This window comes from Nocardioides insulae DSM 17944 (assembly GCF_000422825.1).
GTDB lineage: Bacteria > Actinomycetota > Actinomycetes > Propionibacteriales > Nocardioidaceae > Nocardioides > Nocardioides insulae.
Genome location: NZ_KE383928.1, coordinates 846671 through 903932, shown reverse-complemented (window position 1 = coordinate 903932; position 57262 = coordinate 846671). Strand labels below are relative to the sequence as shown.

General features: G+C 71.8%; 53 protein-coding genes (2 of these 53 cut by a window edge). 14 read left to right on the top strand and 39 right to left on the bottom strand.

Annotated features, from left to right (window positions below; all coding sequences use genetic code 11):
* Positions 1-546, bottom strand: partial view of an acetyl-CoA carboxylase family protein gene (locus G515_RS0114405; protein WP_028660699.1) — the start only. Its footprint begins 2646 nt before the window's first position; 546 of the gene's 3192 nt are visible here — the first part of the coding sequence; its start codon is at positions 544-546; its stop codon lies off the left edge, out of view.
* 97 nt (positions 547-643) lie between these two features.
* Here G515_RS0114405 and G515_RS0114400 point away from each other — a divergent pair, with 97 nt between their 5' ends.
* Positions 644-1267, top strand: a complete 624-nt coding sequence (locus G515_RS0114400) for a TetR/AcrR family transcriptional regulator (protein WP_028660698.1) — start codon at positions 644-646, stop codon at positions 1265-1267.
* A gap of 66 nt (positions 1268-1333) precedes the next feature.
* On the opposite strand, the gene G515_RS0114395 is transcribed toward G515_RS0114400, so the two are convergent.
* From G515_RS0114395 to G515_RS0114385, 3 genes are all read right to left on the bottom strand, one after another.
* Positions 1334-1960: a serine hydrolase gene (locus G515_RS0114395; protein WP_169570618.1), complete on the bottom strand. Its 627-nt coding sequence runs from the start codon at positions 1958-1960 to the stop codon at positions 1334-1336.
* An 8-nt stretch (positions 1961-1968) separates the two neighbouring features.
* Complete coding sequence (locus tag G515_RS0114390; RefSeq protein WP_028660696.1) at positions 1969-3075, bottom strand: GuaB3 family IMP dehydrogenase-related protein; 1107 nt, start codon at positions 3073-3075, stop codon at positions 1969-1971.
* 86 nt (positions 3076-3161) lie between these two features.
* A complete protein-coding gene (locus G515_RS0114385; RefSeq protein ID WP_028660695.1) occupies positions 3162-3992 on the bottom strand; it encodes a class I SAM-dependent methyltransferase in 831 nt (276 codons plus the stop codon).
* A 184-nt stretch (positions 3993-4176) separates the two neighbouring features.
* On the opposite strand from G515_RS0114385, the gene G515_RS0114380 reads away from it, so the two are divergent.
* Positions 4177-4872: a winged helix-turn-helix transcriptional regulator gene (locus G515_RS0114380; protein ID WP_028660694.1), complete on the top strand. Its 696-nt coding sequence runs from the start codon at positions 4177-4179 to the stop codon at positions 4870-4872.
* Here the strand turns inward: G515_RS0114380 and guaB are convergent.
* The 3 genes from guaB to G515_RS0114365 all read right to left on the bottom strand — a co-directional run bounded on the left by guaB (position 4857) and on the right by G515_RS0114365 (position 8000).
* Positions 4857-6359, bottom strand: a complete 1503-nt coding sequence (guaB, locus tag G515_RS0114375; RefSeq protein WP_028660693.1) for an IMP dehydrogenase — start codon at positions 6357-6359, stop codon at positions 4857-4859. The two genes, G515_RS0114380 and guaB, sit on opposite strands and share 16 nt — an antisense overlap.
* 125 nt (positions 6360-6484) lie before the next feature.
* Positions 6485-7390 (bottom strand): GNAT family N-acetyltransferase, encoded by a 906-nt coding sequence (locus tag G515_RS0114370; protein WP_036555559.1) that lies wholly within the window; start codon positions 7388-7390, stop codon positions 6485-6487.
* A 229-nt stretch (positions 7391-7619) separates the two neighbouring features.
* A complete protein-coding gene (locus G515_RS0114365) occupies positions 7620-8000 on the bottom strand; it encodes an SHOCT domain-containing protein (protein ID WP_028660691.1) in 381 nt (126 codons plus the stop codon).
* 269 nt (positions 8001-8269) lie between these two features.
* Between G515_RS0114365 and G515_RS0114360 the strand changes: the two genes are divergently transcribed.
* A complete protein-coding gene (locus tag G515_RS0114360) occupies positions 8270-9460 on the top strand; it encodes a cation:proton antiporter (RefSeq protein ID WP_028660690.1) in 1191 nt (396 codons plus the stop codon).
* Here G515_RS0114360 and G515_RS0114355 read toward each other — a convergent pair.
* Both G515_RS0114355 and cls read right to left on the bottom strand, forming a co-directional pair.
* Positions 9359-10366: a YhjD/YihY/BrkB family envelope integrity protein gene (locus G515_RS0114355; RefSeq protein ID WP_028660689.1), complete on the bottom strand. Its 1008-nt coding sequence runs from the start codon at positions 10364-10366 to the stop codon at positions 9359-9361. The genes G515_RS0114360 and G515_RS0114355 overlap by 102 nt on opposite strands.
* 28 nt (positions 10367-10394) lie before the next feature.
* Positions 10395-11858: a cardiolipin synthase gene (cls, locus tag G515_RS0114350; protein WP_028660688.1), complete on the bottom strand. Its 1464-nt coding sequence runs from the start codon at positions 11856-11858 to the stop codon at positions 10395-10397.
* 147 nt (positions 11859-12005) lie between these two features.
* Between cls and G515_RS21605 the strand changes: the two genes are divergently transcribed.
* Positions 12006-13361, top strand: coding sequence for a hypothetical protein (locus G515_RS21605; RefSeq protein WP_036555558.1), 1356 nt, complete (start codon positions 12006-12008; stop codon positions 13359-13361).
* A gap of 82 nt (positions 13362-13443) precedes the next feature.
* On the opposite strand, the gene G515_RS21600 is transcribed toward G515_RS21605, so the two are convergent.
* Positions 13444-15531, bottom strand: coding sequence for an alkaline phosphatase family protein (locus G515_RS21600; RefSeq protein ID WP_169570616.1), 2088 nt, complete (start codon positions 15529-15531; stop codon positions 13444-13446).
* Between the two features lie 257 nt (positions 15532-15788).
* On the opposite strand from G515_RS21600, the gene G515_RS0114335 reads away from it, so the two are divergent.
* The gene (locus G515_RS0114335) at positions 15789-16172 is read left to right on the top strand and encodes a DUF7144 family membrane protein (protein WP_028660687.1); all 384 of its coding nucleotides are present in this window, start codon (positions 15789-15791) and stop codon (positions 16170-16172) included.
* A 100-nt stretch (positions 16173-16272) separates the two neighbouring features.
* On the opposite strand, the gene G515_RS0114330 is transcribed toward G515_RS0114335, so the two are convergent.
* A complete protein-coding gene (locus G515_RS0114330) occupies positions 16273-16899 on the bottom strand; it encodes an HdeD family acid-resistance protein (protein WP_028660686.1) in 627 nt (208 codons plus the stop codon).
* A 145-nt stretch (positions 16900-17044) separates the two neighbouring features.
* Between G515_RS0114330 and G515_RS21595 the strand changes: the two genes are divergently transcribed.
* Positions 17045-18133: an AI-2E family transporter gene (locus G515_RS21595; RefSeq protein ID WP_036555557.1), complete on the top strand. Its 1089-nt coding sequence runs from the start codon at positions 17045-17047 to the stop codon at positions 18131-18133.
* Between the two features lie 117 nt (positions 18134-18250).
* Here the strand turns inward: G515_RS21595 and groL are convergent, their stop codons facing one another.
* Together groL and groES are read right to left on the bottom strand one after the other, a co-directional pair.
* Entirely contained in the window at positions 18251-19882 is a 1632-nt protein-coding gene (gene groL, locus G515_RS0114320) for a chaperonin GroEL (protein ID WP_028660685.1), read from the bottom strand.
* Between the two features lie 82 nt (positions 19883-19964).
* Positions 19965-20261: a co-chaperone GroES gene (groES, locus tag G515_RS0114315; protein WP_028660684.1), complete on the bottom strand. Its 297-nt coding sequence runs from the start codon at positions 20259-20261 to the stop codon at positions 19965-19967.
* A gap of 264 nt (positions 20262-20525) precedes the next feature.
* On the opposite strand from groES, the gene G515_RS0114310 reads away from it, so the two are divergent.
* Positions 20526-21695: a class I SAM-dependent methyltransferase gene (locus G515_RS0114310; protein WP_028660683.1), complete on the top strand. Its 1170-nt coding sequence runs from the start codon at positions 20526-20528 to the stop codon at positions 21693-21695.
* Between the two features lie 12 nt (positions 21696-21707).
* On the opposite strand, the gene G515_RS0114305 is transcribed toward G515_RS0114310, so the two are convergent.
* The 5 genes from G515_RS0114305 to G515_RS0114285 are packed head-to-tail and all read right to left on the bottom strand — an operon-like array spanning position 21708 to position 26049.
* The gene (locus tag G515_RS0114305) at positions 21708-22505 is read right to left on the bottom strand and encodes a putative hydro-lyase (protein ID WP_211221039.1); all 798 of its coding nucleotides are present in this window, start codon (positions 22503-22505) and stop codon (positions 21708-21710) included.
* Positions 22502-23398, bottom strand: coding sequence for a 5-oxoprolinase subunit C family protein (locus G515_RS0114300; protein WP_028660681.1), 897 nt, complete (start codon positions 23396-23398; stop codon positions 22502-22504). Before G515_RS0114300 ends, G515_RS0114305 begins: the two co-directional genes overlap by 4 nt.
* A complete protein-coding gene (locus G515_RS0114295; RefSeq protein WP_028660680.1) occupies positions 23398-24003 on the bottom strand; it encodes a 5-oxoprolinase subunit B family protein in 606 nt (201 codons plus the stop codon). The genes G515_RS0114300 and G515_RS0114295 overlap by 1 nt, the downstream gene beginning before the upstream one ends.
* The gene (locus tag G515_RS0114290; RefSeq protein WP_028660679.1) at positions 24000-24776 is read right to left on the bottom strand and encodes a LamB/YcsF family protein; all 777 of its coding nucleotides are present in this window, start codon (positions 24774-24776) and stop codon (positions 24000-24002) included. The genes G515_RS0114295 and G515_RS0114290 overlap by 4 nt, the downstream gene beginning before the upstream one ends.
* 40 nt (positions 24777-24816) lie before the next feature.
* A complete protein-coding gene (locus G515_RS0114285; protein ID WP_028660678.1) occupies positions 24817-26049 on the bottom strand; it encodes an NRAMP family divalent metal transporter in 1233 nt (410 codons plus the stop codon).
* 189 nt (positions 26050-26238) lie between these two features.
* Between G515_RS0114285 and G515_RS0114280 the strand changes: the two genes are divergently transcribed.
* The 3 genes from G515_RS0114280 to G515_RS0114270 all read left to right on the top strand — a co-directional run bounded on the left by G515_RS0114280 (position 26239) and on the right by G515_RS0114270 (position 28907).
* Positions 26239-26940, top strand: coding sequence for a GntR family transcriptional regulator (locus G515_RS0114280; protein ID WP_028660677.1), 702 nt, complete (start codon positions 26239-26241; stop codon positions 26938-26940).
* Between the two features lie 156 nt (positions 26941-27096).
* A complete protein-coding gene (locus G515_RS0114275) occupies positions 27097-27648 on the top strand; it encodes a SigE family RNA polymerase sigma factor (protein ID WP_051218395.1) in 552 nt (183 codons plus the stop codon).
* Positions 27645-28907 (top strand): hypothetical protein, encoded by a 1263-nt coding sequence (locus tag G515_RS0114270; RefSeq protein ID WP_028660675.1) that lies wholly within the window; start codon positions 27645-27647, stop codon positions 28905-28907. Before G515_RS0114275 ends, G515_RS0114270 begins: the two co-directional genes overlap by 4 nt.
* 63 nt (positions 28908-28970) lie before the next feature.
* On the opposite strand, the gene tsaD is transcribed toward G515_RS0114270, so the two are convergent.
* The 12 genes from tsaD to G515_RS21565 form a co-directional block, all read right to left on the bottom strand.
* On the bottom strand, positions 28971-30044 hold the full coding sequence (tsaD, locus tag G515_RS0114265) for a tRNA (adenosine(37)-N6)-threonylcarbamoyltransferase complex transferase subunit TsaD (RefSeq protein WP_051218444.1): 1074 nt from the start codon (positions 30042-30044) through the stop codon (positions 28971-28973).
* Between the two features lie 168 nt (positions 30045-30212).
* Complete coding sequence (gene rimI / locus G515_RS21590; RefSeq protein WP_245565410.1) at positions 30213-30734, bottom strand: ribosomal protein S18-alanine N-acetyltransferase; 522 nt, start codon at positions 30732-30734, stop codon at positions 30213-30215.
* The gene (gene tsaB / locus G515_RS0114255; protein WP_342662879.1) at positions 30731-31390 is read right to left on the bottom strand and encodes a tRNA (adenosine(37)-N6)-threonylcarbamoyltransferase complex dimerization subunit type 1 TsaB; all 660 of its coding nucleotides are present in this window, start codon (positions 31388-31390) and stop codon (positions 30731-30733) included. Before tsaB ends, rimI begins: the two co-directional genes overlap by 4 nt.
* Positions 31387-32364 (bottom strand): tRNA (adenosine(37)-N6)-threonylcarbamoyltransferase complex ATPase subunit type 1 TsaE, encoded by a 978-nt coding sequence (gene tsaE / locus G515_RS23110; protein ID WP_084653584.1) that lies wholly within the window; start codon positions 32362-32364, stop codon positions 31387-31389. The genes tsaB and tsaE overlap by 4 nt, the downstream gene beginning before the upstream one ends.
* A gap of 25 nt (positions 32365-32389) precedes the next feature.
* Positions 32390-33466 (bottom strand): alpha/beta fold hydrolase, encoded by a 1077-nt coding sequence (locus G515_RS21585; RefSeq protein WP_036555551.1) that lies wholly within the window; start codon positions 33464-33466, stop codon positions 32390-32392.
* Positions 33463-34680 (bottom strand): alanine racemase, encoded by a 1218-nt coding sequence (gene alr / locus G515_RS21580; protein WP_084653582.1) that lies wholly within the window; start codon positions 34678-34680, stop codon positions 33463-33465. Before alr ends, G515_RS21585 begins: the two co-directional genes overlap by 4 nt.
* A 97-nt stretch (positions 34681-34777) precedes the next feature.
* Positions 34778-36256, bottom strand: a complete 1479-nt coding sequence (locus G515_RS0114235; RefSeq protein ID WP_028660671.1) for a bifunctional ADP-dependent NAD(P)H-hydrate dehydratase/NAD(P)H-hydrate epimerase — start codon at positions 36254-36256, stop codon at positions 34778-34780.
* A gap of 64 nt (positions 36257-36320) precedes the next feature.
* Positions 36321-38126 carry a dipeptide ABC transporter ATP-binding protein gene (locus G515_RS21575; protein ID WP_245565409.1) on the bottom strand — a complete coding sequence of 602 codons (1806 nt, stop codon included), beginning with the start codon at positions 38124-38126 and terminating at the stop codon, positions 36321-36323.
* Entirely contained in the window at positions 38119-39021 is a 903-nt protein-coding gene (locus G515_RS21570; protein WP_084653580.1) for an ABC transporter permease, read from the bottom strand. The genes G515_RS21575 and G515_RS21570 overlap by 8 nt, the downstream gene beginning before the upstream one ends.
* Positions 39021-39980: an ABC transporter permease gene (locus tag G515_RS0114220; protein WP_028660670.1), complete on the bottom strand. Its 960-nt coding sequence runs from the start codon at positions 39978-39980 to the stop codon at positions 39021-39023. The genes G515_RS21570 and G515_RS0114220 overlap by 1 nt, the downstream gene beginning before the upstream one ends.
* Before the next feature lie 2 nt (positions 39981-39982).
* A complete protein-coding gene (locus G515_RS0114215) occupies positions 39983-41575 on the bottom strand; it encodes an ABC transporter substrate-binding protein (RefSeq protein ID WP_028660669.1) in 1593 nt (530 codons plus the stop codon).
* Positions 41575-42756: an ROK family protein gene (locus G515_RS21565; protein ID WP_169570612.1), complete on the bottom strand. Its 1182-nt coding sequence runs from the start codon at positions 42754-42756 to the stop codon at positions 41575-41577. The genes G515_RS0114215 and G515_RS21565 overlap by 1 nt, the downstream gene beginning before the upstream one ends.
* Before the next feature lie 201 nt (positions 42757-42957).
* On the opposite strand from G515_RS21565, the gene G515_RS0114205 reads away from it, so the two are divergent.
* Positions 42958-43911: a TauD/TfdA dioxygenase family protein gene (locus G515_RS0114205; protein ID WP_028660668.1), complete on the top strand. Its 954-nt coding sequence runs from the start codon at positions 42958-42960 to the stop codon at positions 43909-43911.
* A gap of 233 nt (positions 43912-44144) precedes the next feature.
* Here the strand turns inward: G515_RS0114205 and G515_RS0114200 are convergent, their stop codons facing one another.
* Positions 44145-44498, bottom strand: a complete 354-nt coding sequence (locus G515_RS0114200; protein WP_028660667.1) for a holo-ACP synthase — start codon at positions 44496-44498, stop codon at positions 44145-44147.
* A gap of 112 nt (positions 44499-44610) precedes the next feature.
* The gene (glmS, locus tag G515_RS0114190; RefSeq protein ID WP_028660666.1) at positions 44611-46470 is read right to left on the bottom strand and encodes a glutamine--fructose-6-phosphate transaminase (isomerizing); all 1860 of its coding nucleotides are present in this window, start codon (positions 46468-46470) and stop codon (positions 44611-44613) included.
* A gap of 101 nt (positions 46471-46571) precedes the next feature.
* On the opposite strand from glmS, the gene coaA reads away from it, so the two are divergent.
* The gene (gene coaA, locus G515_RS0114185; protein WP_028660665.1) at positions 46572-47555 is read left to right on the top strand and encodes a type I pantothenate kinase; all 984 of its coding nucleotides are present in this window, start codon (positions 46572-46574) and stop codon (positions 47553-47555) included.
* Positions 47556-47629: 74 nt separating this feature from the next.
* Here coaA and G515_RS0114180 read toward each other — a convergent pair whose 3' ends face one another.
* From G515_RS0114180 to rplM, 4 genes are all read right to left on the bottom strand, one after another.
* Positions 47630-48385, bottom strand: a complete 756-nt coding sequence (locus G515_RS0114180) for a DUF8017 domain-containing protein (RefSeq protein WP_028660664.1) — start codon at positions 48383-48385, stop codon at positions 47630-47632.
* Positions 48386-48614: 229 nt separating this feature from the next.
* A complete protein-coding gene (glmM, locus tag G515_RS0114175) occupies positions 48615-49958 on the bottom strand; it encodes a phosphoglucosamine mutase (RefSeq protein ID WP_028660663.1) in 1344 nt (447 codons plus the stop codon).
* Positions 49959-49970: 12 nt separating this feature from the next.
* Positions 49971-50471, bottom strand: coding sequence for a 30S ribosomal protein S9 (gene rpsI, locus G515_RS0114170; RefSeq protein WP_028660662.1), 501 nt, complete (start codon positions 50469-50471; stop codon positions 49971-49973).
* A gap of 21 nt (positions 50472-50492) precedes the next feature.
* Positions 50493-50936: a 50S ribosomal protein L13 gene (rplM, locus tag G515_RS0114165; protein WP_028660661.1), complete on the bottom strand. Its 444-nt coding sequence runs from the start codon at positions 50934-50936 to the stop codon at positions 50493-50495.
* Between the two features lie 322 nt (positions 50937-51258).
* Here rplM and G515_RS0114160 point away from each other — a divergent pair, with 322 nt between their 5' ends.
* Both G515_RS0114160 and G515_RS0114155 read left to right on the top strand, forming a co-directional pair.
* The gene (locus G515_RS0114160) at positions 51259-52548 is read left to right on the top strand and encodes a citrate synthase (RefSeq protein WP_084653578.1); all 1290 of its coding nucleotides are present in this window, start codon (positions 51259-51261) and stop codon (positions 52546-52548) included.
* A gap of 104 nt (positions 52549-52652) precedes the next feature.
* Entirely contained in the window at positions 52653-53243 is a 591-nt protein-coding gene (locus G515_RS0114155) for an HAD-IA family hydrolase (RefSeq protein WP_028660659.1), read from the top strand.
* 137 nt (positions 53244-53380) lie between these two features.
* On the opposite strand, the gene G515_RS0114150 is transcribed toward G515_RS0114155, so the two are convergent.
* From G515_RS0114150 to mdlC, 3 genes are all read right to left on the bottom strand, one after another.
* Entirely contained in the window at positions 53381-54829 is a 1449-nt protein-coding gene (locus tag G515_RS0114150) for an aldehyde dehydrogenase family protein (protein WP_028660658.1), read from the bottom strand.
* Positions 54826-56064, bottom strand: a complete 1239-nt coding sequence (locus tag G515_RS21560) for an MFS transporter (RefSeq protein ID WP_036555550.1) — start codon at positions 56062-56064, stop codon at positions 54826-54828. Before G515_RS21560 ends, G515_RS0114150 begins: the two co-directional genes overlap by 4 nt.
* Before the next feature lie 109 nt (positions 56065-56173).
* A protein-coding gene (gene mdlC / locus G515_RS0114140) for a benzoylformate decarboxylase (protein ID WP_051218392.1) crosses the window boundary here: on the bottom strand, positions 56174-57262 show its 3' portion. It continues 543 nt past the right edge of the window; 1089 of the gene's 1632 nt are visible here — the last part of the coding sequence; its start codon lies beyond the right edge, outside the window; it ends in the stop codon at positions 56174-56176.

The window sequence follows — 57262 nt, the reverse complement described above, 5'->3', positions numbered from 1 at the left end:
CGCGCACCGCTCCCACGCGGCCGGCAGGTCGGCGACCGCGTCGACGACCCGCATGCCGCGTCCGCCACCGCCGCCGACCGCCTTGACCATCACCGCAGCACCGTCCCCCAGGCCGGCGAGGAACGTCTCGGCCTCCTCGAGCCGGGAGCCGGCACCGGTGGCCGGCAGGACGGGAATGCCGAGTGAGACGGCGAGATCGCGGGCCCGGGCCTTGTCGCCGAGCAGGGCCAACGCGTCGGGTTCGGGTCCGACGAAGCCGAGCCCGGCCTTCTCGCACCGGCGGGCGAAATCGGCGCTCTCGCTCAGGAAGCCATAGCCCGGATGCACCAGGTCGCAGCCCGCCCCGACGGCCACCTCGACCAGCCGCTCCGCGTCCAGATAGCCGCGGACGCCGTCCAGGACGTGCGCCTCGTCGGCCAGCCGGACGACCAGGCCGTCCCGGTCCTCCGGCGTACAGACCGCGACCGTCCGCATCCCGGCGGCCCGGGCGGCCCGGTGGATACGAACGGCGATCTCACCGCGGTTGGCGATCAGGACAGTGACCATGGGCCCTCCAGGCACGAGCTTGCGTCGGCCCCACAGACGTGACGCCGGTCACCACTATCTGTTGACATTGTCGTCAACGTCAACAGATGGTGGGCATATGGCGGCATCGAAACCGTGGGCCACCCGGGAGAAGCGCGACCGGGCCGAGAGCGAGACCCGCGCGGGCCTGGTCCACGCCGCCCAGCGGGTCTTCTCCCGCGAGGGCTACGCCCGCACCACCATCGCCCACATCACCGCCGAGGCCGGCGTCAGCCGGGCGACCTTCTACGTCTACTTCGCCGACAAGGGCACCGCCTTCGCGGTGGTCGCCGAGCACGTGCGCGACCGGATGGTCGCCGCCCAGGAGCTCACCGGACTGGACCCCGACGACGTGCGCGCGGTCGCGGAGGCCACCAACGCCGCCTACCTCGATGCCTACGCCGCCAACCTGGCCTTCATCACCGTGCTCGAACACCAGTCGCTCAGCGACCCGGAGATGGCGGCACTGTGGGAGGAACTGCACGACCTCCCCCGGCGCCGCACCGCCGGGTACGTCGCCCGACTGGCCGCGCAGGGCCGTGCGAACCCGGCCGCCTCCCCCGACGCCGTCGCCCGCGCCGGTGGCGGCATGGTGGCGCAGTTCGCCCCGCTGGTGACCCAGGACCCGACCCGTCGTACCGAGATCATCGCCGACCTCACCGCGATGTTCCTCCGCCTGCTCGGCGTCGACCCGGAGGAGTGACCGGGCAACCTCCGACCGGGGTGGTGCGGCCGGGGTGGTGGTGCCTCGGCCGAGAGACACAGAACGTCAGCGGGGCAGCGTGTCCCACAGGTAGCGGGCCAGTTCGCCGACTCGGACCTCGGCCTCGTCCTCGTCGAGGCCGGAGGTGAGCAGGCAGATCACGGTGGGAGGACGCTCGCCGGAACGGACCAGGGCGATGTCGTGCCGGACGCCGTCGGAGCCGCCGATCACATTCGCGACCGTGACATCGGCCGGCAGTCCGAGCGGCAGGCCGTCGCGCTCATCGTGCTCGCGCATCAGCCGCTCCAGCTCGGCGGCGTCCTCGGGGTCGGTCAGCCGGCCCTCGGCGAGGGCGATCAGGATCCGGCCCGCGTCGTGCGCGCTGATCAGGCTGTCGCCGGGGGTCTCGGCCACCTCGGTCATCACCGAGCACCGGGCCTCGGCGAGCACCTCGGCGACCGCGGCCGGCCCCACCCGGGCGACCAGCTCCGCGGCCGCCTGCGCCGAGGCGCCCGGCAGCGCCCGGCCGATCAGGGCCCGCAGGTCGTCCTCGACGCCCCCCTGGCGGAAGGCGGCCACGGCGGCGGGCAGCGCCACCAGTCCGGCGGCCGCGTGCTGCTGATTGACGTTGCGCGCCTCCAGCGGGACGCCGTCGAGTCCGCTGGCCCAGGTGGAGACGACCGACTCGCCCATGCCCATCATCAGCCGACGACGACCTCGATGCGCTGGAACTCCTTCAGCTCGGTGTAGCCGGTGGTGGCCATCGACCGCTTGAGGGCGCCCATCAGGTTCATCGTGCCGTCCGCGGTGTGGGAGGGCCCGAACAGGATCTCCTCGAAGCTGCCCACCGGGTCGAACGCCACCCGCTGACCGCGCGGCAGGTCGGCGTGGTGCGCCTCGGCGCCCCAATGGAAGCCCCGGCCGGGCGCGTCGGTGGCGCGGGCGAAGGGGGAACCCACCATCACCGCGTCCGCCCCGCAGGCGATCGCCTTGGCGATGTCACCCGACCGGCCGATCGAGCCGTCCGCGATGACGTGGACGTAGCGGCCGCCGGACTCGTCGAGGTAGTCGCGCCGGGCAGCGGCCACGTCGGCGACCGCCGAGGCCATCGGCACGGCGACGCCGAGCACGCTGCGGGTGGTGTGCGAGGCGCCACCGCCGAAGCCGACCAGGACGCCGGCCGCGCCCGTGCGCATCAGGTGCAGCGCGGCCTGGTGGGTGGCGCAGCCGCCGACGACGACCGGCACGTCGAGTTCATAGATGAACTCCTTGAGGTTCAGCGGCTCGGCCTGGCTGGACACGTGCTCGGCCGAGACCGTGGTGCCGCGGATGACGAACATGTCGACGCCGGCGTCGACCACCGTCTTGGCGAACTCCTTGGTGCGCTGCGGGCTGAGCGCACCGGCGACGGTCACCCCCGCCTCCCGCACCTCGTGCAGGCGCTGGGTGATCAGCTCGGCCTTCACCGGCTCGGTGTAGATCTGCTGGAGCCGCTTGGTCGCGTCGACGCCCTGCAGCGCGGCGACCTCCTCCAGCAGCGGCTCGGGGTCGGCGTACCTGGTCCAGATGCCCTCCAGGTTGAGTACGCCGAGGCCGCCGAGCCGGCCGAGCCGGATCGCGGTGGCCGGCGACATCACCGAGTCCATCGGCGCCGCGAGCACCGGGAGGTCGAACCGGTAGGCGTCGATCTGCCACTCGGTGCTGACCTCTTCGACGTCACGCGTGCGCCTGGAGGGCACGATCGCCACGTCGTCGAACGCGTAGGCACGTCGTGCGCGCTTGGCCCGGCCGATCTCGATGTCACTCACCCGGCCAGGATATTGCCCGTGGTGGGTCGGCGGCGAACCCGTCCGTCTCGGGAGGCGGGCCCGCCGCCGATGCCAGCCGCGCCGGATCAGGCGCGTTGCGCCGTGATCAGGAGGTACTCCCAGGCCATCCGGCCCTCCACGAGGGCCTGGTCGCCGAGTTCCGCGAGGGCCTCGTCGAGCGCGGCGACCCGCGCCGGGTCGTCCTGGTTGGCCCGGTAGGCCACGATGGTCGGCCCGTAGTAGCTCTTGAAGAAGTCCCGGAACTCCGCGCCGCTCCCGAACGCGTCGATGGCGACCGTCCTCCGCTCGGCCCGCAGATCGGTGACCCGGTCGCCCAGGAGTTCCCGGACATGGGTCTCATCGCCCCAGCGAGGGGGCGGGGTCGCGCCCTCGGGCGGCGGGGGCGCGTAGGGCTTCATCACCGCGAACATCTGCCCGATGAACCCCTCCGGGGTCCAGTTGATCAGCCCGATCCGTCCACCGGGGCGCACCACCCGGCACAGTTCGCCGGCGGCACGCTCGTGGAAGGGAGCGAACATGATGCCGACGCAGGACAGTGCGACGTCGAAGGCGGCATCGCGGTAGGGCAACGCCTCGGCGTCGGCCTGCTCCCAGCTGAGGCCGACGCCGGCCTCCGAGGAGCGCCGCTCCCCCGCGGCGAGCAGTTCGGGGGTCAGGTCGCTGGCGACGACGTCCGCGCCCGTGAGGGCGGCACGGATCGCCGCGTTGCCGGTACCGGCCGCGATGTCGAGCACCCGGTCCTCCGCCCCGACCCCGGTCTCCCGGACCAGGACGTCGCCGAGCTCGGGGATCAGGCCGTCGGCGACCCGGGCGTACTCGCCGGACGCCCACATCGCGCGATGCCGGGCCTTGAGGTCCGGCGCGACGCCGGCCGGTGTGGTCGGTGAGGTGGACATGTCTTCTCCTCGGGTAGCTGCCTCGTGCTGACCATCCGAGCCTCCCGCCGCCGGATGCACCGCGAAAGTGCGAAGTCTGTAGCGGCGCAGGTACTGCATCTGTACTTGCCGCCCCTGCGGACCCCGCGTTTACTGAGAACGAGCGGGTCCGGGTCCGGGACCGCGCTCCGGAAGGCGAGTGAGGATGGCGTCCTACGGCCAGTTCTGTCCGATGGCGAAGGCCATGGAGGTGCTCGACGAGCGCTGGACCCTGCTGGTCATCCGCGAACTGCTGCTGGGCAGCACCCACTTCAACGAGCTGCGCCACGGCGTCCCCAAGATGTCGCCGGCGCTGCTGTCCAAGCGGTTGCGCACGCTCGAACGGGCCGGGATCGTACGCCGGGACGAGTCCGGCCGGCGGACGTCGTACCACCTGACCCCGAGCGGCCGGGAGCTCGAGCCGGTGGTCCAGGCGCTCAACGCGTGGGGGGTGCGCTGGATCGGCGAGCTCGGTCAGGCCGACCTCGACCCGCACCTCCTGTTATGGGACATCCGGCGCTCGCTCCCGCTGGATGCGTGGCCGCGTCGTCGTACCGTGGTGGAGTTCGACCTGAACGATGCGACCGACCGGCACTCACACTGGTGGCTGGTGGTCGCCGAAGGCTCGGCCGACGTGTGCGACTTCGACCCCGGCTACGAGATCGACGCCCGGCTCACCTGTTCACTGCGAACCCTCACCGAGATCTGGCGCGGCGACCAGAGCTGGGAGCAGGCGCTCCGCACCGACCTGGTCGGGATCGAGGCGCCCACCGCAGCCCGGCGAGACGTGCCGGGCTGGATCGGTCAGGCCAGCGTCGCCCGGGTGCCGCGACCGGTCGCCGCGGCTCAGAAGCCGCTGTAGTTGGGGGCCTCGACGGTCATCTGGACGCCGTGCGGGTGGCTCTCCTTGAGCGAGGCCGAGGTGATCCGGACGAACCGGCCCTTCTCCTGCAGCTCCGGGACGGTACGGGCACCGACGTAGAACATGGTCTGGTGAAGGCCGCCGATGAGCTGGTGGGCGACGGTGGCCAGCGGGCCGCGGTAGGCGACCTGCCCCTCGATGCCCTCCGGGACGATCTTGTCGTCGCTGGTGACCTCGGCCTGGAAGTAGCGGTCCTTGGAGTAGGACTTCTTCCCACGCGAGGACATCGCCCCGAGCGAGCCCATGCCGCGGTAGGATTTGAACTGCTTGCCGTTGACGAAGACCAGATCGCCCGGCGACTCCTCGCAGCCGGCCAGCAGCGAGCCGAGCATGACGGTGTCGGCACCGGCGACCAGGGCCTTGCCGATCTCACCGGAGTGCTTCATGCCGCCGTCGGCGATGACGGGTACGCCGGCCGCGCGGGCGGCCAGCGCGGCCTCGTACACCGCGGTGATCTGGGGCACGCCGACGCCGGTGACGATCCGGGTGGTGCAGATCGAGCCCGGGCCCACGCCCACCTTGACGGCGTCCGCGCCGGCCTCGACGAAGGCCTGGGCGCCCTCGCGGGTCGCGACGTTGCCGCCGATGACCTGGACGTGGCGGGTGGCGGGATCGGACTTGAGCCGGCTGACCATCTCGATGAGCATCCGGACGTTGCCGTGCGCGGTGTCGGCGACGAGCACGTCGACGCCGGCCTCGATCAGGGTGGTGGCCCGCTCCCAGGCGTCACCGAAGTAGCCGATTGCGGCACCGACCAGCAGCCGGCCCTGGTCGTCCTTGGAGGCGTTGGGGAACTGCTCGGACTTCACGAAGTCCTTGACCGTGATCAGCCCGGTGAGGCGGCCGTCGTCGTCGACCAGCGGCAGCCGCTCGCGCTTGTGCTGGCGCAGGAGCGCGGCGGCATCCTCGCGGGAGATGCCGGCGTGGCCGGTGATCAGAGGCATCGGGGTCATCACCTCGTCGACCTTGGTGAGGGCCCATTCGGCCACGGGGGTGAACCGGAGGTCGCGGTTGGTGATGATGCCGAGCAGCCGGTTGTCGGCGTCGACGACCGGGAACCCGGAGACGCGGTACTCCCCCGCCAGCTGGTCGAGCTGCTCGAGGGTGGCGTCGGGCCCGATCGTCACCGGGTTGGGGATGATGCCGGTCTGGGTCCGCTTGACCAGGTCGACCTGGTAGGCCTGATCGGCGATCGAGAGATTGCGGTGCAGCACGCCCAGGCCACCCTGACGGGCCATCGCGATCGCCATCCGGGACTCGGTGACGGTGTCCATGGCCGCGGAGACCAGCGGCACCCGCAGCGAGATCTCCCGGGTCAGACGCGAGGTCGTGTCGATCTCGTCGGGGGCCAGATCGGAGTAACCCGGCAGCAGCAGCACGTCGTCGTAGGTGAGGCCGAGGGTCGCGAACTTCTCCGGGATCTCCATGACCAGATCCTACGGCGATCCGCCACCAGCGCCGAACCGTCGCGAGCAGCGTGAGAAGGGCTGCCCCGACGTTGCCGGCGGTGCTGTGAGCGGCCCCACAGCACCGCCCGGGAGAGCGCCGCGGATCAGCTCCGCAGCGGTCGGAGATCGCTCACCGGGAGCCGGACGACCAGTTCGTCTCCGGACATCCGGATCCGGGCGCGGAGGCCGGCCCCGAGGGTCATCGGCAGGACGGCGGGATTGCCGGCCCAGGTGACCAGGCGCACCTCCGCGGCCCCCTTGGACTGGGCGAGCCGGGCGGCGGCGAGCAGGAGGCCGGAGCCGATCCCCTGCCGTTGCCAGCCGGTCTCGACGCTCAGGTCCACGTCCCGCACCTCCCCGCCGTCCAGATCACGGCCGATCACCGCGCCGACCGACGCCGTACCGACCACCTCGCCCCCGATCAGTGCTCTCACCGAGTCGACCCCGACCAGGTGCTCCACCTCGCCTCGCCCCGACGCGGCGACGGTGGTGGTCACCGATCCCGTGCCCTGGCTCGGGGCACGGGAGAGTACGACGTCCACCACGGCGGCCAGCGCCTCACCCCGTGCGCGCTCGGTCGGCGTGAACGGCGCCGCGCGGTGCACCTGCATGGTGACGTCGCGCAGGGTCACCTCGAGGGTGTCGTGGCCGGTACCGTTGACCGGATCCGGCTCGGCGTCGAACAGGTCGGCAAGGATCTCCGGGAAGGCGGTGGGCCGGGCCAACAGTGCCCGTGCGGCCTGGACATAGCGGGCCGGCTGATCGGTCAACGCGGACTCGGTGCACGGCAGCGCCACCACGGCCCGTCCCCCGGCCGAGTCGAGCAGCGCGCCCACCTCGGCCGTCGTCCATTGCTCCGGCGTCCGGAGGATCAGTTCGTCGGTCACCTCCTCGATCCCGGGGAAGATCTGCAGACCGAGGATGTTGACGCCCGCCTCGCCGCAGCGCGCGGCCAGGACGGCCAGCGCGCCGGGGCGATCCGGGAGCGTCGTACGCACGCGCCACAACATGGGAACAGCGTGCCGCAGCCATGTTGCCGGCGTGCTACGACCAGGTTGCCCGCCCGGTCACGTCTCGGACGGGGTCAGCGGTGATCCGCAGCCATCGGGAGCCAACTGCCCACCGGGACTGACCCAGCGGCCGGCGGATCGTCCGCACATGCATCGATCGCCGCACCCGGAGGTACGGCGATCGACGTGGTGGTGCGCCGCGCCGGGGTTCACCGGCGCGGAGGGGCGATCAGCTCAGGGCCTTGGCCTTGAGCGCGTCGAACTCCTCGGCGGTGATCGCACCGTCGTCGAGCAGCTTCTTGGCCGAGGCGATCTGGTCGGCCGGAGAAGAACCCTCGGAGGCCACCTGCTTGATGTAGGCCTGCTGGGCCTCGACCGCGTCGGCGACGGACTGGGCCTGGCGCTGGGCCATGCCCTTGCTGCGGGCGATGAGGTAGATGAGTGCGGTGAGGAAGGGGACGAAGATCAAGAAGATGATCCACACCGCCTTCCACCAGCCGGACAGCTCGCGGTCACGGAACAGGTCCGCGATGATCGTGAACATGACCATCAGGTAGGCCACGAACGCGAACGTGACGATGATGAACCAGATAATGTCCCAGAAACTCACGCTGGGGTCTCCTTCTTCGTGGTGGGCGGATGGGGCCGCCCGGCCGCGCGACACGTCACTGGTGAGCGAGGTGCCTCTCGGACCGGGCGGAGCGTCCCAGCAGCCCGGACGCTAGCACCAGGAACGCCCCATCGGGGGTTGCCGCACGGTAGGCCGCAGCGGGGAGTTCACCGCGGGCCGCGCTCGGGGTTTCCCCCAGGTCGGTATCGTCGGCCGGTCGACATCCGATCGCGCCAGTCCGTGGTGCGTGACCATCGCGAGGAGCTCCCGTGGACAATCCCGTCTTCGCGCTGTTCTGGATCTCTCTGGTAGGCGTGCTCGCTCCGCTCCTCGCCGGCCTGATCCCCCGCAAGCTGGTGCCCGAAGTGGTGCTGCTCCTGGTCGGCGGCATGCTGATCGGGCCGTTCGGGCTGGAACTGGCACACTCCGACGAGGCGATCGACCTGCTGCACGAACTCGGTCTCGGCATGCTGTTCCTGCTCGCGGGCTTCGAGATCGACGCGCGCGATATCACCGGCCGCGTCGGTCGATCGGCCGCGGTCACCTGGGTGGCCAGCCTGATCACGGCGTTCTGCCTGCTCGAACTGCTCGACGTCACCAACCTGCTCAACAGCCAGCTGGCGGTGGCCATCGCCCTGACCTCGACCGCCCTCGGCACGCTGTTGCCGATTCTCAAGGACAACGGCCTGATGAAGTCCCGCGTCGGCGTCCACGTGCTCCGGCACGGGGCGTACGGCGAACTGGGCCCCGTCCTCGCGATCGCGCTGCTGCTCGGCTCGCGGGGCCCGGTCCAATCGGCGATCGTGCTCGCCTGCTTCGCCGCCATCGCGATCCTCTTCGCCATCCCGTCCATGCGGGTGCGCTCGGGCACCTCGAAACTCATCCATGTCGTCCGCGCCGGCGCGGAGACGACTGCTCAGACGTCAGTGCGCCTCACCATGCTCCTGCTGGTAGCGCTGATCGCGGTGGCGGCGGCCTTCGATCTCGACATCGTGCTGGCGGCGTTCGCCGCCGGATTCATCCTCCGCTTCGCGCTCCCCGAGGGCGACGAGCACCTGGAGAGCAGGCTGGAGGGGATCGCCTTCGGTCTGCTGGTGCCGATCTTCTTCGTCACCTCCGGCATGGCCGTGAACCCGCACGCCATCACCGCCAACCTCGGCGCCTTCGCCGCGATCGTGCTCACCATCCTGATCTGCCGGGGCCTCCCCGTCTTCTTCTCCAGCCGCCGCTTCGGGCCCGACCTGCTGGACGCGCGTGACTCGCTCGCGGTCTCCTTCTTCTCCGCCACCGGTCTGCCGATCATCGTGGCCGTGACGTCGGTCGCCGTGGCCGCCGATGAGATGACGGCGGAGAACGCCTCACTCCTGGTCGGGGCCGGCGCGGCCACCGTCCTGCTCTACCCCCTGGCCGCCATCCTCCTTCTCCGCAACCGACCGGCCGATCACCCCGGCCCAGCCTGAGCGGGGCACGCCGTCGCCCCTGGGCCAGCGACGGCGGATCTCGGTGGCGGTCTCGCCGCTGACCACGGCGATGGAGGCGACCATGACCGCCACCACCAGCAGCCAGGAGATGAGCGCGAAGGAGAAGCCGATCGCGCCGTACCGCATCACGTCGATGACGATCAGCCGGGGCATGTATATCTGCACGACCCAGCCACACACGATCTGGGCGACGGCGGCATAGATCGCCCCCGGCAGGGCCAGTCGCCAGGTGGCCCGGAAGCTGGTGAACAACAGGATGCAGAGCACCCACAGGACCACCGAGATGACGAACTGCACCAGGACCACGCCGGGCAGTCCGCCGAGCACCTCGCGGTAGGCCCGTGCCACGAAGGCGATGCTGGCGCCCATCACCACGAGGAGACCCACCCCCAGCAGGCTCAGCATGGTCGACCGACTGCCGATCGCCGGCTCCATCCGCCAGCGGCTCTCGAAGGTACGTCGGATCCCGCGCCCCAGACTGGCCACGGAGACCATCATCAGGATCAGCCCGAACAGGCCGATGTAGCTCGTGGTCTCCGGGGGCGGGTCGAAGAGGGCCATCAGCTCCTTGGTGGTGGCCTGGTCGAGTCCGAACCGCTCGGAGAAGCGCTCGGCCAACTGGGCGGCGCCGTTGGCGGAGAGCGCGGAGGCGATCACGATCAGCAGTGGGATCAGCGCGACGAAGGCCTGACCGGAGATGATGATCAACCTGTCGCGGAAGTCCACGATCACGTGACCCTGGACGATCCGCCACAGGTAGGGCGCTTTCGGGTCGACCACCCGGAGGAACGACGAGAGCCACCGTCCCCTGGCGACGGCCCAGTCCAGCCGCCGCTGCCACCGGGGCGACAAGAAGCGCAGCTGCGGTCCCTTGGACTCGGTCACACCGTCCCCCTCCCGCTCACCGGCGGACTCACTGGAGTGCGGAGGTGAGCCGCATGACGTTGTCGACGTAGGCCGCGCCCCGCGACCTCCCCAACCAGTCCTCCAGGGTGAGCTCGCGGGACAACTCCCGGTAGCGATCCTCCACCGCCCGCATCCGGGCCACCACGTCTCCCCCGAACAACAGGGTCGAGACCTCGTAGTTGAGCGCGAAGGAACGCATGTCCATGTTGCTCGACCCCAGCAGGGCGACGTCGTCGTCGATCGACATGTGCTTGGAGTGGAGCACGGCGGGCCGCGGGTAGAGATGAATCCGGACGCCGGCCCGCAGCAGCGCCTCGTAGTAGGAGCGCTGCGCGTGGAAGACCATGAACTGGTCCTTCTCCTCGCTGACGAACAACTCCACCTCGACACCACGCTGGGCGGCCGTCGTGACGGCGTACAGGAGGGACTCGTCGGGCACGAAATAGGGGCTGGTGAGCGAGATCCGGTGCCGGGCACCGTAGATCAGGGTGGTGAAGGCGCGCAGGTTGTTCTCCGCGACCACCCCCGGGCCACTCGGGATGATCTGCCCGGCCACGTCGCCGGCGCGCGGGGCGATCACGGCGAGCTCGTCGATCAGGGTCTCCCCGGTCTCGGTGTTCCAGTCGGTGGCGAAGACGACGTCGAGCTCGTTGACCAGCGGGCCCTCCACCCGGCAGGTGAGCTCGACCCACTCGCGCCCCGCCTTGTGGTTCTTCGGCTTGTTGTAGCCCGGTTCGATGAGGTTCTGCGAGCCGGTGAAGGCGCTGAGACCGTCGACCACCAGGATCTTGCGGTGGTTACGGAGGTCGGGGCGGCGGAACTCGCCCTTGAGCGGCCGGATCGGCAGCATCGGGCGCCACTGGATCCCGGACGCGTCCAGTCGCTCCACCAGCTTGTCGTACCCGGGGATGCCGCGCGAGCCCACGTGATCGAGGAGGAGCCGCACGGTGACCCCGCGCGCCACCGCGGCGTCGAGGGCGTCGAAGAAGCCCTCGGTGACCCGGTCGCAGGCGGTGATGTAGAACTCGACGTGTACGAAGGTGGTCGCCCTCCCGATCTCCGCAGCCATCGCGTCGATCGACCCGCTGTAGTCGCCGAAGAAGTCGATCCGGTTGCCGGCCACCACCGGGAGCCCGCCGAGGTTCTCGTTCAGCGCCACCAGCGAGGGCAGGTACGCCGGCGCGTCGGGCGGCAGCGCGCCGCCGACCTCCTCACGCGCGATGAGGTCCTGGGTGTTGGCCATCACCCGATCGTTGAGGACCCGCTGACGCTCGTGCCGCTTGCGATCCAGGCGGGTGAGCCCGAGCATCCAGAAGACGATGATGCCGATCACCGGGACCAGCATGATGACCAGCAGCCACGCCATCCCGCTGGAGGGCCGGCGGTTCTTGGGGACCAGCCCGAGGGCCAGCACCTTGATCGCCAGGTCGAGGACGTAGAGCAAGGCACCGGACACGGCGACGATCGACATGGGCGGTAGCCTGCCCGACCCGGCCCGTGCCCGCCACAGGACTCCCCGGTCCGACCCGGCCCAGATGCTCGTCGCCGCCGCCGGCTGCTCGCGGTAGGTTGACGAAAGCCCGATCGTCGCGGGCACCCTGATCTGAAGGAGAAGCCGGTGACCGCCACGATCCGATCCGTTCTCGCCGCAGTGGTGCTGGTCATCGCAGTGATCGCCGTTCCCGCGTCCACGGTCGCCTGGTGGACCCGTGACGTCGTGACCGACACCGACTCGTTCGTCGACACCCTGGCCCCCCTCGCCGAGGACCCGGCGGTCCAGGATCTGATCGAGGAGCAGATGGTCACGCAGGTGACGACCTTCGTGGCCGCCCAGGATCTCCCCGGCAGGGCCGCCGCCGGTCTCGACGAGCTCGGGGTCCCCCCGAGGCTCACCGAGACCCTGCTGCCCCTGATCGCCGAGCCGCTGCGCGACCGGTTGCGGACCGCGGTCACGAACCTGGCGGCCCGGGTCGTGCAGAGCCCGGAGTTCGCGGAGGCGTGGGAGACCTCGCTGCGCGAGGTGCACACCCAGCTCGCCGAGATCCTCGAGGACCCCGCCGCCGCGGACCGTGCCCTCGCGGCCGAGGAGGGCCAGCTCAACCTGCGCCTGTCCACGCTCACTGAGGCGGTGAAGCTGGCCCTGCAGGAGGCCGGCATCCCGGGCGCTGACCTGTTGCCCACCGTCGACATCGTGATCCCGCTGGCCGACATCGAGCAGCTCGCCACCGTGCAGCAGGGCTACGACCTGATCGACCGCTGGGGCCGGCTGCTGCCCCTGCTCACCCTGCTGCTGATCGTCGCGGGGATCGCACTCGCCCGACGCCACGTGCGGGCCGCTCGCTGGACCGCGCTCGGCGCCGCGGGGATCCTCGCGCTCACCCTGGTCGGCATCGCGGTGGGACGCTCGATCGCGGTGGACGCGCTTCCCGTCGGCTCTGCCGCCGCCGGCGAGGCCGGCATCGAACTCCTCACCGCGGACCTGCGGGGCCTCATCCGGGCCCTGATCGTGCTCGCCCTCCTGGTCGCCCTGGCCACCCTGTTCCTCGGCCGGGACGAGGGGGCGGTGGGCCGACGCCGCGTCGCCCGGCAGGGCTATGAGCGGTTGGTGGCGCTCACCCAGCGCTATCCCGCCGGCAAGTACGTCGCCGCCGCGGTCGCCCTGGTCTGCCTCGTCCTGCTGCTCTCCTTCGATCTGAGACTGGGGCTGCTGATCCTGGTGCTCGCCCTCGGCGCACTCTCCGGCTGGATCGCCGTGGTCGCCTTCCGCGCCGACCCGCCATCCTTCGGCGGTCCCGCCGGGCGTGGAGGGGGCGCCGCGGGCGGCGACCCGCTCGACCCCGTGAATGCCCCGGCAGCCACCCAGGCCACCCCGGTGGATGCGCCCACCCCGGTGGATGCGCCCGCCCCGGTGGACGCGCCGTCCGAGCCCACCCAGCCGATCACCCGCCCGCGACCCACCGACCCGCCCGAGTGAACTCCCTCCCCTCCGCCGACGCGGAGCGATGGACGCCGACCCGGCGGCCGAGCCGGATCGGGCCGGCGCGACCGTAGCCCGGTCACAGGTCCCGGCGGTGGCCGAGATGCTCCAGCCACCCGACCAGGACCCGGTGGAGCGCGTCGGCCCCGGTGATCATCTCCGGGGGCGGCGGCAGTTCGGCCGGCCAGACCAGCATCGCCCGGTCCTGCCATCCGCCGAGTCCCCCGTGGCAGCCCACCAGCCCCTCGAAGGCCGCCACCTCGCCGAAGTCGTCGACCAGGCTGTTGACGTAGATGTCGGGGGCCTCGGGCATCGAGGCGGCGCGCAGCACGAACTCCGGCGCCTCGGGACCGAAGCCGCGCAGCGGGTCGATCCCGGTCACGACTCCCTCGCGAAGGTGGTGCTCGCCCTCGGCGCCGAGCACCACCGGACCGTGCTCGGCGGTGTCGACCACCACGAACCCGATCCCCGGATGCGCTGCCAGGCCGGGCACGAGGGCGGGGAAGCGGTCGACCAGTTCGTCCAGACGGAGCCGCTGCCCGGCTCCGGCGACGTAGATCAGACCGAGATTGCCGGAGCCGAAGACCTCGAAGGCGTGCTCCTCGGCGGCCGGTCGAGCGCTGGTGCCGGAGGCGAGCGTCTCCGCGTGCTCGGCGAGCCGGGCCGAGGCCCGGGACATCGCCCGACCCATCACCGTCTCGGGGTCACCGGCACCGCCGACCATCGAGGTGAGTGCCCCGGTGCCCTCGGCGTTGTCGTAGGCGCTGTGGACCCGGGCGTCGCTGAGCCGGGCGACCAGCTCGGCCAGTCCCTCACCGTACCTGTCCTCGAAGATCTCGCCCTGGCTCTGACCGTGATCGGAGAGGACCACCAGGTGGTAGGGCCGTGGGGTGACCGCGCTCAGTCGCTCGAGGTGGCCCAGTACCGCGTCGATCCCCTCCAGGGCGCTGAGCGCCTCGGGCTGCATCAGTCCGACGTGGTGTGCCACGGTGTCGTAGTCGACGAAGTCGACGTAGATCGACCGCTTGCCCTGGAGCATCGCCTCCCCGACCAGGGTGGTGTTGAGGTCGCGGAGGACGCCGTTGATCGCCGCACGTTCGAGGGTGAAGCTCCAGCCGCGGTGCACGCGGGGTCGTACGTCGCGCCGACGCGCCTGGGAGGACTGGAAGCGCTCGCGGGCGATCTCGCTGATCGAACGGGACAGCGATCTCGCCCAGCCGTTCGGCCGGGCCAGGAAGGTGGAGATCATCTCCCGGGTCTGCCGGGTCTCCTGGCTACGACCCACGGCGCTCATCGTCGCCAGCGCGGTCGGCGCGTCACCGGTGAACAGGTTGCTCACCGACACCCCATCGTCGGCGAGCAATCCACGGCCGTTGCTGTGCTTGCGCTCGATCACCGCGGCGTCACCCGGCTGGTTGGCGACCAGCGTGCGTCCGAGTTCCCGGTCCACCCAGCGGAAGGCGGGCACCCCGTCGATGGTGCCGTGCAGGATGCCCAGCTGACTGGCCGGCGTGGTCGCCGGCAGCGCTGGTCGCCACTCCACCATCTTGTGGCTCCCGCCGCGCACCCAGCGGGTCAGCGTGGGCAGGGTGCCTGCGCGCACGCCCCAGTCCAGCACCGGGAAGGGCACACCGTCGGCCTGGATGAAGACGATCCCGGGGATCTCCGGGTCCGGCACCCGCTGCGGGGAGCGGTGCGCCCGGCCCAGGAGTTGGGAGGTCACCGCATCGTCGGTGCCCGCGGTCGCCACCCACGCCACCAGCGTGGAGACCGCGGCGATGATCCATGAGGCGACGAGGGTGGTGAAGAAGCCGGCCTCCTCACCCAGCGCGGCGGCCAGCGCGAGCCACAGCAGCAGGGCCTGACCGAAGAACCCGAGCAGCACCGCCCCCACCCACCCGGTCAGCACCGCGGCCCACACCAGGAAGGGGCGCAGCACCAGCCCGGCCACCAACAACAGCAGGGCGACGACCACCGCCTGCCAGGTGTTCGCCACGGCGAAACCGGGCAGCAGCCAGGACGCCAGCAGCACCCCGCAGGTGCCTCCGGCGAGGGCGAGCAGCGCACGGCCGAGGTCACCCCACCGCAGTCTCCAGCGGCCACCCTCCGGTTGCTCGGCGCGGCGCGCGGCCGCCGGCGTACCCATCCTGGGACCACCCCTCTCCATCGCCATCAATCTAGGAGAGTCGCCCACCCCGGGGGAGCCACCGCGCGCTAGGAATCGCCGATCGATACCGGCGACGCGAGGCGAGTGCGTCCGGCAACCGTGGGAGCGAGGGCACGCTGGACCCATCGAGCGAGCGCGGCGAAGTTCGGCGTGCCGCATCGCGGCGCGCAGCGAGCGGGATCGGTCAGCGTTTCCCTAGAGTCTGGCTTGCCGCGCCCTGCGCCCGCGGGGCCAACGTGAGAGGGGAAACCCACGTCATGACCACCACCCGTACCTGGGCCAACGGCCTGGCCGCCTTCGCCGGCATGATGATGATGGTCGTCGCCTGCCTCCAGATCATCGAAGGCGTCGTGGCGCTCTTCCAGAACGACGTCGTGCTCGAAGGGATCAACTACACCTTCGAGTTCGACCGCACCGCCTGGGGCTGGAGCCACATCATCCTCGGCCTCGCCCTGGGCGCGGTCGGCTTCTTCGTCTTCCGCCGGGCCGCATGGGCCCGCGCCCTCGGCGTGGTGGTCGCGGCCATGGTGCTGATCGCCAACTTCATGTGGCTGCCGTACACCCCGATCTGGGCGATCATCATGATCGCCCTCTCGGTGGTCATCATCTGGGCGATGTTCGTCGCCACCGACGACGACTGATATGTAGGTGCGGCTTGTCAATGGGCAGGGTGAGGCGCCGCCGGTCGGGTCGGACCGGCGGCGCCCCCTCGTCCGGGCCGGCGAGCCGGATCCGAGCGGGTCAGGTGAGTCCGGGCGGGGTCGGGCCTCGGCCCTCCGACTCCCCCGGAGTCTCGTCGTGGGAACTGATCACCTCGCCCACCGTGGGCTCCAGATCGCGGGCCATCTTCCGCATCACGAAGCCGGCGATCACGAAGATGAGGCCCCAGATCGCGAGCAGGAGCCCGAGCAGGAAGGCCACCGCCAGGGTCGACCTGCCGGGGTTGGTCACGAACAGGAGTCCGATGACGACGTCGGCGATGGCGCTGCCGATCAGCAGCCCGCGCGCGAATCCCGCAGCCGAGAAGGCGCCGGCCACCTCGAAGACCGCTCTGACCAGGAGCCAGATGCCGATCAGGAGGGTGACCGCGGCCGCGGTCATCGACGGCCTCGCCAGCGCGAGTACGCCGACCGCGAGGGCGACCAGGCCCATCACGGCGTAGGTGATCCGGGCACCGGTCGGGACCCCGGAGCGTACCGAGGACGCGAACATCGCCAGGGCCTCGACCAGGGCGAAGATGCCCCACAGCACCATCAGGGTGATCACGGTCGGCTCGGGCCAGATCATCACGACCAGACCGAACCCGAGCGCGATGAACCCGCGGACCATCAAGGTCTTCCACGAGAGATTGAGCCAGTCACGAAGCATGGGGACCCTCCTGGGCTGCTGGTGGACCGGATACCGACCCTAGCGGCCGACGACGGGCGATTCCCCGCCGGCCACGCCGGGGTGGCACGTCGCGGGGGTCGCCGCGAGCCGATAGCGTCGACGCGATCAGAAAGAAGGGTGAGGCATGGAGACCCAGAAGTACCCCCGCATCGTCGTCGTACTCGCAGTGGGAGCGGCCTTCACCATCGCGATGGCGGGCATCCAGGCGGTGGCCGAACTCGTAGGACCCGCCTTCCTGGCTCTCGTCCTCACCATCACGGTGCACCCACTGCGGCGCCGGCTGCGGGCCACCGGCATGCCGGACTGGCTGGCCTCCACCTTGATGGTGCTGGTGGCCTACTTCGTGTTGATCGCGCTGGCGCTCGCACTGGTCGTCTCGGTCGCGCGCACCGCCACCCTGGTCCCCGAGTACTCCGCGGAGATCCGCTCGACCATCAACGACTTCACCTCGCAGCTCAGCGGGCTGGGGATCGGGGAGGAGCAGATCGACGCGATCGCCGACGCATTCGATCTCGGCTCCCTGCTCAGTGCGGCGGGCGAGATCCTCTCCAGTGCCCTCGGCATCGTCTCTGGGCTGGTCTTCATCCTGACCCTGCTTCTCTTCCTGGCCTTCGACACCACCCGCACCAACCAGGTGATGGAGTCCATCCACGCGCGGCGCCCCTACTTCATCGACGCCATGCGCTCCTTCGCCCTGGGCACCCGCAACTACATGGCCGTCTCGGCCGGGTTCGGTCTCATCGTGGCCATCATCGACGTCGGCGCGCTGTGGCTGCTGGGCATCCCCGCCGCGTTCGTGTGGGGTGTGCTGGCCTTCGTCACCAACTTCATCCCCAACATCGGCTTCGTCATCGGCGTGATCCCGCCGGCCCTGATCGGACTGCTCGAGGGCGGGCCGGGTCTGATGCTGGTGGTGATCGCGGTCTACAGCGTCATCAACTTCCTGATCCAGTCCGTGATCCAGCCCCGGGTGGTCGGCGACCGGGTCGGGCTCTCGGCGACCATCACCTTCCTGTCCCTGGTCTTCTGGGCGTGGGCGATCGGCCCGCTCGGTGCCCTGCTGGCGGTGCCGCTCACGCTCCTGGTCCGGGCCACCCTGGTCGAGGCCGACCCCGATGCCCGCTGGGTCCTGCCCCTCATCGCGAGCAAGCCGGAGGAGAAGGCGGTCGCGCCCGAGACCCCGCCGGCACCGGAGACTCCCGCCCAGGCCTGAGCATCCGGCCGGCCGGGCCCCGATGAGGTCTCCCGGCCGAGCAACCCCCGAACAACGACACGGCCCGGCGTACCAGTGCGGTACGCCGGGCCGTGTGGTGTGGCTGCGAGGGTGAGGTCAGTGACCGTGCCCGTGCCCGTGACCGGCGGCGGGGGCCGCCTCCTCCTCGGGCTTGTCGACCACGAGAGTCTCGGTGGTCAGCAGCATGGCGGCGATCGAGGTGGCGTTGACCAGCGCCGAGCGGGTCACCTTCACCGGGTCGATGACGCCCTGGGCGACCAGGTCGCCGTACTCGCCGGTGGCGGCGTTGTAGCCGAACAGCGGACCGTTGTCCTTGCCACCGTCACGCACCTTGGTGGTGACGACGTAGCCGTTCTCGCCACCGTTCTCGGCGATCCAGCGCAGCGGCTCGTCGGCGGCCTTCCGCACGATGCGGACGCCGGCGGCCTCGTCACCGCTGAGCCCGAGGTCACCCTCGAGTGCGGAGACGGCGTGGATGAGCGCGGAGCCACCGCCGGAGACGATGCCCTCCTCGATCGCGGCGCGGGTCGCGGAGACGGCGTCCTCGATGCGGTGCTTCTTCTCCTTCAGCTCCACCTCGGTGGCGGCGCCGACCTTGATCACGCAGACACCGCCGGCGAGCTTGGCGAGGCGCTCCTGGAGCTTCTCGCGGTCCCAGTCGGAGTCGGTGTTGTCGATCTCGGCCTTGATCTGGTTGACCCGGGCGTCCACCTCGGCGCCGTCGCCGGCGCCCTCGATGATGGTGGTGTTGTCCTTGGTCACCACGACGCGGCGGGCCTGGCCGAGCACCTCGAGCCCGACCTGCTCGAGCTTCAGGCCGACCTCGGGGGCGACCACGGTGCCACCGGTCAGGATCGCGATGTCCTGCATCATGGCCTTGCGGCGGTCACCGAACGCCGGGCTCTTCACCGCGGCGACGTTGAAGGTGCCCTTGATCTTGTTGACCACCAGGGTGGACAGCGCCTCGCCGTCGACGTCCTCGGCGAGGATGAACAGCGGCTTGCCGGCCTGCATGACCTTCTCCAGCAGGGGCAGCAGCTCCTGGATCGAGGAGATCTTGCCCTGGTGCAGCAGGATGTACGGGTCGTCGAGGACGGCCTCCATCCGCTCGGGGTCGCTCACGAAGTACGCCGAGATGTAGCCCTTGTCGAACTGCATGCCCTCGGTGAACTCGAGCTCGGTGCCCATCGTGCTGGACTCCTCGACGGTGATCACACCGTCCTTGCCCACCTTGTCGAAGGCCTCGGCGAGCAGGTCGCCGATCACCTTGTCACGGCTGGAGATGGTGCCGACCGAGGACATGTCCTCCTTGGTCTCCACCTCACGGGCAGCGGCGCGCAGCGCGTCGCCGACCGCGGACGCGGCGGCGTCCATGCCGCGCTTGAGGCCCATCGGGTTGGCACCGGCGGCGACGGCACGGAGGCCCTCGTGCACCATCGCCTGGGCGAGCACGGTCGCGGTGGTCGTGCCGTCACCGGCGACGTCATTGGTCTTGGTGGCAACTTCCTTGGTCAGCTGCGCACCGAGGTTTTCGAACGGGTCGTCCAGCTCGACCTCACGCGCGACGGTCACACCGTCGTTGGTGATGGTGGGCGCGCCCCACTTCTTGTCGAGGACGACGTAGCGGCCCTTGGGACCGAGCGTCACCTTGACGGTGTCGGCGAGTGCGTTGACGCCACGCTCCAAGGCCTGCCGGGCCTTCTCGTCGAACTCCAGGATCTTCGGCATGTGTGCTCCTCTGGGAAAGGCGACGGGACGTCACGCGAGGCGGCTGCGGAAGCAACCGACTCGCATGACGTCCCGGATCAGATCAGGAAACGATCGCGAGGATGTCGCGGGTGGAGAGGAGAAGGAACTCCTCGCCGGCGTACTTGACCTCGGTGCCGCCGTACTTGCTGTAGATGACCTTGTCGCCGACCTTCACGTCCATCGGGACGCGCTCGTCGCCGTCCTCGTTGAACCGGCCCGGGCCCACGGCCACGACCTCGCCCTCCTGGGGCTTCTCCTTGGCGGTGTCCGGGATGACCAGACCAGAAGCGGTGGTCTGCTCAGCCTCGACCTGCTTCACCAGGACGCGGTCCTCGAGGGGCTTGATGTTGACCGACACGTTGTCGACCTCCACTTATCCTTGTTGCTTAGGGCGGATGACATGTGCCTGCCGGATCTGCGTCTGGCGCCGTCGCGGGGGTCGCCCTCGGCTCTGGCAAGCGATTGGCACACTCACGGGGAGAGTGCCAACGCAAACGCTAGCACTCGCCCTCAAGGAGTGCCAGAGAGGACACCAGGTGTTCATCCCGGCCCACCGGCGAGGCAGCTGGGCCGGACCGGCCTCGAGGAACCCGGACGACGTGCCGCCTGGGAGGATCGGGGCATGGATCTGGATGCGTTCGGGTGGCTGCTCACCGACGAGGGCCAGGAGCTCCAGGCCCGGGCCGGCGATCTGGCCGACCTGGACCCGCTGCGCGCCCAGACCGAGCTCCGGCGTACGGCCGAGCCGGCGCAGGTGGCGGCGGCGCTGACCCAGGTCGACCTGCGCGCCCGGGCGAGCGCCAAGTTCGGGACGGACGCCGCGCGGATGTACTTCACCCCCGACGGCCTGGAGCAGGCCACCCGGCGGCCTGTCGCCACCCACCGAGCCGCGCGCCTGAACGCCTTCGGGGCCGGCACCCTCATCGATCTCGGCTGCGGCATCGGTGGTGACCTGATCGCCGCCGCCCGGGCCGGGATCACCGTCGCCGGGATCGACCTGGATCCCGTCCGGGTGGCGGTGGCCGAGGCGAACCTCGCCGCATTGAACCTGCCGGGGGCCGTCCAGGTGGCCGATGCCACCGCCGTCGACCACACCGGCTTCGACGTTGCCTTCGCCGACCCGGCCCGTAGGTCGGCGCGCGGCCGGGTCTTCGACGTCGACGGCTGGACGCCGCCGTGGCCGTTCGTGGAGTCACTGCTGCGCCGCGACGCCTGCGTCAAGGTCGCGCCCGGCATCCCGCACGATCTCGTCCCTGCGGGAGTGGAGGCGGAGTGGGTCAGCGATCACGGCGAGGTCAAGGAGGCCGCACTGTGGGCGGGCCGCCTCGCCACGGCGGCCCGGCGGGCGACCGTGATCGGGGACGGCGGGCTGGCCACCCTCACCGAGGACGACGATCCCGGCGCCCAGGTGCGGACGGTGGGCGAGTTCCTCTACGAACCCGACGGAGCCGTCATCCGGGCCGGCCTGGTCACCGCGGTCGCCGCCGGGGTCGGCGGCGGCCTGGTCGACGAGCACATCGCCTACGTCACCGGCGACGCGGCCTTCCGCTCCCCCTTCGCCCGGGGCTACCGCGTGCTCGAGGAGCTCCCCTACCGCGAGAAGCAATTGCGGGCGGCCCTACGCAGCCGTCACATCGGCCGGCTGACGATCAAGAAGCGCGGCGTCTCCGTCGTCCCCGATCAACTGCGCAAGCGGCTCTCCCTCGTCGGCACCGAGGAGGCCACCATCGTGCTCACCCGGGTCGCCGGTGAGGGCACCTGCCTGCTGGTGGAGCCGCTCCCCCTCGGTTGACCGCCCAGCGGCTCAGGGCACCAGGAAGCTCGAGTCGCGGGCGTCGGTGATCGCCATCATGCCCGGAGCGTGTCCGATGGCGAAGGCGGGCCGGGACTGCATCACGGCGGCCTGCGGGGTGACGCCACAGGCCCAGAAGACCGGCACCTCACCGGGGCGGACCTCGACGGGGTCGCCGAAGTCGGGCGCGTCCAGGTCCGCGATGCCCAGGGCGCGGGGGTCACCCACGTGGACCGGCGCTCCGTGCACGGCCGGATAGCGCGAGGTGACCCGCACCGCGGTCGCCACCGACTCGGCGGGGACCGGTCGCATCGAGACCACCATGGGCCCCGACAGCGAGCCGGCGGGGCGGCACTGGCGCGAGGTGCGGTACATCGGCACGTTGCTGCCCGCCTCGATGTGACGCACCGGGACGCCGGCCTCGAGCAGCGCGTCCTCGAAGGTGAAGCTGCAGCCGATCAGGAAGGCCACCAGGTCATCGCGCCAGTACGGCGACGCGTCGCTCACCTCCTCGACCAGGTCGCCGTCGCGGTAGATGCGGTAGCCGGGCAGGTCGGTGCGCAGGTCGCCGGCGAAGATCCCCGCCGAGAGCTCGCCCGGCTCGGTGACGTCCAGCACCGGACACGGCTGCGCGTTGCGCTGGGCGAACAGGAGCACGTCGTAGGCGAGATCGCGGGGCACCGCGATCAGGTTGGCCTGGGTGTAGCCGGCACACCAGCCCGCGGTCGGCGTACGCCGGCCGGCCCGGAAGATCGCCCGGGCCCGGTCGGGGGACATCGCGGCGGGTTCGCTCATGGCGGCGCTGCTCATCGGTGGTCGCTTCCTGATCGGCGGGAGGAGGTGGAGGAGGCCGGAACGAACCGGATCCCCTGGCCCGGGCGGGCCTGGGCGGCCAGGTCGAGGTCAGCGTCGAGGACCACCGCGATCACCGGATAGCCGCCGGTCATGGGGTGGTCGGCGAGGAACAGGGTGGGTCGGCCCGACGGCGGCACCTGGAGCGCGCCGGGCACCATCCCCTCGCTGGGGAGTTCGTCGTCGCGGGCACGCTCCAGCTCTGCGCCGGAGAGCCGCATGCCGACGCGGTCGCTGTCGGTGGTGACCTGGTAGACCGAGCCGGTCAGCACCTCGAGGGCCTCCGGCACGAACCAGTCGTGCCGGGGTCCGGGCACCACCCGGAGGACGATCTCACCCTCGGTCGGTGGGGCGACCGGGGCCAGGTCGGTGTCGGGGAGCGGATGCGCCGGCCGCCCGACCGCAAGGGTGTGCTCCGGTTCGAGGACGGCCGGGCCGAGGCGGGCCATCACGTCGGTCGAGCGCGAGCCCAGAACCGGGGGTACGTCGACGCCACCGCGCACCGCGAGGTAGCTGCGCACCCCCGCGGTCGGCGTACCGACGCGCAACTCGGCCCCGTCGGGGACGCGCACCAAGGAGTTGGTCGCCATCGGCGAGCCGGCCACCGTGACCGGCGCCGCGGCTCCGGTGAGGGCCACCAGGAGGTCACCGCGGGCCCGCAGCACCAGCCCCCCGAAGGTCACCTCCAGGCCGGCCGCCTCCTCCGCGTTGCCGACCAGGCGGTTGGCCAGCCGCAGGCTTCTCCGGTCCGCCGCCCCCGAGATCCCGACGCCGAGCGCCGCCTGCCCCGGCCGGCCCTGGTCCTGGACCGTCGTGAGCGGACCGGTCTCCACGATCTCCAACGCCGACATCAGGCCTCCACGAACCGGACCCGCACACCCGCCGAGAGCAGCGCCGGCGGCGTCCGGTCGAGGTCCCAGATCGGGGTGGTGGTACGGCCGATCAGCTGCCAGCCGCCCGGGGACTCGCGCGGGTAGATCCCGGAGAACTCCCCGGCCAGGCCGACCGCTCCCGCGGGCACCTTGGTGCGCGGATCCGACCGGCGGGGCACGTGGAGGCGCTCGTCCTCACCGACCAGGTACCCGAAGCCGGGGGCGAAGCCGCAGAAGGCGACCGTCCATTCCTGGGCGGTGTGTGCCTCCACGACGCCCCGCTCCCCCAGTCCGGTGAGCTCGCCGACCTCGGCCAGGTCCTCACCGTCGTAGGTCACCGGGATCTCGACGCGCCCGGCGTCGGGTCGGACACCGCGCTCGCGCCGGGACGCGGTCACCGTCGCCGCCACCGCGGCCTGATCGGCGCCGGGCCCCGTTCGGACCAGCAGCGTGCGTGCGGCCGGCACCAGGTCGACGACCCCCGCAGGAGGGTCGTCGACCAACGCCGCGTAGAGGGCGAGCACGTCGTCGAGGTCGTCCAGCTCGACGAGCAGTCCGACGTCGGCACAGGGCAGCACCCTCACGGGGTCCCTCCCGCGACGAACGGGGCCACCGCGACGCCTGCCGACTCGAGTCCGGCGCGGACCGCCCGGGCCATCGCCACCGCCCCGGGACTGTCGCCGTGCACGCACAGCGACCGCGCGCTGACCGGCACCACGCTGCCGTCGATCGCCTCGACCTCGCCCGAGCGGGCCATCCGGACGCAGCGCTCGGCCACCACCTCGACCTCGTGCAGGACCGCGCCCTCCTCCCGGCGGGAGACCAGGGTGGCCTCGGGGGTGTAGGCCCGGTCGGCGAAGGCCTCCGGGATCACGCTCAGACCGGCCTCCTCGGCATAGGCCAACCACACCGAGCCCGGCAGCCCCAGCACCGGGAGGGTGGGGTCGTAGCGGCGCACCGCCTCGACCACGGCGGCGGCCTGCTGCTCGTGGTGGACGATCGCGTTGTAGAGGGCCCCGTGCGGCTTGACGTAGGACACCTGGGTGCCTGCCACCCGGGCCAACGCCTCGAGGGCGCCGATCTGGTAGAGCACGTCGTTGGTGAGCTCGGAAGGAGCCACGTCGATGAACCGTCGTCCGAAGCCCGGCAGGTCCCGGTAGCCCACCTGGGCACCGATCACCACGCCACGCTCGGCGGCCTGCTCGCAGGCGCGGCGCAGGACGGTGGGGTCGCCGGCGTGGAACCCGCAGGCGACGTTGGCACTGGTGACGACCCCCAGCAGGGCCTCGTCGTCTCCGAGGGTCCACTGCCCGAAGCTCTCACCGAGGTCGGCGTTCAGGTCGATGGTGGTGGTCATCGTGTCATCTTCTCCGTCCTCGAACCGTGCCCTCGCACACTCACCACAACTCCTTGATGCCCTCCAGCGATTGCCAGCCCAGGTAGAGGGTGAGCAGCCAGGCCGCCACCCCGATCACCAGCAGCCAGCGCGGGAACCGGTAGCCGCCGAGCAGGTCGTGGGCCCGGAACAGCGCCACCCACATCAAGATGCCGAGGCCGACCGGGAGGATCAGGCCGTTCAGCGCGCCGGCGAGGACCAGCAGGGTCACCGGCGCCTGGCCCAGCGCCAGGAACACCGCCGTGGAGATGGCGATGAACGCCACCGTCACCGCGTTGCGGTGCCGGCCGAGCCAACCGGAGAAGGTCGCCAGGAAGGAGACCGAGGTGTAGGAGGCACCGATCACCGAGGTGATGCTGGCCGCCCACAGGATGACCCCGAACAGGTGCACCCCGATGTCGCCGAGCGCGTGCTCGAACGCGGAGGCCGGCGGGTTGTCGGTGGCCAGGGTGGCACCGCCGGCGACCACACCGAGTACGGCGAGGAACAGCAGGGCGCGCATCACTCCGGTGACCAGCACCCCGACCGTGGAGCCACGGGTGATCTCGCCGGTGTGCTCGGGTCCGGTGATGCCGGAGTCGATCAGCCGGTGTGCACCGGCGTAGGTGATGTAGCCGCCCACGGTGCCGCCGATCAGGGTGGTGATGATCAGGAAGCTGACCTCATCGGGCAGGACGGTCTGCTTGAGGGCGTCCCCGACGGGGGGCTCGGAGATCACCACCGCGTAGGTGACCATCGCGATCATCAGCAGGCCCAGCACGACCACGATGCGGTCCATCGCGACGCCGGCCCGCTTGCTGAGGAAGATCGCGACGGCGATCGCGGCGGAGACTGCGCCGCCGAGCTTCACGTCGGCCCCGACCATCGCGTTCGCGCCGAGGGCGGTGCCGCCGATGTTGCCGATGTTGAACACGAGCCCGCCGAAGACCACCAGGGCGGCGAGGACGTAGCCGGCACCGGGCAGCACCCGGTTGGCGAGATCCTGGGCGCGGAGCCCGGAGATGCCGATGATCCGCCACACGTTGAGCTGGACGGCCACGTCGACCAGCAGGCTCACCAGGATCGCGAAGGCGAACGCCGCCCCGAGCTCGGCGGTGAACACCGTGGTCTGGGTGATGAAGCCCGGACCGATGGCGCTGGTGGCCATCAGGAACATGGCCCCCAGCAGCGCCCCTCTCCTGGCCCGGGCACCGGTCGCGGCCGGCTTCGGCGCCGCGTCGTGGGGTGTGCTCATCTCGGTTCTCCTGCTCATCCGCTGAGAGTCGTGGTGATCGGCGCCCGGCCGGACCGTGCTGTGGGCGCCGTCACGCACCCTAAAAGTTGTTCAACAATTCTTCAATCTGCGGTTGGATAGTCTCGACCACCGACACCGACACCATCACCACCAACACTGACACCGGGCCGGGCCGACGACGAGGACCAGATGGCGCACACGAGCAGTACCCACTGGGTCCGCGAGCTCACCCTGGAGCGCACCGCGATCAGCGGTTCGAGCACGGCCGCGCGAGTGGCCGGGGTGCTGCGGAACTACGTGACCGAGGGGCGCCTGCTGCCCGGCACCCGTCTCTCCGAGGAGGACCTCGGGGAGGCCCTCGGGGTCTCGCGCAACACCCTGCGCGAGGCGTTCCGCCTGCTCACCCACGAGCGCCTCCTGGTGCACCGGTTCCACCGCGGCGTCTTCGTCCGCACCCTCGCCGTGGAGGACGTCCGCGACCTCTACGGATTCCGCCGGGTGGTCGAGTGCTCGTCCCTACGTCGCGCGGCGCAGGCACCCGCGGGGGCGCTCGACCGGGTCCGGGCCGCCGTCGAGGAGGGCGAGGCCGCGGCCCGGCGGAGCGCCTGGCCCGAGGTGGGCACCGCGAACATGCACTTCCACCAGGCCATCGTCGGTCTCGCCGGCAGCGTCCGGCTCGATGACGCGGCGAGCCACGTGCTCGCCGAGCAGCGCCTGGTCTTCCATGTGATGGCCGCGCCCCGCGCCTTCCACGAGGCCTATCTCGCCGAGAACCGGCACATCTGCGACCTCCTCTTCGACGGCCGCGCCGAGGAGGCCGCGGCCGCACTCGAGCGCTATCTGGACGAGGCCGAGCGTCAACTGGTCGAAGCCCTCACCGCCGACGGGTAGCCGCCGGCGTGCCGTCGGACACCGGGCCGGGCACGCCCCCAGGTGGGCGCCCGGCCGTGCGCCGGCGCGGCCGCCACCACACGGCTACCCGGTGCAACCCTCCGGGCGCGGGCGGCGTCCTCCTTCCACAGCGTGGGAGTGGCCGGAGGTGGGACGATGTCGACGAGACGGGCGGAGGCGGTCGCGACGGTGGATCGACCCGAAGCCAAGGACGCCGACTTCACGGCGTACCTGGTCATGCGCCAACCGGCGCTGCTGCGCACCGCCTATCTGCTCACCGGCGACCCCCACCAGGCCGAGGACGTGCTCCAGACCTCCCTGGCCAAGCTCTACCTCGCCTGGGACAGGATCGAGGATCCGGGCGCACTGGACGGCTATGTGCGCCGGATCATGGTCAACGAGACCACGTCACTGTGGCGGCGCGCCTGGAAGCGGAGGGAGGTGGTGCGCAGCGAACTTCCGGAGACCCCCGCGGCCGAGGAGTACGACGACGGCACCGCCGCCGCCGTATGGGAGCTCGTGCAGGGGCTGCCGCCCCGGGCGCGCGCCGTGGTGGTGCTGCGCTACTACGAACAACTCACCGCCGTCGAGGTGGCCGACGTGCTCGGCATCTCGGTGGGCACGGTGAAATCCCAGGCCAGCCGGGCACTGCGGGCGCTACGTGACCAGGTGCCTGCCGAGCTTCGAGAGGAGGGGCGGGAGCAATGAGTCAGGACTTCCCCTCCGGCCAGGGCGAACCCCGCGACGGCGCGGAGACCCTGGTCCGCCGCGAACTCGCTCGACGGGGGGCCGGGCTCGACCGGGCTCCGCTCGGACTCGACCAGGTCCGCCGTCGGGCGCGCTCGATCCGCCGGCGCCGCCAGGGCGGCGCGCTCCTCGCCGTCGCCGCCGCCGTCCTCGTGATCGTGGTGCCGCTCCGGGCGGCGCTGGGCGGAGGCTGGGATCGCGACCCTGCGCCCGCCCACGAATCGACGTCCACTCCCAGCCCGCAGCCCGAGGAGACGATCACCGGCACGCTGACCTTCACCGGACATCCCGCCGGAGACGCGCCGGAGGTGCCCTGGATCCAGGGCCGAGAGATCCACCTCGCGGATCGCACCGTGCCCACCGAGCACACCTACACCGATGTCGCCGTCCTCGGTGACCGGATCGTGGCGCAACGGCCGGACGGTCGGCGGGTCGACGTACTCGAGGAGGACGGGACCGTGAGATCGTCCTACCCGTCGGGGTACGGCCCGCTGGTCACCAACGACGACCTGACGGTGGTCGCCTGGATCGGGCGGGACCGGCGCCCCCGCTACCTGCAACCGGAGATGGGCGAACCCGGCATCGGGCGGGCGGCCCGGCGGGGCAGTGGGCCGCAGGCCGTCGCCGTGACCGGTCAGGGGTGCGAGGGCGACGGGGACGGCTGCGCGATCTGGTTCACCACCGACTCCCGGGAGGGGCGGGAGAGCTGGGTCTGGGACTCGCGCGGCTTCCTCGACGTGGCCCGTCCTCCCGGACAGGCACTCCTCGACGTGTCAGATGCCGATGATCGACGTCAGGTCCTCGGGCTGCTGCGCTCCGTGGACGACATGGCGTGGTGCAGTGAGCTACGCGACGAGCAACAGCGCCGGTGGCAGACCTGCGACCACATGCCGCTCTCCTTCTCCCCCGACCGGCAGCACGTCCTCGCCACCCACGAGATCGGGTTCGAGGGCTTCGGCACCGGGGAGCTCGCCGTCCTCCACACCGAGAGCGGGTTCCCGGTGCTCGACCTCGTCTCCGAGTCCGACCCCGACCGACCGGAGGGCCCCACCATCACGGACATGACCTGGGAGGACGAGGACAGCGTGCTGGCCATCCTCAACCAGGGCCGGGAATGGGCGATCCTGCGGATCGGGCTGGACGGATCGACCGAGTACGCCGCCGGCCCGACCCAAGCCGCGCCCTTCTCCTCGCCGTACGCTCTGGGCACCCGGCCCTGAGCAACAGGCGATCGGGCCGACCTCGGGCCGCCGGGCGGGCCGTCCCAGGTCGCCCGCGCCGGGTCAGACCAGGACGTCGGTGATCGGCTGCGAGGAATCGGCGGGGAGGTCGAGCGCGGACGGCGTACGGCCGCGGGCGACCATCTCGGCACCGAGGGCGGCCACCATGGCGCCGTTGTCGGTGCACAGGCCCGGGCGCGGCACGCGCACGCGGATGCCCAGCTCGCCGGCGCGCTCCTCGGCCATCACCCGCAACCGGGAGTTGGCGGCCACGCCGCCACCGATCAGCAGGTCGTCGATGCCCTCGGAGGTGGCGGCGTCCAGCGCCTTCCGGAGCAGGACGTCGCACACGGCCTCCTGGAAACTCGCGGCGACGTCGGCCACCGGCACCGGCTCACCGGTCCGCTGCTGGGCCTCGATCCAGCGCGCGACCGCGGTCTTGAGCCCGGAGAAGCTGAAGTCGAAGCGGTGCCGCTCGAGGTCGCGGCGCGAGCTGAGACCACGCGGGAAGTCGATCGCCACGCTGCTGCCACTGCGCGCCGCCCGGTCGACGTGCGGGCCGCCGGGGAAGGGCAGTCCCAGCAGCCGGGCGACCTTGTCGAAGGCCTCCCCCGCCGCGTCGTCGATGGTCGCGCCCATCGGGTCGACGCCGACGGTCACGTCGGTGACCCGCAGCAGACTGGAGTGTCCGCCGCTGACCAGCATCGCGATCGCGGGCTCGGGCAGCGGGCCGTGCTCGAGCTGGTCGACGGCGACGTGGGCGGCAAGGTGGTTGACGCCGTAGATCGGCTTGCCGAGACCCAGCGCGAGCGCCTTCGCCGCGGCCACCCCCACCAGCAGCGCACCGGCCAGGCCGGGACCGCTGGTCACCGACACCGCATCGAGGTCCTCGAGCCGGACGCCGGCGTCCTCGCAGGCGCGCTCGATGGTCGGCACCATCGCCTCCAGGTGCGCCCGGCTGGCCACCTCGGGCACCACGCCCCCGAACCTCGCGTGCTCCTCCACGCTGCTCGCCACGGCATCGGCGAGGAGCGTACGGCCCCGCACGATCCCGACTCCCGTCTCGTCGCAGGACGTCTCGATCCCGAGGACGAGCGGACCGTCGTCACTGTGATCTGGTGTCGACAAGGTGGCCATGCCCGACATTGTGCCTCCTCGCCCTCCCGGACACGCCCCGTCCCCTCGGCACTGTTCTCGTGGTGGTGTGTCTCCCCACCCGACCCAACGCCCCGACCCAACGCCCCGACCCAACGCCCCGACCCAACGCCCCGATCCCACGACCCGGCCGGATCGCTCCGTCCCGGGCTACCCGGAGGGAGGCTGGTCGATCAGTTCGCTGGCCATCACGACGGCGGTGGAGCCGTCGCGGTAGTAGCGGGGGCGGCGGTCGAGTTCGGTGAAGCCGGCCCGTCGGTAGAGCCGCAGGGCGGGCTGGTTGAGCTCGCGCACCTCCAGCAGCAGGCGCTCGGCCCCCGAGGCGGTGGCCTGTCCGGTGACCTCGGCTAGCAGCACCCGGGCGATCCCGCGGCGGCGGGCCGAGCCGGCGACCGCGATCCGCTGGAGTTCGGCGGTCTCGAAGACGACGCTGAGGATGGCGTGGCCCAGGATCTCGCCCGCCGAGGTCTCGGCGACCCAGAGCGAGGCGAAGGTGTCCGCACCGGGGAGGAGACCCACCAGGTAGTCGCGGGTCCAGGCATCCTCACCGAAGCAGTCGAGTTCCAGTCCGACCACGGCCGGCAGATCCTCCGCGGCCGCCCGGCGTACCGTCACCATCGCCGGGCCCGGAGCAGGGCCCCGCCGCTCGGGCGGGGGTACGGCGGTGCTCACGGCCGGGCGCCGTAGCGTGCCTCCGCGTCGGGGCGGCGGAGGTAGAGCGGCTCGGGCTCGAGCAGCTCGGCCCGGTCCTGGGCGACCGCCCGGGCCAGCCAGCCGGCACTGGGGCGGGTCGGGCCGAGCGGGTTCGGGAAGGAGTCGGGGTAGAGCACCGCGCCCTCACCCGCCACGGGGAGACGGGTGGCCACGGTGGCGGGGCGTTCGACCACGGGGCCGGTAAGCCGGGCTCCGGTGGCGTCGTAGACCGCCAGGTAGACCTCCTTGCGACGTGCGTCGGTCGCCACGGCGAAGGCCGGTTCGGCACCGCTGGTCCCGAGCCCGCCCCGCTGCTCCTCGGCCACCTCGACCGCGACCACGTCCAGTGTGCAGACCGCACGGACGGGGATCCGCAGGACGAAGCCGAGGGTGCGGGCGGTGACCAGGCCGACGCGGAGCCCGGTGAAGGGCCCCGGCCCGGCGCCCACCGCGATGCCGGTGAGGTCCTGGCGGGTCGCACCGACCTGATCGAGCGCGGACGCGATCAGCGGAGCGAGCTGCTCGCCGTGCTTCATGGAGCGCTCCGAGACGAGCTCGGCCACGACGTCGTGGCCGTCGTACAACGCCACCCCGACCTGGGGGGTGGCGGTGTCGAAGGCGAGCAGCAGCGTCACGGGAGCTCCCATCCGTCGGCGGAGAGGTCGTGCCAGCGCGGCCCGACCGGGGTGATCTCGACGCGACGGGGATCCAGGTCGCCGTCGAGTTCGTCGGTGGTGAGCGCTCGGAGGATCCGGACCTCGAGCCGCGACTCGGAGAGCCCTTCGGCCAGGCCCTCTCCCCACTCGACCACGGTGACCGCTTCGTCGAGCTCGGTGTCGAGGTCGAGGTCGTCGAGCTCCTCCAGGGAGCCGAGCCGGTAGGCGTCGACATGGACGAGTTCGGGGCCCCCGGTCAGCGAGGGATGGACCCTGGCGATGACGAAGGTCGGCGAGGTCACCTGACCGCGCACGCCGAGGCCCTCGCCGAGCCCCTGGGTGAAGGTCGTCTTGCCGGCGCCGAGCTCCCCGCTGAGCACGAGCAGGTCGCCGGCGCGCAGGCGGCCGGCCAGGTGTCGGCCGAGGCCACGCATCTCCTCGGCGTCCGCGGCGGTCTCGACGTGCGTACGCAACGGGCGGCGGAGCTCCACGTTGGGACTGTAACGGTCGACCTCCCGGAACCCCTGCTTCTCCCAGAAGCTCACCGTGCGCGGCAGCTCCTCCCGGGCGACGACGGTGAGGTCCTCGACGTCCCCGCGGGCGAGGGCATCCTCAACGGCGGCGGCGATCATGGCGTGCGCGATCCCCCTGCCCTGGAGTCCGGGGCGTACGGCGAAGCGCCGCAGGTACATCGTGCGCCCGATCGGGTCGAGCACCAGGGTGCCGACCGGCCGCCCGTCCAGGGTGGCCATCAGGCCGCGGTCCCCGTGCAGCCGGTCGGCCAGGCTGGCGACGGTCTCACTGAGCGCGGCGGCGGGCGGGTCCAGCGCGGGCCGATCGGAGAACGCCGCGCGCACGATGTCGAGCGCCGTCGCCGCCTCCGCCGGGCCGATCCGGTGGATCTCGACCTCCAGCCCGGGCGTGGGCTCGGGGCTGCTGACCTGGGAACTCATGCGACATCCCTCTCCGGGGCAGGGCTCATGCGGCGGCACTCCCGGCGGCGGTGATGAGCTTCTCGATCTCGGCGTCGACCTCGGCCCGGCGCTCCATGATCACCATGTGGCCGGCACCCTCGCACTCGACCAGCGTCGAGTGCGGGATGCGGGAGTGCAGTTTGCGGCTGTGCCCAATGGAGGTGATGCGATCACGGGTGCCGCAGATGATGGTGGTGGGTACGGCGTTCATCGCCTCGACGGCGTCGAACATGTCCATGCCGCGGAAGCTCGGGAAGAACTCGGCCAGCACCTCGAACGGGGTCGCGGAGAGCATGTCGTCGACGAACTCGACGTACCCGGCAGGCACCTCGGTGCCGAAGGAGTAGCGGTCGGTGAGCACCACCGCCGCGGTCCGGCCCGCCCGGCGGATGCCGTCCACCGCCCGGTGGCTGCGGGCCAGGCCACGGACCATCCCGTAGGCCAGGCCGCCGCCCACTCGGGCGGGCACCAGGGGGAACAGGACCCGGCTCGGGTCGAGACCGCCGGCGGTGGTGGAGATCAGGCAGACCCCCGCGACCTTGCCGCCGTCCTCGGCGCGACCGAACAGCTCGGGGTACTGCGCGGCCAGCGCGACGACGCTCATGCCGCCCATCGAGTGCCCGACCAGGACCACGGGCCCCTCGGGCACGACCTGCTCGATGATCGCGCGCAGGTCCACGCCCAGTTGCTCGATGGTGGCATTGGCCAGCCCGGACCGCCCGGAGCGCCCGTGCGAACGCTGGTCGTAGAAGACGGTGCGCACCCGTCCGCGCAGGGCGGCGCGCTGGAAGTGCCAACAGTCGGCGTTCAGCGCATAGCCGTGCACGAACACGACGGTCGGGAGCCCCGCATCGTTCATCCCGGGATCGACCTCGTCGACCTCCACGTGGAGGGGTACGCCGTCCTCGGCGACCACGGTGCGCCCGCGGCTGCGCAGGCTGCCCAGCGGGGCCGCAGCGGGGTCGCCGGGGCGGTCGTGGATCGCGGCGGCCTGGCGTCTCGTGGTCGCCACACCGGCGACCGTGGCGCCCGCGGCCGCCACACCCACCGCACCGGCGATGATCCGGGTCGCGAGGCTCATCGGCCCCTCCCCTGGTCGACGATGGGGTCGGCGATGGGGTCGTCCGAGGGTTCGGGCGTGGTGGCGGGGTCGCGCTCGCTGTCGACGTGCCGCCGGACCATCCGGCCGCCCACGCGGGTCACCACCTCGTAGGCGATCGTGTCCCCGGCCTCGGCCCAGTCCTGGGCGGTGGGCTCACCCCGCGTGCCCGGTCCGAAGACGAGCACGTCCGCGCCCGCCTCCGGCTTCGTCCCCACCCCGGGGGCACCCAGGTCGACCACCACCTGGTCCATGCAGATGGTGCCGCGCACCGGGCGGCGTTCGCCCGCGACCCACACCTCGGCCCGGTTGCTGGCCACCCGGCTCAGCCCGTCGGCGTACCCGATCGGTACCAACCCGAGGACGGTCGGTGCGGGAGCCGTCCAGCGGCGGCCGTAGGAGACCGCGGCGCCGGCCTCGACCTGCTTGACCAGGGCGAGATCGGCCCGCACCGTCATCGCGGCGGTGAGACCGAGCCCGTCCCACACGTCCGCGCGGACGCCGGGCGCCGGGTCGACGCCGTACAGCGAGATCCCGCACCTCACCAGGTCGAACCGACTGCTCGGCCGGTGGATGGCGGCGGCCGAGTTGGCCAGGTGCCGTACGTCGGGTCGCAGCCCGGCCCGGTCGGCCACCGCGAGGGCGTCGCGGAAGACCTTCTCCTGCTCGTCGTTGGCCGGGTCGTCGACCTCGTCACTGCTGGACAGGTGCGACCACACCCCGGTGACGCGCCAGCGACCCTCGGTCTCGCCCTGACGGGCGGCGCGCATCACGGCCGCCCAGGTGTCCGGGGTGGCGCCCCCTCGGGAAAGGCCGGTGTCGACCTTGATCTGGAGCCGCGCCGGGCGACCCGCCCGGAGGACCGCATCCGCGACCTGGTCGAGTTCGGCGAGGGTGTACGCCGACACGTCGATGCCTGCCGCCACGACCGGGGCCAGGTCGTCGGCGGGCACGGTCAGCCAGCACAGCACCCGCCCCTCGTCGCCCGCGGCACGGAGCGCCAGCGCCTCGTCGATGGTCGCGACCCCCAACCAGGCGGCCCCGCCCTCGCGCGCCGCGCGGGCGGATTCGACCAGCCCGTGCCCGTAACCGTCGGCCTTCACCACGGCCATCAACGGGGTGCCGGCATGCTCCCGGAGACGGTGCGCGTTACCGCGGATCGCCGCCAGGTCGACCACGATCTCAGCCCGGCTCACCCGGTCACCCTCCGCCGCCGGGCCTGGCTGAACGGGGGTCGACGGTGGCGCCCGTCGGTGCAGAACATGGGTACTAGTGTCTCACCCGGCCCCTCTCCTACCCCGCAGGGGCCAGCATGCGCCGCACCACTTCGGGCACCGCCGCCGCGATCTCACCGGCACGGATCGGCCCCCCGTCGCCGGCCAGGGTGGCGGCCGCTGCGTGCAGCCAGGAGCCCACGCCGGCCGCGTCGAAGGGTTCGCACCCGGCGGCGAGGAGCGCGCCGATCAGGCCGCTGAGCACGTCGCCGGCCCCGGCCGTGCCGAGCCACGGCGTACCGATGATCGTCACCCGGGTCGCGCCGTCCGGCCGGACGATGAGGGTGCGTCGCCCCTTGAGCAGGACCGTGGCCTCCCAGCGCGCCGCCGCGGCGCGGGCGAAGGCCAGCGGTGCCGCCTCGATCTCGGCCCGGGGCACCCCGAGCATGCCGGCGAGTTCACCGGCATGAGGTGTCAGTACCGCCGGCACCCCCAGCGGTCCGGACACCTGGGCGAGCGCGTCCGCGTCGACCACGAGGGGTACGCCGGCCCCGACCGCGCGGGCGAGTGCCTCGGCGGCCGCCGTGTGGGTGCCCGGCCCCACCACGTAGGCCTGCACCCGGCCCTCGCCGACCACCTCGGGGTGGGCGGACCGGATCTGCCTCTCCGCGTCCTGGTCGCCGTCGGGCGCGGTGTAGCGGACCATGCCGACCAGGCCGGTGTTGGCCCCTGCGACGCAGAGCGAGGCGGCTCCGGCGTAGGTGCGGGAACCGGCGAGGATCCCCACGACGCCCCGGGTGTACTTGTGCGCCCTCGGCTCGGGCCGGGGCAGCAACCGGGCGACGTCGTCGGCCTCCAGCGCGGTGACCCCGGCGTCACCGGCCGACCCGGTGACGCTGCCTGCCGCGCCGAAGCCCAGGTCGACCAGGTGCAGGTCACCGCAGGCCAGGGCGGCCGGGTCGGCCAGGTGCGCCACCCGATGGGTGCCGAAGGTGACGGTCAGGTCGGCCGTGACGTGCGGGGCCGGCGCCTCGCCGGCATCGACGTCGAGCCCGCTGGGCACGTCGACCGCCACCACCGGGACGCCCGCGACCGCGGCCAGCGCCTCCTCCGCCTCGGGTCGGAGTCCGGGACGCCCCCCGATCCCGACGATCCCGTCGACCACCACCTCGGGCGGGCGGCCGGGGCCGAACGGTTCGGTCGTCCCCGGCGCCCACCGGCTCACCCGGCCGCCCGCCCCGCGAAGGGCCTCGACGCCGCCCGGGTGGGCCGCCTCGGTGAGCAGCCAGGCCACCACGGCCGCTCCCCGCCCCGCCAGCAGCGCGCCGGCGTACAGCGCATCGCCGCCGTTGTCGCCCGACCCGACCAGCAGCAGCACCCGGCGCCCGTACGCTCCGCTGGTTCTGCCGGTGCTCGGTGGGTCGAGGTCCCGGAGCAGCCCGAGGATGGCGTATCCGAGCCCGGTGGCGGCCCGTTGCATCAGCGCGCCCGCGGGCAGACCGGCCATCAACTCCGCCTCGACCGCGCGGATCCGCTCGACAGTGTGTGCCTCCAGCATGGCCCCATCCTGCCTGCCGGCATTGGGCGTCCGCCGTACCCCGGCCCGCCATCGGAGCGGGCGGTCAGCCCCTGTCGGGGAGCGGTGACATGGCGGGCACGGGGATCCGGTGTCGGCCGCGCGGCTCGGTGGAGGGTACGGCGGCCAGCAACCGCCGGGTGTATTCCTCGCGGGGCGCGGTGAACACCTCCCCCACCGGGCCCGTCTCCACCAGGCGGCCTGCACGCAGCACGGCGACGCGGTGCGCGACCTCGTGGACGACGGCCAGGTCGTGGCTGATGAACAGGCAGGCGAAGCCGAGTTCGGTCTGGAGTTCGGAGAAGAGCCGCAGCACCCGAGCCTGTACCGAGACGTCCAGGGCACTGGTCGGCTCGTCCGCGATCAGCAGCCTCGGTCGCAGCGCCAGGGCACGGGCGAAGGCGATGCGCTGACGCTGCCCACCGGAGAGTTCACGGGGCCGGCGGGCGGCGTAGGTCGGCGGCAGGTGCACCGCGTCGAGCAGTTCGCCGACCCGGGCCGTCCGGCTGGCGGGCGTGCCGACCCGGTGGACGTCGAGGGGTTCCCGGATGCTCTCCCCGACGCTCAGCCGGGGATCGAGCGAGGCCTCGGGATCCTGGTGCACGAACGCCAGGCCACGCTGCAGTCCGGCCGTGGGCCGGCGGCCGGAGGTGAGCGAGACCCCCGAGAGCAGGACGTCGCCCTCCGCGACCGGGACCAGCCCCGCCGCCGTCCGACCCAGGGTGGTCTTGCCGGAACCGGACTCGCCGACCAGGCCCATCACCTCCCCCGCCCCCACCCGCAGCGAGACGTCCTGAACGGCGGGAAAGGCCCGACCGCGCTTGGCGGACCCATAGCGCACGTGCACGCCGCGGAACTCGACCGCCGCCGGATCCAGCGGCGGCGCCTGGACGAGCTCGGCGTACCCGCTTCCCGGATCGACCGAGCTGGGACCCTCGGACCGGACCGGCTCGGTGGGCGGCTCGTGGACCTCCACGGTGCCGGCGGGTCCGGCGGAGCCCGGCGACGATGCGGGTAGGCGGAGGACGGAGTCGAGGAGCGCCCGGGTGTAGGGCTCCCGGGGCCCGGCGAACAGGGCAGAGGTCTCGCCCTCCTCGACCACGAGGCCGGCCTGGAGCACGACGACCCGGTCGGCGATGGCGGCGACGACGCCCATGTTGTGCGTGATGAGGACGACGGCGGTGCCGGTACGGACCCGGATCCGGTCCAGCAGGGTCAGGATCTCGGCCTGGACCGTCACGTCGAGTGCGGTGGTCGGCTCGTCGGCGAGCAGGACGGCGGGTTCGTGGGCGAGGGCCATTGCCAGCACCACCCGCTGCTTCTGGCCGCCGGAGAGCTGATGGGGGTATTGCGCGAGCCGGCGCTCCGGTTCGGGGATCTCGACCTGCTCGAGCAGGGCCAGGCTCTGTTCGCGGAGGGTGGCCCGCCGCCGCCGACCGCCGTGCGCGCGCAGCGCCTCGGCGAGCTGCCAGCCGATGGTGCGGACGGGATTGAGCGCGGTCTGGGGCTCCTGGAAGACCATCGCGATGCGGCGGCCACGGATGGAGTCGAGGTCGCGTTCGGAGAGACCGAGCAGCTCGTAGCCGTCGTGGCGGATGGAGCCGCTCGCCCGGGCACCGGGCGGCAGCAGGCCGAGCACCGCCCGGGCGGTCATCGACTTCCCCGAGCCGGACTCCCCCACCAGGGCGACGATCTCACCGCGGTGCACGGTCACGCTGACCTCGCGGACGGCGGGACGCGGGTGGGCGAAGGAGATGGCGAGGTGGTCGATGTCGAGCACCGGCCGCGTGGGGGCCGACGCCTCGAGCGGGCTGTCGTTCTGGGGGGCGGGCGGGAAGGGAGTGTCAGACACGGCGGGCCTCCGTGAGGGCTTGGGAGATGAGCAGGAGCCCGAGGACCAGTGCGACGACGAGCACCAGTGGTCCGAGGGCGACGTACGGCGCCTCGTACATGAGGCGGACACCGTCTTGGATGAGCGAGCCCAGCGAGGGCGCCGGCGGGCGCACTCCGAGGCCGAGGAAGCTCATCGCTCCCTCGATGAAGACGGCGACGGACATGGAGACGGCGAGCTGGACGGTGAGCGGTTCGAGGGTGTGCGGCCAGATGTGGCGGCGCATCACCCAGCCCGGGCGGGCGCCGACGACCTGGGCGGCCTCGACGAAGGGCATCTCCCGCACCGTGCGGACCGAGGTACGGACCAGCCGCCCGAAGACGGGGATCTCGATGGCGACGATCACCACGCCGACGGTGACCAGCCCGGGGCCGACGAAGGCCGCCACCAGGATGCCGAGGATGAGCGCCGGGAAGGCGAGCATCACGTCGAAGAGCCGCTGGGCGATCACGTCGGTCCAGGCCCACCAACTGGTGACCAGCCCGAGCAGCGCACCGATCACCGCCCCGACGGGCACCGCCACGAAGACCACCATCAGATCCGCGCGGACGGCGTACAGGGTGCGGGAGAGCAGGTCGCGGTTGAGCGCGTCGGTGCCCAGCCAGTGCTGCCACGAAGGGGACAGCAGGTTGGCGTCCCGGATCTGCTCGGTCGGCGAGTACGGCGCCAGCAGCGGCGCGAGCAGGCCCAGAGCCACCACGATCCCCACCAGGACGACCCCGACCAGGCCCCGGCCGTGGCGCAGCGCGTGGGCGAGGCCGTGCCGGGTCGGTTCGGGAGTCGGATCGCCGGGCAACGGTCCCTCACGGAGCGGGGTGAGGGGCTCCCGGGACTCCAGGTCCGGGGTCGAGGTCATCAGTGGGCTCCCTTCAACCGGATCCGCGGATCCAGCCAGGCGTGGATGAGGTCGGAGGCGAGCTGGGTCAGCACGAAGACGGCGACCGAGAGGAGCAGCAGCACCTGCACGACCGGGTAGTCGCGCGCCGAGATGCCCTGCTCGACCAGCCGGCCCAGCCCCGGCCAGGCGAAGACCGCCTCGATCAGGATCGCGCCGCCGAGCAGGGTGCCGACCTGGAGGCCGAGCACGGTGACCGCCGAGGGCAGTGCGTTGGGCAGGGCCTGGGTGAGCACGATCCGGCGGCGAGGGATGCCCAGGGCCCGGGCGGTGGTGACGTACGGCGCCCGCAGCTGGGTGTACAGCGCCTCGGTGAGGAACCGGGTCAGCGTGGCCCACGCCGGCAGCGCCAGCGCGATCGCGGGTAGCAGCAGGTATTGGACCGCCAGGTCGGGGCGGGAGGCGAACCCGTCCGGCGGGGCGCCACCGGCGGGGAGCACCGGCAGGTAGACGGCGAAGGCGAGGACCAGCAGCAGCGAGATGGCGAAGGTCGGGACGGCGACCGCCACCGTGTTGCCGGCCGAGAGCAGCGCGGTCAGCCAGGGCCGGTCGAGCAGCACCGCCAGGACGCTCGCCAGCAACGCGCCCACGCTGGCCAGCAGCAGCGCCGCCGCGGTCAGCACCACCGTGTTGAGGGCGCCCGCGGCGACCAGATCGCCGACGTCACCGCCGAGCCGGTACGACGGACCGAGGTCGAAGGTCACCAGGCCGTGCAGCCAGCCGGCGTACTGCTCCCAGAACGGCTGGTCCAGGCCCAGTTCGGCCCGGATGGCCGCGCGCGATTCCGGCGTCGAGTCGGCGCCGGCCAGGATCGCCACCGGGTCACCGGGCACCAGCCGCAGCAGCGCGACGATCCCGACGGAGGACAGCGCCAGCACGAGCAGGGTCGAGCCGAGCCGCGAGAGGACGTAGTGGGCCATGGTCAGTCTCCTTCTCCACCGAGGTAGGCGCGGCCGAGCAGCAGTTCGCCACGCTTGGTGAGGTCGAGTCCGCCGACCGCGGCACCGGAGGCGGTCTGGCGATGCAGGATGCCGATCTCGAGCAGGAACTTGCCCCGCAGCAGCTCCCGGTTGAGGTCGGCGTACGCACCGGGCCTGGCCGCCTGCTGCGGGGTGAGCTTCCAGGCGGCGTCCGCTGCCGCGATGTAGCGCGGGTCGGAGTAGTGCGAGGCGTTGTGCTCGCCGTTGAACGGGAACGCCGAGACCGCCAGCGTCGAGGGGGTGAAGTGGGCGTAGGAGTGCCCGAGGATCCACAGTCCTTCGAACTCGGCGCCGATCAGCCGGGTCATCACCTGGGCGTGCTCCTCCGGGTCGAGCTCGACCTCGATGCCGACCGCGGCGAGGTCCTCCTGCACGATCTGGGCGACCTGGGCGTAGTCGGGAGAGGAGGAGGTGTAGGTCAGCGGCAGGCTCGGGAGCTCGCCGTGCTTGCTCTCGTACCGCTGGACCAGTCGGCGGGCCAGGTCCGGGTCGTAGGCCAGCTGTTCGGCCACCCTCTCGTCGCGGGCGGGTGAGTCCTCCGGCCAGGGCAGCGTCGCCGGCTCGCCGAAGCCCCGGTAGACCTCGGTCATGATCCGCTCCCGGTCCAGGGCGTGTGAGATCGCCTCTCGCACGGTGGGGTCGGCGAGGGCCGGGTTGGTGACGTTGGTGCCCAGATACGTCTGGCCCTCCGATCCCTCCCAGGAGTCCACCCGGTAGCGCGGGTCGGAGGAGAGCGACTGGGCGTCCAGGCTGTTGACCCCGACGGCCACGTCGAGCTGGCCGGCCCGCAGCTGGGAGAGCTGGGCCTGGGCGTCGGTGATGATCCGGATCTGGGCGCCGTCCAGGTAGGGCCGCTGGCCCCAGTAGTCGTCGTTGCGGTCCAGCGTCAGGGTGGCACCCGGCGACCACGACTCGAAGCGGAACGGCCCGGTGCCGACGAAGGCGGTGCCCGCACGCAGCTCGTCGATCGACTCGGAGTCGATCATCGGCAACATGTCGAGCAGGTCGAACACGTTGCTCAGGCGATGCTCGAAGCGCAGCGTGATCCGGTGCGGCTGGGAGGTGTCGAAGCCGGTGATCGCGGCTGCGGTGCGCTGCAACTGCGCCGACCAGACCGGGTCGGCCCAGGTGCGGATGCTGAACTCGACATCCTTGCTGGTGAAGGGGCGGCCGCTGTGGAAGGTGACGTCGTCGCGCAGGTCCAGGGTGAGGGAGCGGCCGCGGTCACCGAGCCGCCAGCCGGTCGCGAGCGCGGGCTGCGGCTCGAGCGAGTCGAGCGGGTAGTCGATCAGCGAGTCGTAGATCGAGCCGACGAGGACGTCGCCGGTCTGACTGGTGTTGCTGAACACTGCGGCCGGCACCAGGTCGCTGGAGACCCCGACCTGGATCACCCCGCCCTCCCGGGGCGCGCCCGCGGTCCTGGCCTGTTCGGCCACCGCGGACGTGCACGCCGTCAGGGCCAGGGCCAGCACGGTGAGGACGGCGGCGAGGCCGTGGCTCCCGGATCGGAGGTGACGGGACACGGGCGGCGTCATCAGGAGACCCTCCTGGCGGTGGCGGCCGGGCGCGTCGCACGCGCGGATCGGGTCAGGGTGGGTACGGCGGCGAGCGGGTCGTCGTAGATCCGCCCCAGCCCGATCGTGCTGGCGGCGGCGGCCTGGATGCCGGCGCCGAAGCGCGTGAAGGAGATCGGCACCGCCCCGGCGGGGGCGAAGCGCTCGGCGGCGGCCACCACGTCGACGAGCACCGGCGGCCAGCCGGTGAAGGCCTGGCCGACCAGCACCACCCGATCCGGCGCGATCATGTCGCGCACCTGGCCGACCGCCTGGCCGAGCACCGTGGCGCGCTCCCGGACCAGGGCGAGGACCCGCGGATCCTCCTGCGCCCGGTGGACCGACTCGATCTCGGGTTCGGCGACCAGGCCCGCGTCGTACGCCGTCCGAGCCAGCGCCTCGTCACCGGCCGTGACCTGGAGGCAGCCGGTCCGCCCGCACGGGCAGGCCGCGCCGGAGCCGGTCGGGAAGTGGGTCAGGCTCCCGACGCGGGACACTTCGGTCTGGGCGCCCTTGTCGACGGCGACCGCGAAGCCGAGCGTGTCCCGGGCATAGACGTAGAGCGTCACGCCGCCCGTTCCCCGCCGTCGGTTGAGGAATTCGGTCGCCGCGACCGCGGCGATGTGGTCGGCGTACCGGACGTCGAGGCCGGTGAGCTCGTGCAGTTCGGCGGCGACCCGGGCCGGGTCGAGGTCGAGCTCGCCCCACGGAGCGACCAGCCCCAGGGACAGCGGCGACCGGCCGGGGAGGCTGCCGAGCAGCTCGGCGGCCAGCCGGCTGATCTCGTCCAGGTCGGGCCCCGCGGCCGGCGGGTGCTCGGCGGTCTGCTGGGCGACCACCCGCCCGGTCAGGTCGGCCAGCGCGACGGTGGTGATCCGTCGGCCGAGGTGGACGCCGACCACGACGTAGGCCGTCGGGTCCGGCTCGACCGGCGTCCCCGGCCGGCCGTTGCGACCCACCGTGGCCAGATCGGGGCGCTCCCGCAGGATGCGCGCGCTGACCAGTTGGCCGACGGTCCGGCCCACCGTGGCGACGCTGAGCCCGGTGCCGGCGACGATCTCGTCCCGGGTGAGGGCGACCCCGCCGCGGATCTCCTCGAACACCCGCGCTGCGGTCGGCCCCAGCCGCCCGCGCGACACGGTGATCATGGGTGATGACTCCACCATCTCTCCTCGTCCGAACGTGTTTGTCTATTAATTTGCTAGACAAACGTAGTCGGTAGTCGGCGGGAGCGGGTGTCCATCTCATCCGACACTCCGGTTGTGTTCGCGACGATCAGAACCATTGGTCCTCTGGCGGCGGCCCCCGAATCTGGAGAGGTCCTCGCCGCAGGGCGGGACTCCGACGACCCAGTGAGGAATCCCATGACCATCCAGATCGAGCGCACCTCTTCCACCACCACGCCCACCTCCCCGGCCGGTCTCTCGGTCCACAAGGTCGGGGGCCGCGTCGGCGCCCGGATCGAGGGCGTACAGCTCTCCGGAGACCTCTCCGAGGACACCGTGGCAGTGATCCGCGACGCGATCCTGAAGCACAAGGTGGTCTTCTTCGGCGACCAGCACCACCTCGACGACGAGACCCAGATCGCCTTCGGCGAGCGGCTCGGCCCGCTCACCACCGCGCACCCCACGGTCAACACCGGCAGCTCCCGGGTCCTCTCGCTCAAGGCCACCAAGGGCATGGCCGCCAACTCCTGGCACACCGATGTCACCTTCGTCGACCGGGTGCCGGCGTTCTCGATCCTGCGCGGCGCGACCATCCCCGAGTACGGCGGCAACACCGTCTGGGCCAACACCGCCACCGCGTACGAGGCGCTGCCGGAGTCGCTCAAGGCGCTCGTCGACGGACTGTGGGCGGTGCACTCCAACGACTACGACTACGCGAACTCCTTCGACACCGAGGACCAGAACAACCCGCAGTACACCCGTGAGGAGTTCACCCGGGTGCTCTACAAGACCGAACACCCGGTCGTGCGCGTGCACCCCGAGACCTCCGAGCGGACCCTGGTGCTCGGTCACTTCGTGCAGAAGTTCGTCGGCTTCAACCCCAAGGAGTCCGCGATCCTGTTCAACCTGCTCCAGGACCGCGTCACCAAGCTGGAGAACACCGTGCGCTGGCACTGGCGGCAGGGCGACGTCGCGATCTGGGACAACCGCGCCACCCAGCACTACGCCGTGGCCGACTTCGACACCCAGCTCCGCGAGGTACGCCGGATCACCGTCCAGGGCGATGTCCCGGTGTCCATCGACGGCCGGCGCAGCCGCGTCCTCGAAGGCTCCGCCGACGTCTACAACCGACTCGACGAGCTGATCCGCTGACCCTCCCGGACCGTTGAGTCGGGCCTCCCGGACCGTTGAGTCGAGCCTCCCGGACCGTTGAGTCGGGCCTCCCGGACCGTCGAGTCGGGCCTCCCGGACCGTCGAGTCGTGCCTCCCGGACCGTCGAGTCGGGCCCCGTGGACGGTCCACTCGGCACCAATGGACCATCCGGGAAGTCCGACTCGACGTGCGAGGAGACCCGACTCGACGCGCGCACCGATGGGACGAGCGGGTCAGCTCTCCAGGACCACCATCGCCGAGGCGATGCCGGCGTCGTGGGAGAGCGAGAGGTGCACGACCCGGACGCCCTGGTCCGCGGCGGTCGCCGCCACGGTGCCACGCAGGGCGAAGTGCGGCCGACCCGAGGACTCGGAGAGGACCTCGGCGTCGTGCCAGGCCAGGCCGGTGGGGGCACCGAGGGCCTTGGCCAGGGCCTCCTTGGCCGCGAACCGTGCGGCCAAGGAGGCCAACGGCCGCTCCGCCTCGCCCGGGGTGAAGAGTCGGGCCCGGAGCCCCGGCGTACGCTCCAGCGACTCGCCGAACCGTTCGATGTCGCACACGTCGATGCCGACGCCGATCACGCTCACCCGAACACGTCCGGCAGCCGCACCGCGGTCCGCCCCACCGACCTGACCGCCCTCGAGAGCAGGCCGAGCACTCCCCCGCGCCGGGGGGCGCGCACCTTCGGCACCCGCCTGCTCATTCGACGGTCACCGACTTCGCGAGGTTGCGCGGCTGGTCGACGTCGTGTCCCTTCGCGGTGGCGAGTTCGCAGGCGAACAACTGGAGCGGTACGACCGCGACCAGCGGCTGGAGCAGCGTGGGCACTCGCGGAAGGCGGATCAGGGCATCTGCGTACGGCGTGATCCTGGTGTCGGTCTCCTCGGCCAGGCAGATCGTCCGGGCGCCTCGGGCGCGCACCTCCTGGATCCCGCTGAGCATCTTGTCGTGCAACTGGTCGCGACCCTGCGGCGGGACCAGGCACAGCACGGGAAGACCGTCCTCGACCAGGGCGATCGGGCCGTGCTTGAGCTCGCCGGCGGCGAACCCCTCGGCATGGATGTAGGCGAGCTCCTTGAGCTTGAGCGCGCCCTCCAACGCCACCGGGTAGCCGGCGTGCCGGCCCAGGAAGAGCACCGATTCGGCGGCCACGTGGTCGCGGGCCATCGCATACACGTCCTCGGCGCGGTCGAGCACCGTCTGGATGTGCGCCGGCATCTCCTCCAGCTGACCCACGATCTGGGTGATCTCGTCGCCGTACCGGGTTCCGCGGACCTGCGCGAGGTAGAGCCCCAGCAGATAGCAGGCGACCAACTGGGTCAGGAAGCCCTTGGTCGAGGCGACCCCGATCTCCGGGCCCGCGTGGGTGTAGATGACCGCGTCGGACTCCCGGGGGATGGTGGAGCCGTTGGTGTTGCAGATCGCCAGCACCTTGGAACGCTGGGTGCGCGCGTGCCGGATCGCCTGGAGCGTGTCTGCGGTCTCGCCGGACTGGGAGATCGCGACCACCAGGGTGTCGTTGTCCAGGATGGGGTCGCGGTAGCGGAATTCGCTGGCCAACTGCACCTCGACCGGGATCCGGCACCAGTGCTCGATGGTGTACTTCGCGACCATGCCGGCGTAGAACGACGTACCGCAGGCGATCACGATGATCTTGCGGATCTCGCGCAGCTCGTCGTCGGAGAGCCGCATCTCGTCCAGCTGGAGCCGGCCGTCGGCCCCCCACCGACCCAGCAGGGAGTCGGCCACCGCGCGCGGCTGCTCGAAGATCTCCTTGCGCATGAACCAGTCGTGGCCGTCCTTCTCCGCAGCGGAGAGATCCCAGTCGACCGAGTAACGCGTGGCCTGCGCGGGGGTGCCGTCGAAGCCGGTCACCTCGACGCCGTCACGGGTGAGGGTGACGACCTGGTCCTGCCCGAGTTCGAGCGCGTCGCGGGTGAACTCGATGAACGCCGCCACGTCGGAGCCCAGAAAGTTCTCCCGCTCCCCCAGCCCGACGACCAGCGGGCTGTTGCGCCGTGCGGCCACGACCCGGTCGGCGTCCTGCCCGTCCACGGCCACCAGGGTGAAGGCCCCCTCCAGACGACGGCAGACCCGCTGCATGGCGGTGGTGAGGTCGGCTCCGGCGACGACCTCCCGCTCCAGCAGGTGCGCCGCCACCTCGGTGTCGGTCTCGGAGAGCAACACGTGGTCCTCGTCCTCGAGCTCGGCGCGCAGCTCGGCGAAGTTCTCGATGATGCCGTTGTGCACGACCGCCACCCGGCCGGTCGCACCCAGGTGCGGGTGCGCGTTGCGGTCGTTGGGCGCCCCGTGGGTGGCCCAACGGGTGTGCCCGATCCCGGTGCCCGAGACCGGCAGCTCCTCGGCCGAGATCGCCTTCTCCAGGTTGGCCAGCTTGCCGGCCCGCTTGCGGGCCGCGACCGCCCCCCGGCCGTCGTCGCCGGCGTGCACCAGCGCGATCCCTGCCGAGTCGTAGCCGCGGTACTCGAGGCGGCGCAGCCCCTCGATCACGACGTCCCGAGCGGAGCGCTCTCCGATGTATCCGACGATGCCGCACATGGTCCTCGATCCTACGTGCGGCCCGGACCTGCTCCGGCATCACCGCCGCACCATCCGGACCCTGTGATCCGCGCCGCAGGGCATAGGCCACAATCGACCCCATGTCCTCAGCGACGGCAGGCGCCTCACCCGCGTACGACGACAACCGGGAACGCTCGCCGTACACCGAGCTCGAGCGGGCCGCATGGGCGGATCTCGCGCCCGAGATGGTCAACCCGCTCAGTGCCGAGGAGATCCTCCGGTTACAGGGCCTCGGCGACCAGATCGACCTCGGTGAGGTCGAGGAGGTCTATCTCCCCCTGAGCCGACTGCTCAGCCTGTACGTCAAGGCGGCCGGCGACCTCCACCGCGAGCAGGAGGCCTTCCTGCGTCGCAGGATCCCCGCGCGGACGCCGTTCGTGATCGGGCTCGCGGGCTCGGTGGCGGTGGGCAAGTCGACCACCGCGCGCGTCCTGCAGCAGATGCTCGCCCACTGGCCCGAGCATCCCAACGTCGCCCTCGTCACCACCGACGGCTTCCTCTACCCCAACGCCGAGCTCCAGCGCCGCGGACTGATGCAGCGCAAGGGCTTCCCCGAGTCCTACGACCGGCGCGCGCTGCTCAAGTTCGTCGTGGACATCAAGTCGGGACGCGAGGAGGTCGAGGCGCCGATCTACTCCCACCTGGTCTACGACATCGTGCCGGACGAGAAGGTGGTGGTGCGTCGCCCCGACATCGTCATCCTCGAGGGGCTCAATGTCCTCCAGCCGGCCCGGGTCCGTGGCGACGGTCGGGTGGGTCTGGGCCTCTCGGACTACTTCGACTTCTCCATCTACGTCGACGCCCGGACCCGGGACATCCGGCACTGGTACGTCGACCGTTTCCTGCGCCTGCGCAAGACCGCCTTCCGCAACCCGTCCTCCTACTTCGCCAAGTACGCCTCGCTCACCCACGACGAGGCGGTCAGCGAGGCTCAGCGCCTGTGGGATTCGATCAACGGGCCCAACCTGGTCGAGAACGTCCTGCCCACCCGCTCCCGCGCCGACCTGGTCCTGCGCAAGGCCGTGGACCACTCGGTCCGCTACGTCCGCCTCCGCAAGCTCTGATCTCCGGCCGGGCGCGCATCCACGGGTGTCCGCTGCCACCGCGCCGCCCGACCACCGGACCAGCGGGCGCGACCTCATCCATCCGGCGTTCTTCGGGTGCGCCGGGAGTCGCGCACGCGGGTGCCGTCGGCCGGACCCGGTCGGCTCGCCCGGACCGACGCGACGATCTCCGCGGCGACATGTGCGGGCAGGTCACCCCGCGCGCCCGCGTCGCGGACCAACACGAACGCCACCACGCCGGGTGGGGTCGGTACGGCGACCACGGTGATCTCGGCGCTCGGCGGACGGCAGCCCCCGCCCTTCAGTTCGACCCGGGCGTCCGCCCGGTGGGCGGTGGACCCTGCGGGCCTGCTCGATACACCGTCGACGACCCGGCCGGCCGCGCCGGTGTCGCCGGCGACCGGGTCGCGGGCGACGGCATCGGCCCAGCTCCGGGCGGTCCGCCGGGCCACCGCGGCAGGTGGACCCGCCCGTGCGGGCAGGAAGCCGGCGAAGGCCCGACTGCTGCCGGCCGCGCGCGGACAGAATCCGGAGTCGAACACCGCCGGGGCCGAGATCTGGGCCGTCACCCGGCCGGTCCGATCGGTGTAGCGGATCACCGAACCGGGTCCGGTGAACTCCCATCCGGCAGGCAGCCGGGCGGTGGCCCCGCGCACGCGCAGGCTCCGGTCGAGGACCGGGCCGTCCGCCGTGCCCCGGGCCGGGCGTGGCTCCGGGCGTGGGTCCGAGAGTGTGTCGGGATCGGGATCGGGGAGGCTGAGCGCGATCACGCTCACCGCGACGACGCACACCGCCGCCACCACGCCGAGCAGGCCGGCCAGACGTCGCATCACACCCCCGGGACCGAGTCGCGGCCCGTCGGCCGCGTCTCAGGAGGCTAGGTCCTGGGAGCGGTCCCGGGACCGTTCTCCACAGCCCGTCGCGCTACCCGGCCCGACCTCTGCGAGCCGCGGCGGTGCACGATCGGGCCAGGACGGCGTCCAGGCGTGTCCGGCCGCGAGCAGCCGGCGAAGCGTGACCGGACGCCGCGCGTCCCGCCCGGCGTGGGTGCGGGTCTCCTCAGAGCGCGAGCCGCCGGCGTACGACGGAGGCGAGCCGCTCGGCGACCGATCCCGCGCGTTCGAGGGTGGGTGCCTCCACCATCACCCGCACGACCGGCTCGGTGCCGGAGGCACGGAGCAGGATCCGGCCGTCGTTGCCCAGTTCGGCCCCCTGGGCGGCGATCGCGGCCACCAGCTCGGGGTCGTCGGTGCGGTGCTTGTCGACGTCCGGCACGTTGATCAGCACCTGGGGGAAGCGGGCGACCGGCTCGGCCAGGGCCGCCAGCGAGCGACCCGTCCGGGCCATCCGGTCGAGCACCTGCAGTGCGGTCAGGGTGCCGTCGCCGGTGGTCGCGTGCCGGCTCAGCACGATGTGCCCGGACTGCTCCCCGCCCAGCACGTAGCCGCCGCGGCGCATCTCCTCCAGGACGTATCGGTCACCGACCGCGGTCTGCGCCACCTGGATACCGGCCGACTCCATCGCCCGCAGCAGCCCGAGGTTGCTCATCACGGTGGCGACCAGGGTGTCACCGGCCAGCTCCCCCTCCTCAGCCAGGCCGAGCGCGAGGATGCCCATCACCTGATCACCGTCGACCAGGCCGCCCTCGTGGTCGACGGCCAGACACCGGTCGGCGTCCCCGTCGAAGGCGAAGCCGGCGTCGGCGCCGTGCTCGAGGACCGCCTTCTGCAGGGCCTCGGGGTGGGTGGAGCCGCAGCCGGCGTTGATGTCCAGGCCGTTCGGGGTGTGGTTGATCGCGATCACGCGAGCACCCGCACGGGCGAGCGCGAGCGGCCCGGAGACCGAGGCTGCCCCCTGGGCACAGTCCACCACCACGGTGAGGCCGTCGTGCCGATGGGCGAGGGTGCCGGCCAGGTGCTCGACGTACTCCTCGACCCCGGTGGGGTACGGCGTGATCCGGCCGACGCCGGCGCCGAGGGGGCGCTCGGTCTCGCGGCCGAGACCGGCCTCGATGGCGTCCTCCATCGCATCGTCCAGCTTGACCCCGCCGCGGGCGAGGAACTTGATCCCGTTGTCGGGCATCGGGTTGTGCGAGGCGGAGAGGACGACCCCGAGATCGGCGCCGAGGGCGGCGGTCAGGTGCGCGACCGCCGGGGTCGGCAGGACGCCGAGGTCGATGACGTCCACCCCGGAGGAGGCGAGCCCGGCCGCCACGGCGGCCTGGAGGAACTCACCGGAGATGCGGGTGTCACGACCGACCACGGCGATGGGCCGACGAGCCGAGGCGACCGCGTCGGCGGTCAGGACATGAGCGGCGGAAACAGCGAGGTCCAGGGCCAGCGAGACGGTGAGATCACCGTTCGCCAGGCCCCGGACCCCGTCCGTGCCGAAAAGGCGTGCCAAGAGAGGCCTTCGTCAGCGCTTGCTGAACTGCGAGGCCTTGCGAGCCTTCTTCAGACCCGCCTTCTTGCGCTCCACGACGCGGGCGTCGCGGGTCAGCAGACCAGCCTTCTTGAGGGTCGGCCGGTTGGCGTCCACGTCGACGTCGTTCAGCGCACGGGCCACGCCGAGGCGCAGGGCGCCGGCCTGGCCGGCGATGCCGCCGCCGTGGATGCGGGCGATGACGTCGAAGCGACCCTCGAGCTGCAGCGCGGCGAACGGCTCGTTCGCGACCTGCTGGTGCAGCTTGTTGGGGAAGTACGAGTCCATGGTGCGACCGTTGATGGTCCAGTTGCCGGTGCCCGGCACGATCCGGACCCGGGCCACGGACTCCTTGCGGCGGCCGGTGCCGCCCGCGGGGGCGATGGTGGCCGGACGGTCGGAGACCTCGGCGGAGGCGTCGCTCTCGGAGGTGTAGGCGACGCCCTGCTCGTTGGTCTCGAAGGTCTCTTCGACCTCGGTGCTGTTCTCAGACATGAAGTGATCCTCGCTCGACGATTACTGGGAGATCTGCTTGATCTCGAAGGGGACGGCCTTCTGAGCCTGGTGCGGGTGCGTCGGGCCGGAGTAGACCTTGAGCTTCTTCAGCATCTGCCGACCGAGCTTGTTCTTCGGCAGCATGCCCCACACGGCCTTCTCGATCGCCTTACGGGCGTCCTTGTCGAGGACCTCGCCGATCGGGGTAGCGGTCAGACCACCGGGGTAACCCGAGTGACGGTAGGCCAGCTTCGCCGTCCGCTTGTTGCCGGAGAGGGAGACCTTCTCGGCGTTGACGACGATGACGAAGTCACCGGTGTCGGCGTTGGGGGCGTAGATCGCCTTGTGCTTGCCTCGGAGCAGGTTCGCGACCTGGACCGCCAGGTGACCCAGGCGGACGTCGTTCGCGTCGATCACGAGCCAGGCGCGCTCGATGTCGCCGGGCTTGGGAGCGTAAGTACGCACGTGTGCCTTCTTCGTTCGTTGGTCCCGGGCAGCGGATGCTGCTCGGGTCTTACTCGCGCCTTCTGACGAACACGGCCTGGCTCGAACTCCACTCCAGGACTACCCCTCGGCCCGTGCGCGGGTCGGGAGGCGGCAGGAGGCGCGACCGAACAAGATTACGCGGGCGAGTTCCGGGGGGTCAAAACGCAGCCCGCGTCGGCGTTCCGGCACCATCCGCCGGACGCCTGGGACAGCGTCGCACGGGGCTCCGCGCGGGCACGAGGGACCAACCAACGGGACACCGCCTACCGGCCCCGTCGATTCAAGGGTTAGGTTGAGGCCCGTGACTGATTCCCTGACTGTGCGAGACAACCGCACCGGCGTGGAGTACGAGGTACCGATCACCGACGGCGCCATCCGGGCCTCGGAGTTCGGGAAGATCCGGACGGACGAGGACGAGCCCGGCCTCGCCGTGTACGACCCCGGCTTCACCAACACCGCGTCGTGCCGAAGCTCCATCACCTACATCGACGGCGACAAAGGCATCCTGGAATACCGGGGCTACCCCATCGAGCAGTTGGCGGAGCAATCCACCTTCCTCGAGGTGGCGTACCTGCTGATCCACGGAAGCCTGCCCACCAAGGCCGAGTACGACGCGTGGGAGCACGAGATCACCTTCCACACGTTCGTGCACGAGAACATCAAGAGCTTCATGCAGGGCTTCCGCTACGACGCCCACCCGATGGGGATGCTGATGGCCTCCGTCGGCGCGCTCTCGACGTTCTACCCGGACGCGAGCAACATCGCCGACGCCGACATCCGCAACCTCCAGATCGTGCGGATGATCGCCAAGATGCCGACCCTCGGCGCCTGGGCCTACCGGCACGCGCAGGGCAAGCCGTACATCTACCCCGACAACGACCTGTCCTACACCGGCAACTTCCTCTCCATGCTGTTCAAGATGAGCGAGACGAAGTACGCCGGCGACGAGCGCATCGTCAAGGCGCTCGACACCCTGCTCATCCTGCACGCCGACCACGAGCAGAACTGCTCGGCCAACGCCGTGCGCTCGGTCGGCTCCAGCCAGGTCGACCCGTACTCCGCGGTCGCGGCCGGCGTCGGCGCCCTCTACGGCCCGCTGCACGGCGGCGCCAACGAGGCCGTGCTCAAGATGCTCAAGCGGATCGGCTCCAAGGAGAACATCCCCGCCTTCATCGAGGGGGTGAAGGCCGGCGACGAGCGCCTGATGGGCTTCGGCCACCGGGTCTACAAGAACTACGACCCGCGCGCGAAGCTGATCAAGAAGGCCTGCGACGACGTCTTCGAGGTCACCGGGGTCAACCCGTTGCTCGAGATCGCCCAGGAGCTGGAGAAGATCGCGCTCGAGGACGAGTACTTCGTCAAGCGCAAGCTCTACCCGAACGTCGACTTCTACTCCGGCCTCATCTACGAGGCGCTGGAGTTCCCGCCGGAGATGTTCACCGTCCTGTTCGCGATCGGCCGCACCCCGGGCTGGCTGGCCCAGTGGCTGGAGCTGGTCCAGGACAAGGAGCAGAAGATCGCGCGTCCCAAGCAGATCTACACCGGAGAGCGTCGCCTCGACTTCGTCCCGGCCGCGCAGCGCTGGGCCTGACCGGATCCGCTCCGAGCGACCGGACTGAGCCGAGCCTCAGCGTGAGACAGCCCCGACGGACATCGTCCGCCGGGGCTGTCCCGTCTCCTTCTCAGGTCTCCGCGGTGATCTGGGACCTCGGCAACGTCGTGATCCGGTGGGACCCCTTCCCCGCCGTCGCGGCCGGCGTCGGGGCGCAGGAGGCCCACCGCTTCCTCGCCGGGTTCGACTTCGGTGCCTGGAACCACGCCTGCGACGCCGGCCGTGGATGGGCCGAGGCCCTGGCGGTCGTGGAGCGCGAGGCTCCGCAGTGGCTACCGCACGCCCGCTCCTACGTCGAGCACTTCCCCTCCTCGCTGGTCGGCGAGGTGCCCGGCACGGCGGCCCTGCTCCGCGAACTGCACGCGGCCGGCGTACCGCAGTACGGCCTGACCAACTGGTCGGCCGAGTCGTACCCGCACGCGCCCGCCACCTTCGACGTCGTCCGGCTGCTGCACGGCGTGACCGTCTCCGGCGAGGTCGGGCTGGCCAAGCCCGACCCGGCGATCTACCGGATCGCGATCGATCGGTCCGGTCTTCGTCCGGACGAACTGCTCTTCGTCGACGACCGTGCGGAGAACGTCGCCGCGGCCGCGGCGGTCGGGCTGGACGCCGTCCGCTTCACCGGCGCCGAGCGGCTGCGCGCCGAGCTGCGCGCCCGCGCGCTCCTCCCCTGAACGAGACGGATCTGAGCCGTCCCGTCGGACCTCGCGGCCGGTCGGTCAGCGACCGACCCGACCGACCACGAGGACCGACTCGACCGACCACGGCGACCGACTCGACCGACCACGAGGACCGACTCGACCGGTCGCGGTCAGAAGGGGTACTGCGCGATCTCGGTCTGCATGGTGACCCACTGGAGGTGGCCGAAGGTCTCCAGGTTGGCTTCGGCACCGCCGAAGTGACCACCGGAGCCGGAGGCCTTGATCCCACCGAACGGGATGACCGACTCGTCGTCGACGGTCTGGTCGTTGATGTGCACCATGCCGACCTCGAGCCGTGCGCTCAGGTCGTAGGCCACCATCGGGTTGGCGCTCAGGACGCCGACAGAGAGCCCGTAGGGGTCGGCGTTGACCAGGGCGACTGCCTCCTCGACGTCGTCGTACACGATCACCGGGGCCACGGGGCCGAAGATCTCCTCGCGGGCCGCCGGGTGGTCGGGGCGCACGTCGGCAAGCACGGTGGGCCGGTAGAAGAGCTGGTCGTAGCTGCCGCCGGCGGCGAGCCGGGCGCCCGCCTCGAGGGTGCTGGTCACGAACCCGTGCACCTTGTCGCGCTGGCCGGCGTCGATCAGCGGTCCGAGAGCGACCTCGCCACCGGACGGGTCGCCGACCGGGAGCGCGTCGGCCTTGGCCGCGAGCAGGTCGGTGTACTCCTCGGCGCGGCTGCGGTGGACGAGGTGACGTCCGGTGGTCATGCAGATCTGGCCCTGGTGCAGGAAGGACCCCCAGGCCCCGGCGGAGGCCGCCCGGTCCAGGTCTGCGTCCGGGAGCACGAGCAGGGCGTTGTTGCCCCCCAGTTCGAGGTGGACCTTCTTGAACAACGGAGCGGCCGCCGCGGCGATCGCCCGGCCGGCACCGGTCGAGCCGGTGAAGCTGAGGCAGGGGATCTCGGGGTGGGCGACCAGGTGCTGGCCGATCTCGGCACCGCCGGGAAGGACGTGCAGCAGACCCTCCGGGAGGCCGGCGTCGTGCAGCAGTTCGGCGAGGGCGAGGCCGCCGGAGACGGCCGTCCGCGGGTCCGGCTTGAGCACGACCGCGTTGCCCAGCGCCAGCGCCGGCGCCACCGAGCGCATGGACAGGATCGCGGGGAAGTTGAACGGCGAGATCACGCCGACGACGCCCACCGGGATGTACCGGGCGAAGGACATCCGGGGCTTGGTGGAGCGCAGCAGCCGCCCGTACGGCGCCGAGGCGGTCGCGGCCGCCTCGCGCAGTTCGGCGACGACCAGGCCGTGCTCGAAGCCCGCCTTGCCCGGCGCCGAACCGGCCTCGCGCTGGAGCCAGGGCACCAGCCGCTCGGGTTCGGCCTCGGCGAGGGCGGCGGCGCGCAGCAGGACGGCGACCCGCTCGTCGTACGGCGCGGCGGCCCAGGCGCGCTGGGCCTCGGTGGCGGTGGCGAGCGCACGGTCGACGTCCGCGGTGGTGGCCGAGCCGGCCGTGCCGATGACGGTGCCGGTGGCCTTGTCGGTCACCTCGATCCTCGGTCCCGAGCCCGGGACGAAGCCGCCCTGGTAGATGCTGTCGGTCCAGGTGGGGTTCATGCAGTGGCCTCCTGATGGCGGTGGGTGCTGCTGAGCTTGGCAGGGACGATGACCATCGCCACGACAGCGAGCAGCGCGACGACGGCGAAGAAGTAGAAGCCCCACGGGTAGGCGAGGTTCGCGGTCACCAGCGCACCGGTGACGGCGGGGCCGACGATCGAGCCGAGCCGGCCGACCCCCGAGGCGAGCCCGAGCGCCGTACCGCGCAGCTCGGGCGGGTAGTGCCTGGTGATCCAGGCGTAGACGAGCACCTGGGCGCTGAACACGAAGACGCCGGTGAGGAAGACCGCCAGGTTGAGCAGGAGGGTCGGCATCTTGATGCTGAGCAGGGCGAGCAGCACCGCCGCCGCCGCGAACCAGAGCAGCGCGCTGCCCCGGATGCCGCGCTTGTCGCCGATCACACCGGCCAGCACCAGCCCGACGATGCCGCCGAGGTTGAGCAGCAGCAGCAGGGTCAGCGACGCGGCGATCTCGTAGCCGGCCTCGCGCATGATGGTCGGCAGCCAGCTGTTGAGTCCGTAGACGAGGAGCAGCCCCATGAAGGAGGCGGCCCAGGTGGCCAGGCTGGCCACGAGGTACGGCGAGCGGAGGGTGGCCGCGATGCCGGGCTTCTCCTGGACCTGGTCGGCGCTGCGTCGGGCGATGGCGACCGGGTTGGTCTCCGGGAGGTGGAGCCACATCAGCGGCAGCACGACCAGGCCGGCGACGCCGCCGATCACGAAGAGCAGCTCCCACCGCGGCACGACCGCGAGCGCCACCAGCGAGGTCAGCACGGCACCGACGTGGTAGCCGGTCATGGTGAAGGTCGTGGACCGTGCCCGCTCACTGTCCGGGGTGGTCTCGCTCATCATCGTCAGGGCGGCCGGCATGCAGGCGCCCAGGCCGATCCCCGCCACGAACCGCAGCGCCGCGAACACCTCCGCGTTCGGGGCCAGCGGTACGACGATGGTCAGGACCGAGAACAGCGCGATCGAGCCGAGCATGGTGCCGCGGCGGCCGATCCGGTCCGAGAGCGGGCCGACCAGGATCGCGCCGACCATGATGCCCACCAGCGAGATGGTGGTGACCAGGGTGGCCTCCGCCTTGCCCATCCCGGCGTGCCCGCTGTCGAGGATCGAGGGCAGCGACGCGCTGAGGGCGACGATGTCGAAGCCCTCCAGGGTGACGGTGGCCCAGCACAGGGCGCGCACCCAGCGGCGGGTGCGATCGTCCTGCACGGACGTGGGTCGGGACATGAGTGGTGCTCCTTCGGTACTGGACCGCGATCGGCCCGATCGCGACGTTCGCCTGCGTCGGTGCGGCCGGCGGTCCGGTGGTGGGGGTTGGGCGTGGCGCTGCGGATGGTCAGTGCGGGGTGGTCAGGCTGGTCTCGACCTGGAGCAGCCGCGGGCCGTCGGGTTCGCGGCGGAGCAGGTCCTCGAGGGTGGCCAGGTCCTGGACGCGTCGGCCGGGTACGCCGTACCCCTCGGCCACCGGCACCAGGTCGATGTCGGGGATGTCGAGGCCGGGTGCGTCCGGCGTGCCGAGGACGTCGGCGAACCACCGGAGCGCACCATAGGTGCCGTTGCGCAGGATCACGATGGTCAACGGTAGGCGCAGCTGCGCCGCCGTCCACAACGCGGTGATGCCGTAGTTGGCCGACCCGTCGCCGATCACCCCGACCACCCGGCGGTCGGGGCGGGCCAGCGCGACGCCGACCGCGGCCGGCAGGCCGAAGCCGAGACCGCCGGAGGCGGGCCAGAAGTAGCTGCCGGGCTCGCGGAGGTCCATCTGGGCCCAGAAGTCGCCGGTGGTGGAGGTCGACTCGACCACGTAGGCGGTGTCGCGCGGCTGGGTACGCCGCAGCGCCGCGAAGACCTCGGCGGGATGGAGCCGGCCCGCGCCCGCCGTACCGGGCTCCGGGCAGGGCAGATAGGCCTCGGGGTCCTCCGCGGAGGTGGGGCGGGGCTCCGCACCCAGACACGCGATCAGGCCGTCCACGAGGGCGGCCGGCTCGGCCAGCAGGGTCTCCCCGAAGGGGGCTCGGGCGGCTGCGTCGGTGTCGTCGGTGACCTGGATCAACCGGGTCCCCTCAGCGAGGTACTCCCCCGGCTCGTACTGGTGGTACCGGAAGACCGGCGCACCGAGGACCAGCACGAGGTCGTGCCCGGCGAGCGCGTCGCGGATCGAACGGATGCCCGCCGGCAGCACGCCGGCGAAGAGGCGGTGCCGGTTGGGGAAGGGCAGCCGGTACGGCGAGGGCGCCACGTGGACGGTCGCCCCGAGGTGCTCGGCGAGGGCGACCAGCGCGCCCGGGGTGGCGGTGCCGTCGAGGTCGGAGCCGAGGACGAGCGCCGGCCGCTGCGCGCCCGCGAGGAGCCCGGCGATCCGCTCGACCTCCTCGGGGGCGGCGTGGAACGCGCGGGTCACGGTGCGCGCGAGCAGGGCGGGGTC

Bases quoted from the DNA above. Each gene is read 5' to 3' on its own strand.
- G515_RS0114280 (WP_028660677.1), top strand. From the start codon at position 26,239: ATGGCGCACACGAGCAGTACCCACTGGGTCCGCGAGCTCACCCTGGAG.
- G515_RS0114220 (WP_028660670.1), bottom strand. From the start codon at position 39,980: ATGGCCCACTACGTCCTCTCGCGGCTCGGCTCGACCCTGCTCGTGCTG.
- G515_RS0114335 (WP_028660687.1), top strand. From the start codon at position 15,789: ATGACCACCACCCGTACCTGGGCCAACGGCCTGGCCGCCTTCGCCGGC.
- tsaE (WP_084653584.1), bottom strand. From the start codon at position 32,364: ATGAGTTCCCAGGTCAGCAGCCCCGAGCCCACGCCCGGGCTGGAGGTC.
- guaB (WP_028660693.1), bottom strand. From the start codon at position 6,359: ATGGAGATCCCGGAGAAGTTCGCGACCCTCGGCCTCACCTACGACGAC.
- G515_RS0114400 (WP_028660698.1), top strand. From the start codon at position 644: ATGGCGGCATCGAAACCGTGGGCCACCCGGGAGAAGCGCGACCGGGCC.
- G515_RS21600 (WP_169570616.1), bottom strand. From the start codon at position 15,531: ATGGAGAGGGGTGGTCCCAGGATGGGTACGCCGGCGGCCGCGCGCCGC.
- G515_RS0114330 (WP_028660686.1), bottom strand. From the start codon at position 16,899: ATGCTTCGTGACTGGCTCAATCTCTCGTGGAAGACCTTGATGGTCCGC.
- G515_RS0114290 (WP_028660679.1), bottom strand. From the start codon at position 24,776: ATGACCACCACCATCGACCTGAACGCCGACCTCGGTGAGAGCTTCGGG.
- G515_RS0114395 (WP_169570618.1), bottom strand. From the start codon at position 1,960: ATGGGCGAGTCGGTCGTCTCCACCTGGGCCAGCGGACTCGACGGCGTC.
- G515_RS0114385 (WP_028660695.1), bottom strand. From the start codon at position 3,992: ATGTCCACCTCACCGACCACACCGGCCGGCGTCGCGCCGGACCTCAAG.
- G515_RS0114310 (WP_028660683.1), top strand. From the start codon at position 20,526: ATGGATCTGGATGCGTTCGGGTGGCTGCTCACCGACGAGGGCCAGGAG.
- glmS (WP_028660666.1), bottom strand. From the start codon at position 46,470: ATGTGCGGCATCGTCGGATACATCGGAGAGCGCTCCGCTCGGGACGTC.
- G515_RS0114150 (WP_028660658.1), bottom strand. From the start codon at position 54,829: ATGAACCCCACCTGGACCGACAGCATCTACCAGGGCGGCTTCGTCCCG.
- G515_RS0114305 (WP_211221039.1), bottom strand. From the start codon at position 22,505: ATGAGCAGCGCCGCCATGAGCGAACCCGCCGCGATGTCCCCCGACCGG.
- G515_RS0114180 (WP_028660664.1), bottom strand. From the start codon at position 48,385: ATGCGACGTCTGGCCGGCCTGCTCGGCGTGGTGGCGGCGGTGTGCGTC.
- coaA (WP_028660665.1), top strand. From the start codon at position 46,572: ATGTCCTCAGCGACGGCAGGCGCCTCACCCGCGTACGACGACAACCGG.
- tsaD (WP_051218444.1), bottom strand. From the start codon at position 30,044: ATGGCCACCTTGTCGACACCAGATCACAGTGACGACGGTCCGCTCGTC.
- G515_RS0114300 (WP_028660681.1), bottom strand. From the start codon at position 23,398: ATGTCGGCGTTGGAGATCGTGGAGACCGGTCCGCTCACGACGGTCCAG.
- rpsI (WP_028660662.1), bottom strand. From the start codon at position 50,471: ATGTCTGAGAACAGCACCGAGGTCGAAGAGACCTTCGAGACCAACGAG.
- G515_RS0114205 (WP_028660668.1), top strand. From the start codon at position 42,958: ATGACCATCCAGATCGAGCGCACCTCTTCCACCACCACGCCCACCTCC.
- G515_RS0114235 (WP_028660671.1), bottom strand. From the start codon at position 36,256: ATGCTGGAGGCACACACTGTCGAGCGGATCCGCGCGGTCGAGGCGGAG.
- cls (WP_028660688.1), bottom strand. From the start codon at position 11,858: ATGTCGATCGTCGCCGTGTCCGGTGCCTTGCTCTACGTCCTCGACCTG.
- G515_RS21570 (WP_084653580.1), bottom strand. From the start codon at position 39,021: ATGACCTCGACCCCGGACCTGGAGTCCCGGGAGCCCCTCACCCCGCTC.
- G515_RS0114380 (WP_028660694.1), top strand. From the start codon at position 4,177: ATGGCGTCCTACGGCCAGTTCTGTCCGATGGCGAAGGCCATGGAGGTG.
- G515_RS0114370 (WP_036555559.1), bottom strand. From the start codon at position 7,390: ATGTTGTGGCGCGTGCGTACGACGCTCCCGGATCGCCCCGGCGCGCTG.
- G515_RS21585 (WP_036555551.1), bottom strand. From the start codon at position 33,466: ATGAGCCTCGCGACCCGGATCATCGCCGGTGCGGTGGGTGTGGCGGCC.
- G515_RS0114215 (WP_028660669.1), bottom strand. From the start codon at position 41,575: ATGACGCCGCCCGTGTCCCGTCACCTCCGATCCGGGAGCCACGGCCTC.
- G515_RS0114270 (WP_028660675.1), top strand. From the start codon at position 27,645: ATGAGTCAGGACTTCCCCTCCGGCCAGGGCGAACCCCGCGACGGCGCG.
- G515_RS0114285 (WP_028660678.1), bottom strand. From the start codon at position 26,049: ATGAGCACACCCCACGACGCGGCGCCGAAGCCGGCCGCGACCGGTGCC.
- G515_RS21560 (WP_036555550.1), bottom strand. From the start codon at position 56,064: ATGTCCCGACCCACGTCCGTGCAGGACGATCGCACCCGCCGCTGGGTG.
- G515_RS0114275 (WP_051218395.1), top strand. From the start codon at position 27,097: ATGTCGACGAGACGGGCGGAGGCGGTCGCGACGGTGGATCGACCCGAA.
- groL (WP_028660685.1), bottom strand. From the start codon at position 19,882: ATGCCGAAGATCCTGGAGTTCGACGAGAAGGCCCGGCAGGCCTTGGAG.
- G515_RS21595 (WP_036555557.1), top strand. From the start codon at position 17,045: ATGGAGACCCAGAAGTACCCCCGCATCGTCGTCGTACTCGCAGTGGGA.